General features: G+C 32.1%; 44 protein-coding genes and 5 pseudogenes (1 of these 49 only partly in view). 40 read left to right on the top strand and 9 right to left on the bottom strand.

The features are described 5' to 3' along the window. From HMPREF3181_RS02280 to HMPREF3181_RS02215, 14 genes and pseudogenes are all read left to right on the top strand, one after another. On the top strand, positions 1 to 1,900 hold the 3' portion of the coding sequence (locus HMPREF3181_RS02280; protein WP_068472598.1) for a CD1107 family mobile element protein. The gene continues 311 nt to the left of window position 1, outside the view; 1,900 of the gene's 2,211 nt are visible here — the last part of the coding sequence; the start codon falls outside the window, past its left edge; its stop codon occupies positions 1,898 to 1,900. A gap of 91 nt (positions 1,901 to 1,991) precedes the next feature. Further along, positions 1,992 to 3,698 carry a DNA topoisomerase 3 gene (locus HMPREF3181_RS02275; protein ID WP_068472593.1) on the top strand — a complete coding sequence of 569 codons (1,707 nt, stop codon included), beginning with the start codon at positions 1,992 to 1,994 and terminating at the stop codon, positions 3,696 to 3,698. A gap of 55 nt (positions 3,699 to 3,753) precedes the next feature. Continuing rightward, positions 3,754 to 4,707: a DNA cytosine methyltransferase gene (locus HMPREF3181_RS02270; protein ID WP_197415913.1), complete on the top strand. Its 954-nt coding sequence runs from the start codon at positions 3,754 to 3,756 to the stop codon at positions 4,705 to 4,707. Further along, entirely contained in the window at positions 4,704 to 5,090 is a 387-nt protein-coding gene (locus HMPREF3181_RS02265; protein ID WP_010680149.1) for a hypothetical protein, read from the top strand. The genes HMPREF3181_RS02270 and HMPREF3181_RS02265 overlap by 4 nt, the downstream gene beginning before the upstream one ends. Positions 5,091 to 5,174: 84 nt before the next feature. Continuing rightward, on the top strand, positions 5,175 to 5,780 hold the full coding sequence (locus HMPREF3181_RS02260) for a DUF6088 family protein (RefSeq protein ID WP_039991222.1): 606 nt from the start codon (positions 5,175 to 5,177) through the stop codon (positions 5,778 to 5,780). Then, positions 5,773 to 6,780: a nucleotidyl transferase AbiEii/AbiGii toxin family protein gene (locus tag HMPREF3181_RS02255; protein ID WP_068472586.1), complete on the top strand. Its 1,008-nt coding sequence runs from the start codon at positions 5,773 to 5,775 to the stop codon at positions 6,778 to 6,780. Before HMPREF3181_RS02260 ends, HMPREF3181_RS02255 begins: the two co-directional genes overlap by 8 nt. A gap of 72 nt (positions 6,781 to 6,852) precedes the next feature. Then, positions 6,853 to 13,827, top strand: a complete 6,975-nt coding sequence (locus HMPREF3181_RS02250; RefSeq protein WP_068472584.1) for a helicase-related protein — start codon at positions 6,853 to 6,855, stop codon at positions 13,825 to 13,827. A gap of 555 nt (positions 13,828 to 14,382) precedes the next feature. After that, a complete protein-coding gene (gene ltrA, locus HMPREF3181_RS02245; RefSeq protein WP_068472583.1) occupies positions 14,383 to 16,053 on the top strand; it encodes a group II intron reverse transcriptase/maturase in 1,671 nt (556 codons plus the stop codon). A gap of 88 nt (positions 16,054 to 16,141) precedes the next feature. Then, positions 16,142 to 17,542 (top strand): annotated as a pseudogene (locus HMPREF3181_RS02240) (helicase); the annotation flags it as partial. Positions 17,543 to 17,594: 52 nt separating this feature from the next. Beyond that, positions 17,595 to 18,254 carry a DNA-binding protein gene (locus tag HMPREF3181_RS02235; RefSeq protein WP_068472579.1) on the top strand — a complete coding sequence of 220 codons (660 nt, stop codon included), beginning with the start codon at positions 17,595 to 17,597 and terminating at the stop codon, positions 18,252 to 18,254. Positions 18,255 to 18,375: 121 nt separating this feature from the next. Beyond that, a complete protein-coding gene (locus tag HMPREF3181_RS02230; protein ID WP_068472578.1) occupies positions 18,376 to 18,594 on the top strand; it encodes a helix-turn-helix domain-containing protein in 219 nt (72 codons plus the stop codon). Beyond that, a complete protein-coding gene (locus HMPREF3181_RS02225; RefSeq protein ID WP_068472576.1) occupies positions 18,595 to 20,577 on the top strand; it encodes a DNA methyltransferase in 1,983 nt (660 codons plus the stop codon). Positions 20,578 to 20,579: 2 nt separating this feature from the next. Then, the gene (locus tag HMPREF3181_RS02220) at positions 20,580 to 23,180 is read left to right on the top strand and encodes a DEAD/DEAH box helicase family protein (RefSeq protein WP_068472575.1); all 2,601 of its coding nucleotides are present in this window, start codon (positions 20,580 to 20,582) and stop codon (positions 23,178 to 23,180) included. 2 nt (positions 23,181 to 23,182) lie between these two features. Further along, the gene (locus HMPREF3181_RS02215) at positions 23,183 to 26,941 is read left to right on the top strand and encodes a YobI family P-loop NTPase (RefSeq protein ID WP_068472573.1); all 3,759 of its coding nucleotides are present in this window, start codon (positions 23,183 to 23,185) and stop codon (positions 26,939 to 26,941) included. Between the two features lie 32 nt (positions 26,942 to 26,973). On the opposite strand, the gene HMPREF3181_RS02210 is transcribed toward HMPREF3181_RS02215, so the two are convergent. The 8 genes from HMPREF3181_RS02210 to HMPREF3181_RS02175 all read right to left on the bottom strand — a co-directional run bounded on the left by HMPREF3181_RS02210 (position 26,974) and on the right by HMPREF3181_RS02175 (position 35,062). Then, a complete protein-coding gene (locus HMPREF3181_RS02210) occupies positions 26,974 to 28,305 on the bottom strand; it encodes a relaxase/mobilization nuclease domain-containing protein (RefSeq protein WP_068472572.1) in 1,332 nt (443 codons plus the stop codon). Next, positions 28,306 to 28,665 carry a plasmid mobilization protein gene (gene mobC / locus HMPREF3181_RS02205; RefSeq protein ID WP_002843650.1) on the bottom strand — a complete coding sequence of 120 codons (360 nt, stop codon included), beginning with the start codon at positions 28,663 to 28,665 and terminating at the stop codon, positions 28,306 to 28,308. A 177-nt stretch (positions 28,666 to 28,842) separates the two neighbouring features. After that, positions 28,843 to 30,477 carry an ABC transporter substrate-binding protein gene (locus HMPREF3181_RS02200; protein ID WP_068472571.1) on the bottom strand — a complete coding sequence of 545 codons (1,635 nt, stop codon included), beginning with the start codon at positions 30,475 to 30,477 and terminating at the stop codon, positions 28,843 to 28,845. Between the two features lie 71 nt (positions 30,478 to 30,548). Further along, positions 30,549 to 31,328: an ABC transporter ATP-binding protein gene (locus HMPREF3181_RS02195; protein WP_068472568.1), complete on the bottom strand. Its 780-nt coding sequence runs from the start codon at positions 31,326 to 31,328 to the stop codon at positions 30,549 to 30,551. Continuing rightward, positions 31,312 to 32,115: an ABC transporter ATP-binding protein gene (locus HMPREF3181_RS02190; protein WP_002843643.1), complete on the bottom strand. Its 804-nt coding sequence runs from the start codon at positions 32,113 to 32,115 to the stop codon at positions 31,312 to 31,314. Before HMPREF3181_RS02190 ends, HMPREF3181_RS02195 begins: the two co-directional genes overlap by 17 nt. Positions 32,116 to 32,117: 2 nt before the next feature. Further along, complete coding sequence (locus HMPREF3181_RS02185; RefSeq protein WP_002843647.1) at positions 32,118 to 32,936, bottom strand: ABC transporter permease; 819 nt, start codon at positions 32,934 to 32,936, stop codon at positions 32,118 to 32,120. After that, a complete protein-coding gene (locus HMPREF3181_RS02180) occupies positions 32,937 to 33,872 on the bottom strand; it encodes an ABC transporter permease (protein WP_002843642.1) in 936 nt (311 codons plus the stop codon). It lies immediately after the preceding gene. A 215-nt stretch (positions 33,873 to 34,087) separates the two neighbouring features. Continuing rightward, a complete protein-coding gene (locus HMPREF3181_RS02175) occupies positions 34,088 to 35,062 on the bottom strand; it encodes a helix-turn-helix transcriptional regulator (RefSeq protein ID WP_002843648.1) in 975 nt (324 codons plus the stop codon). Positions 35,063 to 35,293: 231 nt separating this feature from the next. Between HMPREF3181_RS02175 and HMPREF3181_RS02170 the strand changes: the two genes are divergently transcribed. The 26 genes and pseudogenes from HMPREF3181_RS02170 (at position 35,294) to HMPREF3181_RS02065 (ending at position 57,126) form a co-directional block, all read left to right on the top strand. Continuing rightward, positions 35,294 to 37,027, top strand: coding sequence for an ABC transporter ATP-binding protein (locus tag HMPREF3181_RS02170; RefSeq protein ID WP_002843630.1), 1,734 nt, complete (start codon positions 35,294 to 35,296; stop codon positions 37,025 to 37,027). 10 nt (positions 37,028 to 37,037) lie between these two features. Continuing rightward, positions 37,038 to 38,756 (top strand): ABC transporter ATP-binding protein, encoded by a 1,719-nt coding sequence (locus tag HMPREF3181_RS02165; RefSeq protein ID WP_068472566.1) that lies wholly within the window; start codon positions 37,038 to 37,040, stop codon positions 38,754 to 38,756. A 15-nt stretch (positions 38,757 to 38,771) separates the two neighbouring features. Beyond that, a complete protein-coding gene (locus HMPREF3181_RS02160; protein WP_002843655.1) occupies positions 38,772 to 40,133 on the top strand; it encodes an MATE family efflux transporter in 1,362 nt (453 codons plus the stop codon). A gap of 256 nt (positions 40,134 to 40,389) precedes the next feature. Then, positions 40,390 to 40,800: a sigma-70 RNA polymerase sigma factor region 4 domain-containing protein gene (locus tag HMPREF3181_RS02155; RefSeq protein ID WP_002843645.1), complete on the top strand. Its 411-nt coding sequence runs from the start codon at positions 40,390 to 40,392 to the stop codon at positions 40,798 to 40,800. Positions 40,801 to 41,257: 457 nt separating this feature from the next. Then, on the top strand, positions 41,258 to 41,407 hold the full coding sequence (locus HMPREF3181_RS07825) for a hypothetical protein (protein WP_002843633.1): 150 nt from the start codon (positions 41,258 to 41,260) through the stop codon (positions 41,405 to 41,407). A gap of 95 nt (positions 41,408 to 41,502) precedes the next feature. After that, complete coding sequence (locus HMPREF3181_RS02145; RefSeq protein WP_002843660.1) at positions 41,503 to 43,188, top strand: recombinase family protein; 1,686 nt, start codon at positions 41,503 to 41,505, stop codon at positions 43,186 to 43,188. After that, positions 43,188 to 44,855 carry a recombinase family protein gene (locus HMPREF3181_RS02140; protein ID WP_025271975.1) on the top strand — a complete coding sequence of 556 codons (1,668 nt, stop codon included), beginning with the start codon at positions 43,188 to 43,190 and terminating at the stop codon, positions 44,853 to 44,855. Before HMPREF3181_RS02145 ends, HMPREF3181_RS02140 begins: the two co-directional genes overlap by 1 nt. Continuing rightward, on the top strand, positions 44,848 to 46,341 hold the full coding sequence (locus tag HMPREF3181_RS02135) for a recombinase family protein (protein WP_003038722.1): 1,494 nt from the start codon (positions 44,848 to 44,850) through the stop codon (positions 46,339 to 46,341). The genes HMPREF3181_RS02140 and HMPREF3181_RS02135 overlap by 8 nt, the downstream gene beginning before the upstream one ends. A 109-nt stretch (positions 46,342 to 46,450) precedes the next feature. After that, positions 46,451 to 47,104 carry a site-specific DNA-methyltransferase gene (locus HMPREF3181_RS07820; protein ID WP_068472561.1) on the top strand — a complete coding sequence of 218 codons (654 nt, stop codon included), beginning with the start codon at positions 46,451 to 46,453 and terminating at the stop codon, positions 47,102 to 47,104. Next, positions 47,101 to 49,305: a DEAD/DEAH box helicase gene (locus tag HMPREF3181_RS02125; RefSeq protein ID WP_068472557.1), complete on the top strand. Its 2,205-nt coding sequence runs from the start codon at positions 47,101 to 47,103 to the stop codon at positions 49,303 to 49,305. The genes HMPREF3181_RS07820 and HMPREF3181_RS02125 overlap by 4 nt, the downstream gene beginning before the upstream one ends. Before the next feature lie 10 nt (positions 49,306 to 49,315). Then, positions 49,316 to 49,630 carry a hypothetical protein gene (locus HMPREF3181_RS02120; protein ID WP_068472556.1) on the top strand — a complete coding sequence of 105 codons (315 nt, stop codon included), beginning with the start codon at positions 49,316 to 49,318 and terminating at the stop codon, positions 49,628 to 49,630. An 8-nt stretch (positions 49,631 to 49,638) separates the two neighbouring features. Further along, positions 49,639 to 50,262, top strand: coding sequence for an alpha/beta fold hydrolase (locus HMPREF3181_RS02115; protein ID WP_068472554.1), 624 nt, complete (start codon positions 49,639 to 49,641; stop codon positions 50,260 to 50,262). A 79-nt stretch (positions 50,263 to 50,341) separates the two neighbouring features. Beyond that, positions 50,342 to 50,578 (top strand): hypothetical protein, encoded by a 237-nt coding sequence (locus HMPREF3181_RS02110; protein ID WP_068472551.1) that lies wholly within the window; start codon positions 50,342 to 50,344, stop codon positions 50,576 to 50,578. A 73-nt stretch (positions 50,579 to 50,651) separates the two neighbouring features. Then, positions 50,652 to 50,825, top strand: coding sequence for a hypothetical protein (locus HMPREF3181_RS07815; protein ID WP_197415910.1), 174 nt, complete (start codon positions 50,652 to 50,654; stop codon positions 50,823 to 50,825). A 182-nt stretch (positions 50,826 to 51,007) separates the two neighbouring features. Further along, positions 51,008 to 51,535 carry a PcfB family protein gene (locus HMPREF3181_RS02105; protein ID WP_068472549.1) on the top strand — a complete coding sequence of 176 codons (528 nt, stop codon included), beginning with the start codon at positions 51,008 to 51,010 and terminating at the stop codon, positions 51,533 to 51,535. 127 nt (positions 51,536 to 51,662) lie between these two features. After that, positions 51,663 to 52,002: pseudogene (locus HMPREF3181_RS02100) on the top strand (phage replisome organizer N-terminal domain-containing protein); the annotation flags it as partial. A 160-nt stretch (positions 52,003 to 52,162) separates the two neighbouring features. Beyond that, positions 52,163 to 52,267 carry a hypothetical protein gene (locus HMPREF3181_RS08100; RefSeq protein ID WP_369817068.1) on the top strand — a complete coding sequence of 35 codons (105 nt, stop codon included), beginning with the start codon at positions 52,163 to 52,165 and terminating at the stop codon, positions 52,265 to 52,267. Next, positions 52,248 to 52,682 carry a DNA cytosine methyltransferase gene (locus HMPREF3181_RS02095; protein WP_068472547.1) on the top strand — a complete coding sequence of 145 codons (435 nt, stop codon included), beginning with the start codon at positions 52,248 to 52,250 and terminating at the stop codon, positions 52,680 to 52,682. The genes HMPREF3181_RS08100 and HMPREF3181_RS02095 overlap by 20 nt, the downstream gene beginning before the upstream one ends. Positions 52,683 to 52,689: 7 nt before the next feature. Beyond that, a pseudogene (locus tag HMPREF3181_RS07465) lies at positions 52,690 to 52,776 on the top strand (DNA recombinase); the annotation flags it as partial. Between the two features lie 153 nt (positions 52,777 to 52,929). Next, positions 52,930 to 53,037, top strand: a pseudogene (locus tag HMPREF3181_RS07460) (DUF1413 domain-containing protein); the annotation flags it as partial. Between the two features lie 172 nt (positions 53,038 to 53,209). Next, complete coding sequence (locus tag HMPREF3181_RS02090) at positions 53,210 to 53,578, top strand: ArsR/SmtB family transcription factor (protein ID WP_068472545.1); 369 nt, start codon at positions 53,210 to 53,212, stop codon at positions 53,576 to 53,578. 145 nt (positions 53,579 to 53,723) lie between these two features. Continuing rightward, entirely contained in the window at positions 53,724 to 53,945 is a 222-nt protein-coding gene (locus HMPREF3181_RS07940; RefSeq protein WP_003145146.1) for a cation transporter, read from the top strand. A gap of 15 nt (positions 53,946 to 53,960) precedes the next feature. Continuing rightward, positions 53,961 to 55,805, top strand: a complete 1,845-nt coding sequence (locus tag HMPREF3181_RS02080; RefSeq protein WP_068472543.1) for a heavy metal translocating P-type ATPase — start codon at positions 53,961 to 53,963, stop codon at positions 55,803 to 55,805. Positions 55,806 to 55,948: 143 nt separating this feature from the next. Then, a complete protein-coding gene (locus HMPREF3181_RS02075) occupies positions 55,949 to 56,428 on the top strand; it encodes a Csac_0668 family 2Fe-2S cluster-binding (seleno)protein (RefSeq protein WP_068472541.1) in 480 nt (159 codons plus the stop codon). Between the two features lie 66 nt (positions 56,429 to 56,494). Then, positions 56,495 to 56,803: an RNA methyltransferase gene (locus tag HMPREF3181_RS02070; RefSeq protein ID WP_231723251.1), complete on the top strand. Its 309-nt coding sequence runs from the start codon at positions 56,495 to 56,497 to the stop codon at positions 56,801 to 56,803. Between the two features lie 77 nt (positions 56,804 to 56,880). Then, complete coding sequence (locus HMPREF3181_RS02065; protein WP_068472539.1) at positions 56,881 to 57,126, top strand: cytoplasmic protein; 246 nt, start codon at positions 56,881 to 56,883, stop codon at positions 57,124 to 57,126. Between the two features lie 69 nt (positions 57,127 to 57,195). Here the strand turns inward: HMPREF3181_RS02065 and HMPREF3181_RS07665 are convergent. After that, a pseudogene (locus HMPREF3181_RS07665) lies at positions 57,196 to 57,671 on the bottom strand (IS481 family transposase); the annotation flags it as partial.

The raw sequence follows: 57,671 nt of genomic DNA, 5'->3' as shown, positions 1-57,671 counted from the left end.
TGATACCGAAAGAACGGGGAATACAAGATTTACAAGCAAAAAAGAATTTAATTATTATAAAGCTTCAGATGTAAATATTGGCAGCGGCATATTCTTAGATTTTACAGAAAACAATCAAGACTACTATGTTGGTTCTATTGAGGAGCATATTAGAACATATAGCGATAATAAGATTTACCATATCTTAGATACACCTGTATATAAGCTGAATCGAGATATTGTAAAAACTAAGATTGATTATGATGGAGAAATAAAAGAAGAGTCCAAAAAAGAAATTATAAATAAAGTTAAGGAAGCCAATCCTAATATCAACAATCTTAAAGAAATAAAGATTGAGAAGGATAAGCTCATCATTGAAACTTGGAATAGATACCATACAGGTCTTCCATATATAACTTTTAATGTAGATGACTTAATTACAAGAGTGGCAAGTGTTGATACGCAAACTGATAAAACTGAAAAAAAGGATAGTTCAGTACAAACAGATGATAAAAGTAAAAAAGATTCAGCAACACAAACTAAAGCAGAAGTTAAGGTAAAATACTTTTTCGAAGATGGAAAGGTATATAAAGAATTTACTAAAACTTTTGATGTAGGCTATGTTCTTGATGCTTCAGAACTTGATATGTTACCTGATAATATGAAATTTCTTGATGATTTTGCCACATATAAGGTAAAGGGAAAAGATGATGAAATTATAAGAAAGGTATCTTATCTAAAGAAAGATGAAAATACTCAAACTGAGAAAGATATAAAGGATAGTGCTACTCAAACTGAGGAAAAGAAGAAAAAAGATGTTTCTGTGCAAACTGTTTTAACAGGAAAAGACATTGAAAAGTTAGAAAAAGACCTAAAAGCCTATGAAAAAGAAATGGATAAACTAAATAAGGAGCTAAAAGATAAAGCAGACATTTCTAATGATAAGAAAGAAGAAATCAATAAGCTTAATGATAAAATTAAATCCTTAGAAGAAAAGCTTGAAAATAGAAAAAATGAAAAGATAAAAGGTATATCAGATAAGGATATTTCAAAGCTTGAAGATAGAATTAAAGGCTTAGAAAGTAAAATTGATACTCTAAAAAATACATCATCAAGCACAGGAAACGCTCCATCAAAGACAGTTACATCTAATTCAATTCCTTTTACAAGCGGAAAAGGAACACAAACAGGTAGCGAAAAACAAATTGCTTCAAATTCTGCGACAAAAAAGGGAAACACGACATCTGAAAACACTAGCAAAAAAGAAGAAAAGCAAGAAATTCGCTATCCGAATAAGCTAACACCTAAACAGACTTCAAGTAATGGAGATACGTCTTCTATGGATGGAACAAGCAAGCCTGTAAATACAAATAAAGGAGTAGCGTCAGCACCATCAAAGGCAAGAGGATCTGTTACAGAGAATAAGGATAATGCAAACAAAGATTATCCAATTCACCACAACGATGGTAAAGATAATAAGTCTACGGATATGTATTCAGCAGACGCAAGACAGTTTGTAACTTTTACAACTAAAAATGGAAAGACTTTTCATCTAATCATTAACCATGATGAAGATAGCGAAAATGTAATGCTTTTAACAGAAGTTTCGGAAGACGACTTATTGAACATGGTTGAAAAGAAAGAAACACAAAAGGAGATTGTAAAGGAAGAACTAATAAAAGAAGAGGCTAAACCAATGAAAAAAGAAGAGAGTAGTAATATGGGAACATACTTAATTCTGATTCTTGTAGTAGTTGGAGCATTAGGTGCAGGTTATTACTTTAAGGTTGTTAAAAAGAAAGAGAATGAAGAACTTGAAGCATTAGAAGAAGATGATGACGATGATTTTTTCTCAGAAGCTGATGAAAGTGATGAAACATCAGAAATAGGGGTTGAAGAAATCGAAGAAGATGAAGAATAAAATGCACCATAAACTATATGATTTTGGGTGCAAGTTAAAGGCGAGAGAGTATTATCTTTCGCTTTATTTTATTTGAAAGATTGGAGATAATATGGATTTAGTTATTGCAGAAAAACCGAGTGTAGCTATATCAATTGCAAAGGTAATAGGAGCTACAAAAAAGAAAGATGGATACTACGAGGGAAATGGATATAGGGTATCCTGGTGCGTGGGTCATCTGATTCAGATGGCAAATCCTGATAGCTACGATGAAAAGTATGCTAAGTGGAATATGGAAGATTTACCGATTATTCCGAGTGAATATAAGTATGTTGTATCAAAAGCTACTAAAAAGCAGTTTAATACTCTTAAAAAACTGATGAATGATAAAGATGTTGATACCGTAGTAAATGCTTGTGATGCAGGTCGTGAGGGCGAAGCAATATTTAGACTTGTATATAACGAGGCTCATTGTAAAAAGAAGATGGAACGCCTTTGGATTTCATCGATGGAGGATAGTGCCATAAAAGATGGTTTTGATAATCTAAAAGAGGGAAAGTTCTACGATAATCTCTTTGAGTCTGCACAGGCAAGAGCGATTGCAGATTGGCTTGTTGGAATGAATATCAGTAGATTTTATTCGTGCCTATATAAGCAAAATTACAGTGTAGGAAGAGTGCAGACACCTACCCTCTCAATGATTGTAAATAGAGATGAGGAAATAACCAATTTCAAAAAAGAAAAATATTTTATAGTAGAGCTAAGTCTTAATGACTTTACACTTTCAACAGATAGAATTGATGATGGAATAACAGCAGAGCAGCTCTTAAACTTAGTAGGCGATAAGATAGAAATTACCGATGTTATTCAAAAAGAAAAGATAACAAAGCCTGATTTGCCATTTGACCTTACAACGCTCCAAAGAGAGTGCAACAAATATTTTGGATATAGTGCTAAGCAGACACTTGACTATGCTCAAAGTCTGTATGAGAAAAAACTGATTACCTATCCGAGAACAGACAGCAGATGCTTAACGGAAGATATGATTACAAGTACCATCAATCATATCTTAGGAAAGAATGACTTTGATACGGGACGTATTAAGAAGGTATTTAACTCAAAAAAGGTTACAGATCATCATGCAATCATACCAACAACAAGCAGTATGAATGAAGACTTGATTTCACTTCCTGAAAGTGAATTAAAGGTATATCGACTTATCTTAAATAAGTTTCACGCAAGTGTAGGCTATCCTTTAATTGAAAATACAACAAAGATTGTCGCTGAATTTGATAGCTTTGAATTTACAAGCTCAGGTAAGGTAATTAAAGATGATGGATTTACAAAATATCTTAAAGAATACAAGTCTAAGAAAAATGAAGATACACTACTTCCTGATGTGAGCATAGGCGATGTATTAAGCGTTGAAAACAAGAAAATAAAAGAAAAATACACAACACCACCGAAACACTTTACAGAAGATACACTTCTTAAGGCTATGGAGCTTGCAGGAAATGATGCTTTAGAAAAAGATGTTGAGGTAGAACGAAAAGGACTTGGTACACCTGCAACAAGGGCTGGTATTATTGAAAACTTAATCTATAAAGGCTTTGTAGAAAGAGATAAAAAGAATTTAATTGCAACCAATAAAGGAATTAGTTTGGTGACTATTGTTTCAGATACTTTTAAATCAGCAGAAACTACTGCCGAGTGGGAAATGAAACTATCTGACATTGCTAATGGCAAGGCGGATAAGGATGACTTCTTAAAATGTATTGAGAATGAAATAAGAGAAACAGTAGGGATATATCGTAAATAATTTTTAGGGGAATGAGAGCTAATCTTGTTCCCTTATTTTATTGGAGGTGATGAAAATAAGTGAGTTGAATGTATTAGAACTGTTTGGTGGTATAGGTGCTATTAGAAAAGCTTTAATAAGGCAAAAAATATCTCATAAGACGGTGGATTATGTAGAGATAGATAAGAATTGTGTTAAAAGTTATAATGCACTTTATGGCGAAGAATTTGAGCCTAAGAGTATAGTAGATTATCATCCGACAGACGAAAGAATAGATTTACTAATGCATGGTAGTCCATGTCAAGATTTTAGTCGAAGTGGCTTAAAGAAAGGTGGTACAAAAGGTAGCGGTACAAGAAGTAGTCTTCTTTTTGAAACTATACGAATTATAGAAGAAATGAAAATACGACCAAAGATAGTGCTTTGGGAAAATGTAAAGGGAGTTCTCGATAAAAATATGAGAGCTTCCTTTTTTCATTACCTAAAAGAAATGGAAAGGCTTGGTTATGAGAATAAGTATGAAATTTTAAATGCTATGGACTTTGGAATACCACAAAAAAGAGAGCGTATCTTTGTTATAAGTATCTTAAGTGAAAACTACTTTAATTTTTCTTCTTTAGAAAAGATAGAGGCAAAGGATATATCTAAGTTTTTAGAAGAAGATGTCTCTAATCTTTATGAAGTAAAGCAAGAATCAATGCTTTCTCATATTAGAGGAGATCCTAAAAATAATCATTTCAAGGGCAGATTAAAAGTTATTGATAAGTTTGCCTACACCATTTCAACAAAACAAGCACGCATTCCCAATTCAGGAATTATTGATATAGGAAACGGTAAGTATAGGTATTTAACAGAACGAGAATGCTTTAGGCTAATGGGTTTTGATGATGAAGACTTTGATACCTTGCGAGCTATCTATAAGCAAAGAAAAGGCACAACATCATCAATCCTGTATAAGCAAGCAGGAAATAGCATTGTAGTTGATGTATTAGAAGCAATTTTAAAAGAAATTATGAGGAAAAAGAAATGAAAAGATTAACAACATATAGTATTTTAACAAGTAGTGATGACAAGGAAGAACAACACATGAAAGAAGTTGAAGCTATCTTCTCTAAAATATATGGACTTGTAAATTATCTGTGCGTCTATGATATTAGTTATATTGATAAGTATCATAGCAAAATAATCAAGCCAAAATCTGAATATAATGAACTTCACAACTTTGAAGAAATCTTAGAGAAAACAGATTTTAAAAATGGAATTGATATTTTTCTTGATGATGAGGATACACTTGTGTTTATTGTTTATGGACAAGGATACAAGTATCAAGATGAGTATAGTCTGGTTACTACTAAAGTCACAGTTAGCACTATAGGAAAATTTGAAGCTTTTGCAGAATTTATAAAAATATAACAGGAGTATAAAAACTTAACTTATAGCTGGATTGACTTTTTGCACCCAAAAGTGTATAATTTTGGGTGCAAGGAGGTGTTATATATGGATTCAATCACAAATCAAATAGAAACCATAATGTCTGAGAATCAAGGTAAGATTTTCTCTATAAATGACTTCTATGACTTAGGGACAAAGAATACCATTAAATCCATTTTATATAGGTTAAATGAAGAAAATGAGATAGCCAGACTTCTTGATGGATTATATACCAAACCAAAGTACAGTAAAATTTTAAATGAATACTCTTATCCTGACGCTAGTGCTGTAGCAGAAAAGATAGCCGATAAATTTTCTTGGACGATAGCTCCCACAGGAGATACAGCATTAAACTACACAGGATTATCTACACAAGTACCAAATGAATATGTTTATATTTCAGATGGAGCGTATAGAGAATATTTGTATAGAGATAAAAAAATCATATTTAAGCATACGACAAATAGAAATATAACATCTTATTCAAAAGAATTATCTATTTTGATACAGGCAATAAAAGCGCTTGGAAAAGATAATATAAGTGAAGAAGATATAAAAAAACTTGCTGTTTTTGCTAAGGAAATTCAAGAAGATTTAATAAAGGATACATTAAAATTACCTTTTTGGATACAGGAAGTTTTAAATAAAATACAGGAGATAAACCATGAGTAAATTATTAAAAATATCAAGTGAAGAGCTTGAACTTGTCATACAAAATACATCAGATAAGCTTTCTATGTCAAAGGCTATTGTAGAAAAAGATTTATGGGTTTGTATGATTTTGAAATACCTATTTAAGGATTTTAAATATAAAGATGCCATTGTTTTTAAAGGTGGAACAAGCCTATCAAAAGTATATAAGCTGATTGAAAGATTTTCGGAAGATATTGACCTTGCTTTGGATTGGAAATTGTTAGGTTATAAAAGTAAAGAACCTTATGAGGATAGGAGTAATACGAAGCAGTTGAAATTCAATGATAAACTAAACGAGGACACAAAGATATTTCTTAGGGATGAATTTTTACCTGTTTTAGAAAATGATTTTAAAGATGTGTTGAGAGGTAAAGATTATAAATTTTATATTGATGAATTTGACGGTCAAACAATTTGCTTTGATTATCCTAAAAATCATAAAGACAGCTCCATACTTCAAGTGATAAGACTTGAAATTGGAAGTTTGGCTGAACCGATTCCTGCAAGTAGACGGAAAATAAAGACCTATATTGAGGAAGTATACCCTGAAGTATTTGATGAAAATATTCAAGTTTTAGCAGTTGATAGTCTAAGAACTTTTTATGAAAAGATAACAATACTGCATAGGGAAGCAAACAGAGTAAATGGCAACTATCCTACAAGATATTCAAGGCATTTTTACGATGTATATAAAATGCTACTTACAGATATAAAAGAAAAAAGTTTCGATAACTTAGATTTATTAAAAGCGGTTATTGAGTTTAAGAAAAAGTTCTATGCGTGTAATTGGGCAAAATATGATGATATTATGGAAGGAAATATAAAGTTAATTCCATCAGATGAAGCTTTAGAGACATTCTCAAAAGACTATGATAGTATGAAAAATATGCTCTTTGGAGAAAAAATATCATTTGATAGAATCATAAGTAGTGTTAAAGAATATGAAATAGAGCTAAACAAAGTTTTGGAAAATAAGTAATAATTTCAATTTTGAAATGGGCGATAGAGACTGCTATCGTCTTTTTTCATGCTAAAAAACAAGGAGGTAAAGATGAGAACAAATGATTTTTACAATATTATCGAGCTTGTAAAAAGAGATGTTTTAGATAGCGAAAATGAGTATCTGAAACTCTTAAAAGTAATTGGAAACAATCAAAGATATGACTTTTTAAGTCAGCTTAGTATCTATGATAAAAATCCAAATGCAACAGCTTGTGCAAGTTTTGATATGTGGAGAGAAAGATTTAATCGCACCGTTATGCGAGGACAAAAGGGTATTCCAATCCTAAGTGAAACCTATCCATTTCAAAAGGTTGGATATATCTTTGATATTAGTCAGACAGTATCTATGGATAGAGGCGTAAATGAGGTAAAACTATGGGAGTTTGATAGAGAAAAACATGAAGAAGCACTAAAAGATATGATTACTCTTCGTGGCTTTGAAGCAAGTGATAAGTTATCTGAAAATATCTACTCACTTAGCAGAGTTTATGCAGATGACAGCATCTATGAGCTTTGTAATAACTTGAGAATTTCTGATGAAGATAGAAACTCATTTGTAAACTTTATGAGAAATTCTATTAGCTATGCTGTTTCAAACAGGTTTAACTTAGATTATCCGATAGGAATGGATAACCTAAAAGAAAATTTTAGAACCTTAGATAGTATTTCTCTTATGAGCGTAGGGGCTTGTATTTCAAAGGCTTGCGACAATATTATTGAAAATACCATGATAAGAACAAGAAATTTATCTGTCAATCAAGACCTGACAAAGGGTATTAGCGCCGATTATAATATAGATAACGAAAAAAATAGTTTAGGAGGGATAAAAAATGTTATTCGATCAAATGACCAAAGAGATGATGACACAAGAAACCGAATTCTTGGAAATGGAGAATACGGACGAGATAATTTCAAAAATCAAGGAGAAGACCTTGAACAATCTGGAAAACGAGAAGAGCTTCATGAAGGAATTTCCAAATCCGACTTACGCAGTGATGAGACTGGACTTTCTTACAGAAACGAGCGAGGAGAAACACTATCAGATGCTAATCGACCTTTACAAGGAGAAGAAATTACTAACGCATCTAATGGAAGTACAGAAAAGAGTAATCCATTTTATGAGAGAGGAAAAACCGAAGATGATGGAAGCTTGGAAGATAACGGACGAGAATCATCCAGAGTACAAGGCGATGATTTCAGCCCTAAAAGAGATGGTGATAAAGGAAATAGTAGAAGCATAGAAAACAGCATAGAAGATATGAATGAGGAAGCAGAAAATGCTTCCTTTTTCTATTCTAAGGAAGATCCATATAACCTAATGACTGATGAAATGCTTGAGCGTGTTCCTGAACTTTATGAACAGGAAAAAATAAACCTTGCCGAAAAAGAAGTTCATGCAGCATATATCATTCCTTTTAGAAGTAATTGGACTTGGTATATGACAGAGTATGATAGAGAAAGTGGCGATGCTTTTGGGCTTGTTTTAGGAATAGAGCCTGAATGGGGATATTTTAATATAAATGAGCTTAAAGAACTAAATGCTCAAAGACTAATTTTAGAGGATTTTCCAAAAACTTTTAGAGAACTTAAATACACAGAACTTAAAAAACAGATGGATGAACAAGAGCTTCAGATGGTTTTTAATGGTGAACTTAGCTTTGAAGATGATGTAATTCATAAAGAAATTAACAACGAAGTTATAGAGGAATTTGAAGAAAAATTAAGTCATAATTTTGCCGAAGAAGTCGGAGCTATAATGGAAGAGTACGAGGTATCAAGAGATATTGCAATCAGTAGACTTACCACAAGCAAATTAGAAGAAGCACTTCAAGGCACAAATATTAAGCTAAGCGATTTTAATTCTGAACAGTTAGAAGAGATTATGAGTGCCATTAAAGAATATGACTTTTATGGAAATGAGATTACAGAAATTGCAGATCCAAAGCTTCCTGTTTGGAAGATGGAACAGTTAAAATGGCTGATTGATGACTGGAACAAAGATACAAACGGTGTTACATCAGAAAAGATAAAGTATCTAAAAGACCTAGATATTAAACTTGCAAAATTCAATGTACTAAAAGGTTATCTAATAAATGACGATGTAAGCATAAGTCAAATTGAAGAATTTAAGGACAATATCGACTTTGTTACGATGAGCGAGTTTGTTGATAGCCTTAAAGAATATTCATATAACAATCAAAATGAAAAAGTGGCAATTAAGGTGGGTAACGAATTTATCATTGCAAGTAAAAAAGACAGCTTTGCCATCAGCCTTGAAGAGACTGGAAGAAAAGTAGAAGTTGATGGATTGGAATATTCACTTAATCGAGGAGTAGATTTTAAGGAAAGCACAAAGGTTGATAGTTTAATTGATAGTGGAAAATATGAAGCATATAAGATTGCTGATTATGTTGTAGAAGCCAGTCAAGTTGAAGCAAAACAAGAGACACTTTTTGATTACCTTAATCCAGAAGAAGATAAAGAAAAATCATTAGACTTATCTGTTGGGAAAACGGTCTACATGGATTATGAGGCATATAAGATTGATGATGAAGTGAGCTTTAATGAGATTCTAAAAAAGAATGATTTAAGACTTGCACCACTTAGAAAAGGTAACTTTATGATGCCGATTGTGAGTTTTGCTGATGATAAGGAGCTTTTAGAAAAAATCTCTTTTGATAGACCAAAACTTATGGTTGGAGATGAAGTTCAATATAAGAATAAGGACTTTACCATTACAAGATTTGATGACATGGGAAAGGGTCTAAAGACAGTAACCATAAAGGATAATGTGGAATATCTTGGAGGAATGATTACGGGTTCAGAAGTTATTCCGTATAGATTAGAAAGTGATTTAGAAAGACTTTTTGGACTTGAGGAAAAGAAACAAGAGAAAGTATCAAACTTTAGAATTAAAGAAGATATTCTCCCTGATAAACTTGCTCCAAGTGAAAGGTTAAACAATAATCTTGAAGCAATCTCTATGCTTAACAGAGTGGAGAGCGGAGAACGAGAGCTTGATATTACAGCTCAGGAAGTTTTAGCAAAATATGTAGGTTGGGGTGGACTTGCTGATGTCTTTGATGAAAGTAAAGAAGGACAGTGGAAAGAAGCAAGAGCTTTCTTAAAAGAAAATCTAACACCTTTTGAATATGAAACTGCAAGAGAATCTACCTTAACAGCCTTTTATACACCGAAAGTTGTAATAGACGGAGTATATAGTACGCTTTCAGAAATGGGATTTAAGAATGGAAATATCTTAGAACCATCGATGGGCGTAGGTAATTTTATCGGTAATCTTCCAGATGAAATGAGCAAGTCAAAGTTTTATGGAGTTGAGCTTGATTCTGTTAGTGGTAGAATTGCAAAACTTCTTTATCCTGAAAGTGATGTGCAAGTGAAAGGCTTTGAAGAGACCAGTTTTTCAAATAATTTCTTTGATGTAGCAATCGGAAATGTACCTTTCGGAGAATTTAAGGTAAATGACAGAGACTACAATCGTAATAACTTTCTTATTCACGATTATTTCTTTGCTAAATCCATTGATAAGGTGAGAAATGGTGGTGTTATAGCCTTCATCACATCATCTGGAACAATGGACAAGAAAGACGAAAGTATCCGTAAATATATAAATGCAAGAGCAGAGTTTTTAGGTGCAATAAGACTTCCTAACGATACCTTTAAGGGTGTTGCCGGAACTGAGGTGACAAGCGATATTATTTTCTTGAAGAAAAGAGATAGTGTACTTGAGCGTGACGATGACTGGGTTCATTTAGCAGAAGATGAAAATGGCTTAACTTACAATAAATACTTTGTAGACCATCCTGAACAAGTATTAGGTTCTATGCGTGAAGTTAGTGGTAGATTTGGAAAGACTTTAACTTGTGAGCCGATAGCCTTTTTAGGACAAGAGAATAATATGGAGTCTCTTAAAGACCGTATTGAAATAGCAGGTGAAAGAATATCAAAAGATGCGAAATATGAAGAGATAGAGCTACTAGATGATGAAGTAACCTCAATACCTGCAACCGATGATGTAAAAAACTTCTCTTATACCTTGATTGATGATGAGGTATATTACAGAGAAAATTCACTTTTCATTAAGAGAGAAGTATCAGAAAAAAACAAGGAAAAGATTAAGAATTATCTCGAATTAAATGACGCACTAAAGGATGTGATATACAAGCAAAAAGAAGACTTTAGTGAAGCTGAAATCAAAGAATCTCAGGATAAATTAAACGCTGTTTATGATAACTTTTCTAAGAAACATGGTTTTGTTAATAATTTAAGTAACACCAGAGCTTTAAGAGAGGATAGTAACTTCCCACTGGTATCTTCTATCGAGATACTTGATGAAGAAGAAAACTTCAAGGCAAAAGGCGATATTTTTTCTAAACGAACTATCACAAAAGCGAAAGTTATTGACCATGTAGATAATTCACTTGAAGCATTGGTACTATCTATTTCACAAAAAGGTTATGTAGATTTTGATTACATAACAAATCTTACGGATAAGGATAGAAACACTCTTATAGAAGAACTTAGAGGAGAAATCTTTCTAAATATTAGGGAAGAGAATGTTGGTTTTAATCAGAAGATTTCTTTTGACTTGGAAGATGGAGATTTGCCATTTGCTTGCAGTGATGAAAGCAATTCTTTCAAGTATGCCTATGTAACAAAAGATGAGTATTTAAGTGGCAACATTAGAGAAAAGATTGAAATTGTAGATAGTTATATCAATAGGTTACTACAAGCAGAACGAATGCTTCCAGAAGAAAGTGAAAATGAAAGAAAAACACTTGTAAACGAACTAAGCAGACTGGAATATCAAAAAGCAGAACTTCAAAGAGTAATGCCAAAAGAACTTGAAGCCAGTGAAATCAATGTAAGGCTTGGTGCAACATGGATTCCACCTAAAGATATTGAAAGATTCATATTTGAAACATTAAAGACTCCAGGATATGCAAGATGGGATATTAAAGTCAAATTTTCACATTTAACCAGTGAATGGAATGTTGAGGGAAAGAGCAAAGATAGAGGAAATGACCTTGCTGAAATGACCTATGGAACAAGTAGAGTGAGTGCCTACAAGCTGATTGAAGATGCTCTAAACCTAAAAGAAACAAAAGTCTTTGACCAATTAGTAAATCCAGATGGTTCAAAGACTTCGGTACTAAATAAAAAAGAAACCATGCTTGCAGGACAGAAACAAGAGCTTATCAAGGAAGAGTTTAAGAACTGGATATTTAATGATGTAGATAGAAGAACAAGACTTGTTAAAGCATATAACGAGAGATTTAATTCTATTCGTAATCGTGAGTATGACGGTTCTAACTTAAGCTTTGATGGAATGAGCACGGATATTACACTTCGCAATCATCAAAAAAATGCTATTGCAAGAATTTTATATGGTGGCAACAGCTTACTTGCCCATGTAGTAGGAGCTGGCAAAACCTTTGAAATGGTAGCAAGCTCTATGGAAGCAAAGAAACTAGGAATGTGTACTAAGTCTTTATTTGTAGTTCCTAATCACCTAACAGGACAAATTGGTAGAGAGTTTATGCAGCTATATCCGTCAGCAAATATTATGGTTGCTGATAAAAAAGACTTTGAACCGAAAAACAGAAAGAGATTTATTGGAAAGATTGCAACAGGCGAATACGATGCTGTCATTATTGGTCATAGTCAGTTTGAAAAAATTCCAATGTCTAAGGAATATCAACAAAAGCACATTCAAGACCAGATTGATGAGATTATCAATTATGTAGAAGAGTACAAGCATGACAGAAATCAAAATTTCACAGTAAAAGAGCTTCAAAAAACCAGAAAGAAATTAGAAACAAGGCTTGAAAAGTTAAATGATGATTTCAAAAAGGATGATGTTATTACTTTCGAAGAGCTTGGCGTAGATAAGCTGATTGTTGATGAAGCACATAACTATAAGAACCTATATCTTTATACAAAAATGAGAAATGTTGCAGGTATCGGACAATCTGAAGCTTTTAAGTCATCAGATATGTTTATGAAATGCCGATACATGGATGAAATGACTGGTGGAAAAGGAATTGTATTTGCGACAGGCACTCCAGTATCAAACTCAATGACAGAGCTTTATACTATGCAAAGATATTTACAGTACGACACTTTAAAAAAGAATGGACTAGAGCATTTTGATTCATGGGCTTCAACCTTTGGAGAAACACAATCTGCTTTTGAATTATCTCCAGAGGGAACAGGTTACCGAGTTAAGACTCGTTTTTCAAAGTTTTATAACCTACCTGAGCTTATGAGTATGTTTAAGGAAGTATCCGATATTCAAACCGCAGATATGCTCAATCTTCCTGTTCCAGAAGCTCATTTTAAGGTCATTAAGACTGAACCAAGTGAAGAGCAAAAAGAAATACTAAAGAGCTTGTCTGAAAGGGCTGATAAGGTGCGTAATAAGTCCGTAGAGCCTGAAGAAGATAATATGCTTAAGATTACTAATGATGGTAAGAAACTTGCATTGGATCAGCGTTTAATAAATCCTCTACTTCCTGATGATGAAAACTCAAAGGTCAATGTATGCGTAAAAAATGTATTTTCTATTTGGGATAAGACTAAAGAAAATAAATCAACTCAGCTACTGTTTTCTGATATGTCTACACCAAAAGGAGATGGCAGTTTCAATATTTATGATGATATTAGAGATAAGCTTGTAAAACTTGGTATTCCCAAAGAAGAGATTGCCTTTATCCATGAAGCTAATTCTGATAAGCAAAAGGATGAACTATTTGCAAAGGTAAGAAAAGGCGAAATTCGCATTTTAATGGGTTCAACACAGAAGATGGGTGCTGGTACAAATGTGCAAAATAAACTAATTGCAATGCATGATTTGGATGTGCCGTGGAGACCTGCTGACCTTGAACAGAGAAGTGGTAGAATTGTTCGTCAAGGTAATGAAAACAAGGAAGTTAGTATCTATCGTTATGTTACAGAGAATACATTTGACAGCTACTTGTGGGTGCGACATGAAGTCGCTTAATTTAACTGTTTGGCATAATGACCAAACCAACTATTCCGTTAGTTGAGCCAAGTATCGACTGCACTTAGGTGTGGTAAGCCGATATTAAAGTAGCCCTACTTGAGGTTGAACCGTGAGGGAATACCGAAACTGCCAGCAACAAGGCGGTTAGGGAGCGAGGCTTGATGATATGGCTAACATATGTGAACTACTGATAAATGTCGTTAAGGTGAACAGGCTAAAGTTGCTGATAAGCCTGAACCAAAATGGTGTGTAGTCGGATAATCCTTTCCATAGTGGGATTACACGGACAAGAAGACTACCGGCAGAGAGGTAGAGCCTAAGTTATCAATGTTAATTAAGTGGAACATGGTAAGCCTGTACCGTTGCCAAAAGGCAAGGCAAATCGTAAGAAATGCTGATAATGGTGCAGGTAAAGGATAATGGAAAAAGCGAATGCCATCTTGTAATGAGATGGATAGGGGTTCAAAATTTGCCCTAACTCGAAAGAGTGCAGACTTCCATTTGGTTTTTAATCACAAGAGAACTTGTAGAATTTTTGAAAGGAGAAAGCAAATGAACAGTAAAATGTGTGCTACTACTAACAGAGCTAAAGACTGGGAAAGTATAGATTTTTCAGTAGCAGAAAGCTATGTTAAAAAACTACAAATGCGTATTGTGAAAGCGTGGAAAATGAGTAAATACAGAAAGGTAAAATCTTTACAGCATTTACTAACAACTTCATTTTATGCAAAAGCCTTGGCTATTAAGAGGGTAACTGAAAACCAAGGCAAGAAAACAAGTGGTGTTGACGGCGAACTATGGCTAACACCACAGGCAAAGTATAATGCAATAGGAAAGTTAAACTTAAGAGGATATAAACCTAAACCTCTTAAAAGAGTGTATATACCAAAGAAAAATGGTAAGAAAAGACCTCTTAGCATTCCTACAATGACAGACAGAGCAATGCAAACACTATATAAATTTGCACTTGAACCGATTGCAGAAACAACAGCTGATTTTAACTCTTATGGATTTAGAGCGAAAAGGTGTACGCAAGATGCTATTGAGCAATGCTTTACATCTCTAAATAAAAAGAAATCTGCAAAATGGGTGCTTGAAGGAGATATAAAAGGTTGCTTTGATAATATTAGCCACGAATGGATAATGAATAATATTCCAATGAACAAGTCGTTATTGAAACTTTGGCTTGAATGCGGATATATAGAAAAGCAAAGATTATTTCCTACAGAAACTGGAAGCCCACAAGGTTCACCAATATCACCTGTAATATCTAATATGGTATTGGATGGGTTAGAAAAAGCAATCAAAGAAAAATATCATAAAAGAACAATAAATAAGAAAGCATATTTCCCAAAAGTTAATTTTGTCAGATATGCAGATGATTTTATCGTTACAGGAGAAAGTGCGGAATTGCTTGAAAATGGTGTTAAGCCAATCATTGTAAAATTTTTAAAAGAAAGAGGGTTAGAACTGTCTGAGGAAAAGACACTCATAACGCACATAAATGACGGTTTCGACTTTCTTGGAGTTAATATTAGGATGTATAAAGATAAGTTACTAACAAAACCATCCGAAAAGAACTTCAAGGCTATTGTTGATAAAATAAGACAAATCATAAAGGATAATCCGTCAATGAAACAAGAAATTCTGATTAGAAAATTAAATCCAATTATTATAGGTTGGATAAACTATCAGAAATATAATGTTTCATCAAAAGCGTTTGAAAAACTTGATTATGAAATATATAAATGCCTGTGGAACTGGTGTGTTCGTAGACATCCTAAGAAAGGTAGAAAATGGATAGCTAAAAAGTATTTCCATACGATTGGAAATAGAACTTGGACTTTCAGTGTAGCAACTGGAGACAGAATGGAAAATGGCGAGAAATACTATCTTCGTCTTAAATATGCTACAGATACTGATATTAAGAGATTTACCAAGATACAAGCTGAAGCAAATCCATTTGATGAAAATTGGCAAATATACTTTGAAGAAAGAGAAGAGTTAAAAATACGAAACGAACTTAAAGGGCGTACAGTTATAAATAGACTGTATAAAACTCAAAACGGAGTATGCCCTGTTTGTGGAGAGAAAATAACTCTGGATACAGACTTTAGAGTACATCAAACAACTCAAAACAATATTACCCTTAAAACATTAGTACACCCTTGGTGTCATAGAAAATTGCATATAAATGATAAAGAAAATACGCTGGCTCTTTAATTAGGGCTTATAAAAACTTGAGCCGTGTGAGGGGAAACTCTCATGCACGGTTCTTAGAGGGGAAAGGGATAGTAATATCCCCGACCTACTCGACCAGACGATAGAGAATAAGCAGAAATTTATTTCACAGATTATGACTTCAAAGACTCCTGTTCGTGTGGCAGAAGATGTAGACGAAAGCTCCCTTAACTATGCGGAAATTAAAGCACTTGCTACAGGTGATCCAAAGATAAAAGAAAAGATGGATTTGGATAATGAAGTTACGAAACTTAAAATGCTTGAGGCAAACTACAAGTCCAACCGTTATAGATTAGAGGATAAGGTTGCAAAGAAATATCCTGAAGAAATAGCAAGGACTGAAAAGCTAATTGAAGCAGTGAAAAAAGATATTGAAAATGTTGAACCCCAAGGAAGTGGTGAAAATAAATTCACTTCTATCACGATTAATGGCGAGATAATTCGAGATAAAAAGATAGCTGGAGAAAAGCTCTTAGAAGCTATTAAAAACGTAAAAATTAATGAAAGTAAGGTTATAGGACAGTACCGAAATATGGATTTAGAAGTCAGCTACAATTTCTTTACCAATGAGCATAACTTTAGCTTAAATGGTGTTGCAAAGCATTCGGGAGAGCTTGGTACAAGTGCAGATGGTAATATTACAAGGCTAGATAATGCTATTGATAAAATGCCAGAAAAGTTAAATCGTCTTGAAGAAAAACTTGTTAGCACAAAGGAACAACTGGAAAATGCCAAAGAGGAATTGAAAAAGCCTTTTGAAAAAGCAGATGAGCTAAAGACAAAAGTATTAAGACTTGCAGAATTAAACAAGCTACTTGATATGGGAGAAGTAGAAGAAAAAGAAAATCCTAATCCATTATTTGAAGATGTAAAAAGGGCTATTGTAGATTTTTGCAAAAGGGAATATGAAGATGATAGTTATACCTACGAAAACTTTAATAATCTATTTCCTGACCTTGCTCATATCGGAATTGCTTATACGACTACACCAGATGAAAAGCATGAAATTCAATATGAAATTAGCTTAGAAGACTTTTCAGCTACTCAATATATCAATGGAGAACCAATTACAAAGATTGATTATCTCAAAGACCTTGGTAGTAAAGAAAAGGCATTGGAATTTCTAAAACAAGAAATGGAATATGGAGACTTTGGAGAGTTTGTATCTATTGATGATAATGACCTTAAAAAAGCATTAGATCTTGAAAGAGATGACGATGGTAATATCTATGATCCACTTGCAAAAGATTTGGACAATGATGGTGTGCCAGATAGATACGATAATGACTTTAGAGATAGTGACTATTTTGAAACTACTTATGATGTAGAGGATAATCTTAATGCAAGAGCAGAAAGCAAAGAAAAGGTATCTGAAAAACCATCTATTTTAGGGCAAATTAAGTCATATCAGTCACAAGAAAAACAAGCAGAAACACGAGAAAATAAATCAAAAGAACACGATGAACGCTAAGGAGCTTATTACAAGCTCCTTTTCATTTTTAGTAGAAAAATGGAGGTATATTATGAACTACAAAGAAATGAGAAATACACTAGAACAAATGGCAAACGAAAATCACGAAGATTTTGCAAAGGCACTAATTAGTTTTGAAAAAGGAATCAATGATAAAGATGCCTTGGAAAAGTTATACCAAGAGTATATGGATAATGACAGTATGAGTTTACTTAATGATGAGTTTGATTACTTGATTGATGAACTTAGAGAAAATGGACAGATTAAAGACAGTGCAACAATTGAAAAAGAAGACAATGATCTAGTGAATATTGTTGGGAATATCGTAGGTGAGGTCGAAACCATTGAAAGAGAAAATAAAAATGGAGAAGCCTTTAAAGTAGTTAATTTTTCAGTTGTGTCAAAAAATGATGAGGGAAATAAGACTTATACCAATTGTTCAGCTTATGGAGATAAGGGTGATATTCCAAAGGATTTTAAGCAAGGTGACTTTGTAAAACTCTTTGGACAGGTTAGAACTTCTGTTGATGATAATGGTAAGGAACATACTAACGTTAGAATCCTATCATCTAAGCTTTTAAAAGCAAAGGAACAGATGAAGAACAAAGAAGAAAAGAAAGAATCTGTGCTTGGAGCGATTAAGAAATATAAGGCTGAAGAAAAAGCAAAACCAATGGAGAAGAAAGAATATTCAAAGGAAACTGAAAGATAAGATATGTCGGTGTAGTCTTCGGACTGCACCGATTATTTTTTTGAGTAATAGCCAAAAGATGTGATTTATGTTATAATATATGTATAAAAAATCCAATAAATTGGAATTTGGAGGAATAATAATGAAATTTAACTACAATGGACTTTGGAAAGTTTTGATAGATAAGAACATGAAGAAAAAAGATTTGATTGATAGAACAGGAATATCTCCAACAACAATATCTAAGATGGTTAGAGGAGAAGCAGTCTCATTGTCTGTAATATGGAAAATTTGTGAAGAACTAGGTACAGATGTAGGAGATTTGATTTGTATTGATAAAAATGCTGAGGAGGATAAATAAATGGACAAGAACATTTTTGAAATAGTAGAGGATGTTTTAAAAACAAGAGAAAAATATGTTTCGGAAGATAATAAGCTTTTGAAAGCCATCGTATATAGTGATGTTATGACAATGAATAACGAACTTTTAACATTGCTACTTTCAAACGAACAAATTAAAGAAAGATTTTTTGAGAATGTAAACGGCACACTTGTTTTTGACAAGCAGAAGTTTGCTTGGTTTATTGAGTCTAAAGAATTCTTGCCAGACTCATATACGAGATATACAAATAAAATTGGCTTAACGCACAATGGAGATTTTATTTCAAAGTCGAATGATGTAGTTTTAGACTTTCCGTATAAAGATTGTGTGCTTGAAGGTGGACAAGATAAAGATGACCAAAAACGAAAAGAGATTTTCTATAATGAGACCATTGCAAGTGATGAAATAACAAAAATGCTTGCTCCCAAAGTATTTACTAATGCAAAAAGATACACAAAAGATGGAATAGAAGAAAATATTGCTTTTGATGAGAATGATAACTTGATTGTTAAAGGGAATAATTTGATTGTTTTGTCAAGCCTACTTAAAAAATATGAAGGGCAGGTAAAGTGTATTTATATTGATCCACCATATTACTTTAGTGTAAAAAAAGATGAAGACACCTTTGCCTATAATTCTAATTTTAAACTATCTTCTTGGCTTGTATTCATGAAGAACAGACTTGAAATAGCAAAACGATTACTTTCTGATGATGGAGCTTTATTTGTTCAAATAAGCGATGATGGTGTTGGTGAGCTTCATTGTTTGCTGAAAGACATATTTGGAGTAGAAAATTTTATTAACAAGATTACTGTTAAAACAAAATCACCATCTGGTTTTGCTTCCGTAAATCCAGGAGTTTTTGAAACGGCAGAATATATTCTTGCGTTTGCTAAAAATAAGAGAAATTGGAAATATAATATTCAATATGTTGAAAGTGGATATGATACAAATTATAAGTCGGTTGTAGTGAATAAGAATGATCCAGCTGAAAAGTGGATAATAAGAAATATAGTCGATGTTTTAGCTGAGGAACGTGGCTATGATAATGCAAAATCAATTCGAGATGCACTTGGTAAAGTGGTCGTAAATGAGCTTATATCTGAATATGCATTAAATAATGCGGATTCTGTTTTTCGCTATACTGCTATTGGGAATAATGCAGGTCAAATAGTTGTAGATATAAGAAATAAGTCAAGAGAAGAACCTGAAAAAATATTTACTGTTAAGCGTGATGGACAATATACAGTTTATATACATAAAGGACAAGAAATTGCATTTTATTCAAAAAAGCTACATGAAGTTGATGGAAAAATTGTTCCATCAATGCAAGTTTCGAATATATGGATTGATACACCTTATGAGGGGATTGCTAATGAAGGCGGTGTAACTCTAAAAGGTGGCAAAAAACCTGAAAAACTAATACGCCGAATTATTGAGATGGCATCAAATAGAGGTGATTTAATTTTAGATTATCACTTAGGAAGCGGGACGACCTGTGCGGTTGCTCATAAAACTGGACGTAGATACATTGGCATAGAACAGATGGATTACATTCAAGATATGACTGTTGAGAGAATGAAAAAAGTAATTGAAGGTGAACAAGGTGGCATTTCAAAATCTGTGAATTGGAATGGCGGTGGCTATTTCGTATACTGTGAGCTTCTGGAAAATGCAAACACACTCATATACATTATTAAATCCACAACGGAAGATAGTATTTTGGAAGTCAAAAATGCTATTTTTTCAGATGAGCGTATTGTTCCATATATTACAAGAGAAGAATTGAATAAAGCAGATGCAGAATTTGAAAATTTATCATTTGAAGAAAAGAAAAAATCTCTTATCAGCTTAGTGGATAAGAATAAACTCTATGTGAATTATTCAGATATGGATGATCAAACTTTTAATGTTACTGAGGAAGATAAGAGATTTACAAAGTCATTCTATGAGGAGGTATAGACATGGATAGATTGTTTTTGCATGAAGAAATTTCTGCCTATAAAACATTTGCAGATCCTATTGAAATACCTGAAATTATTTCAAAGGGTTTATCTCCAAAAATAGTATTAAGAGAATATCAGGAAGAAGCATTTAGAAATTTTATTATCAATTTTAATAAAGCCAAGAACAAACAGATTCACAATCTGTTTCATATGGCAACAGGTAGCGGTAAGACTGTTATTATGGCAGGACTTATACTCTATCTGTATACAAAGGGATATAGAAAAATTTTTTTCTTTGTCAACCAAACGAATGTATTGGAAAAGACAATTGAGAATTTCACAAATCCTTTATCTAACAAGTATTTATTTGGTGAAACACTTGAATACTTGGGAAATAAAATAAAGATTAAAAGCGTTAATAATTTTAGTGGTGGAAATATAGAAGACATTGAGATCATTTTTACGACCACGCAAAAACTTCATATGGATTTGTTTGAAGCAAAGGAGAACTCTATAACCTATGATGATTTTGAAAACAATAAGGTGGTCTTCATCTCTGATGAAAGTCATCATATCAATTCACTTACTAAAAAACCAACAAAAGATGAGGCTGAAGCAGCCAAAAGCTGGGAATATTCGGTTACAAACGCTCTATATAGAAATAGAGATAGTATGATGCTTGAATTTACAGCAACTTGCGATTTAAAAGACACAAATGTTGTTGCTAAATACAAAGATAAGATTGTCTTTAATTATCCTTTAATTTCATTTAGAGAAAGTGGATATACTAAAGATTTTCAAAATTTTGCAACAGATACGGATTTATGGACAAGAAGTCTAATGGCTCTTGTTATGAGCGAATACAGGCGTTTTCTATTTGCTGATTTGAAATTAAATATTAAGCCGGTTATTATGTTGAAATCACAGAAAATAGCAGAGTCAGAAAAATTCTATGCTGAGTTTTTTGCGAAAGTCAAAGAACTTACAACATACGAACTAGCCAATCTTGAATTGGTTGGAATAAGCGAACTTACAGAAGCTATTTTGTATTTTAAGGAGAAAGACGATACATTAGAAATTTTAGAACATTCTATAAAGAGTTCTTTTACAGAGGAAACATCAATTATTATGAATGGAGCTTCTGATAACAATAAAGAAAAACAATTATTGGTAAACTCATTGGAGGATTTGGATAATCCGATAAGAGTGATTTTTGCAGTAGATATGTTGAATGAAGGATGGGATGTTTTAAATTTATTTGATATTGTTCGTTTATATGATACTAGACAATCGAGTGGAAAAGCGGGAAAAATAGGTTCGTACACTATTAAAGAAGCACAACTTATTGGGCGAGGAGCAAGATATTGTCCATTTGTTATAGATGATGAGGAATATAAGTTTAAGAGAAAGTATGACGGAGATATTGCTAATAAAAACCGTATTTTAGAGACGATGTATTTCCATAGTAAAAACGACTCAAAGTATATTTCTGAACTTAAGCAAGCACTTGTTGAAACAGGGCTACAAGCACCTGATCCGATTACTTTAGAATATAAGTTGAAAGATGAATTTAAGGATAGCGATTTTTATCGTAAGAGCTTTGTGTATTCAAATAGGAGATTGCCAAAAAGTAGAGATGAAATAAATGCTATAGAACCAAGTATGCAGACGAAAACATATCATTACGTAGCCTTGTCTGGTAGAGGTAATATTATAAATTTGATTGGGGGTAATAATGTATCGTCAAATTCTATCAAAACAAATGTAAAAAGTATCAAATTTAAAGATATAGATATGAATGTTTTGCTTGGAGCAAGTGAATGTTTTGAAGAATTAAGATTTGATATTTTAAAAATGAAATACCCGACTTTAAAATCTAAAAAGGAATTTTTGACTTCTGATAATTTTTTAGGGAATTCAAAAGTCGAGGTTACTTATCCTCATGATGAATTGAGAGGAAGAGATCTATTTTTGGCTGTGAAACATGCATTTAGTAAAGTAGCTTCTCATATTATGTCCTTAAAACCAGAATATGTAGGCACAAAGGAATTTATCCCTAAAATGTTAAAAGATGTGCTTAAAGACAAGAAAATATTTATTGAAAAGATTGATGCGAATGGTGGAAAGGGCGACTCACAGAATAATTGTACTAACGATAACTACAAATTAGATTTAAGAAATGAAAAGTGGTATGTATTTAATGATAATTTCGGCACAAGCGAGGAAAAATTATTTATTAAGTATTTTAAGTCTACAATCGAACCTAAATTACAGGCGAAGGGCTTAGAGTATTATGTTGTTAGAAATGAAAGAATCCCAGAACTTGCAATATATTCCTTTGCTGCAGGCGAAAGGTTTGAACCTGACTTTTTACTTTTTGTTAGAAAGAAAGAGATGGAAGGAAGTTTAACTTATCAGGGATATGTTGAACCAAAAGGTAGCCATTTATTGGAAGAAGATGCTTGGAAAGAACAGTTCTCGTTACAAATAGAAGATGAGCATAATACCAGCAGTTTATTTGCCGATGGTTATAAAATCATAGGCTTCCCATTCTTTAATCAAGAAAATAGAATGGCAGAATTTGAAGAAGCTGTAGATACTTGGATTGAAAGGATTTAGGAATGGATAAAGAAAATAATAAATTTTATTCATTAACTCCTGAAAAGTTAAATGAAAACAAAAAAATATATACAGAAGCTCTTGATTTTGCATTTGCTAATAATGATATAAAAAATATTGCTATTACTGGTATTTATGGTGCGGGGAAGAGTACAGTATGGAAAACTTATGAAAAAGAGCGAGATTTAAAAAACATAATTACGGTATCTCTTGGGAAATATGAAGATGATTATTCTGTAGATAATAAAGAGCAAAATGGAGAGCCTAAGTTCGAGAATAACATAAAAGATAATTATGATGAAATAACCAATACTCTCAATTCTAATACCGAGAAAAATGAGAACAATAGAATTGAACGACAGATTATAAATCAGATATTATCGCAAGTTAAAAGCAAAAATATTCCTCTAAGCAAGTACGGATTCAAGAAAAATAAAGATGTAAAATCGATATGGAAAAATATATTGCCAATAATATCTTTTTTATTATCGATTGGAATTTGGACAACAAAAGATGTCATTTCACCTTTTCTAAATTCATACTCAATTGGGATAGGGAAAATAGCAATAATTTCAACAATTTTATTTTTATACCCTTCTCTGTATTGGGCTTATAAATTTTTCGAGTCTAATCGTTTGCATTTATCTAAGATAAATGTGAAAGGTGCAGAAGCAAAATTAAATGATTTAACGCATGGAGACGAAACGATTTTAGAAAGAGATATGAAAGAAATTGTATATCTTTTGGATTGCTCAGGTACAGAGATTGTAGTGTTTGAAGATTTAGACCGCTATGATAATATTGAGATATTTACAAAGTTAAGGGAATTAAACTTTTTATTAAACTCATTTTTATCAACGCAAGATCGTAAGATAAAGAAAAAGATAAGATTTGTATATATGTTGCGTGATGGATTGTTTTTGTCGAAAAATAGAACAAAATTTTTTGATTTTATTGTTCCTGTTGTTCCAGTTATTGATTCAAAGAACTCAGAAAATAAATTAAACGAAGCAGTTAAAACGGCAACTAATGTGCCTGATAAAAAAGTTATAGCCAAAATATCACTTTATATTGACGATATGCGTTTATTGAAAAATATTGTAAATGAATATCTTGTTTATGAAAATATTATAGCAATTCACGAACTTAAGTTAGATGCGAACAAGCTTCTGGCATTGATTGTGTTAAAGAATATTTTCCCTAGAGAATTTGATTTATTACAAGAGGATAAGGGATATATTCATAGTGTTTTTAAAAATTCGGAATATTACAAGACGGAGGCTCGTAATGCATTAAAAGAGAGATTGGAAGAGGTTTCTGACGAGTTAGCTTTTCTGAATAGTCGTGACGAAAATAGCAAATTTGAAGCGATGGCAGCACTTATTTCTCCTAATATTCGTAGGTATGAATATGATAACAATACTTCATGGGCAGAATTTCTTAAGGAAAAGTCATTAAATCCAAATAGCTCATTTAGAATAAATTATTTATATTCTGCAAGTAATTCTAATTGGGACGATTTTAATTATGAGACATTTGTTGACAAGTTTATTTTAACGACACAGGAAAGAAAAGACTTAGTAGAGCATTTGCCAGAAAATCGTCAATCTCGCATTGATGAGTTATTAAAGGAAAAGAAGACTATCGAAAAAAAGAAGAGGGAACTTAGTCTATACTCCGTAAAGGACTTGTTGAAAATATTGAAAGCAAGTGAGGTAAATAAAGTATTTGCAGAAACAGAAGAAGCAATTACACAAAATCACTATTTCCCATTGATTCGTTTTTTAATTATGCAAGGACTGATTGATGAAACATATTGGCATTACAAGGGTTGTTTCTATCAAGGGAGTTTGGGGAAAAATGACACGATTTTTATTAAAAATTTACTAGAGTCTAAAGCACAAGATGTTTTTCTTGATTTAGAGAATCCGATGGAAGTGAAAAATAGGTTAGATGCAGAAGATTTTCATAGATTTAATATTCTTAATAAAAAGCTTTTGGAGGCTTGTATACTGTCAAGTAGTGAGGATGAATTGATTGCAACAATTACTTCTGCAAGCGAAAACGACAATTATGACTTGCTAATACCTATTTTAGATGTGTACGAATATGAAATAATTAAAAAATTTACTAGCATAGTTATAAATAATAATGAACAAAGACTTTTAGAAGTAATGGAAGAAAGTATGAATAAAAGCTTTGTTACTTTTAGCAATTTGCTTATCTCGATTTACACACACACTTATACAAATATAGATGGTTTAAAATTGTTTAGTGCATATATAGAACGAAATGAGAATGTTATATCCTTAATTAGCGATAGGGAATTTAATAGATTTATTAAAAATATCTCTTTAACCGAAATAAAATTCCACGATATAACTGAGTCGGAAGCAAGCGCCGAAAGAATTAAAGAGATCGAGAGGATTCAAGCTTACAGGCTAACTGTTAAAAATATAAGATATATTACTGAAAATATTTTATGTAGAAAAAGTGATTACGGAAATCTTTTAAGTGATATTTTCACATCTAATTCACTTGCTTCTACAAAAGAATATTTAGAAAGTAATTTTATTGAGTTTATCGGACAATATATAGATGAAAACACGATGAATGAACCATATAGAAACAATGAAGATATAATAATTAAAATAATAAACTCCAATTTATCTGATGAGTACAAGCTGAAATATATTAAACGAAATGAAGTAGTTATATCGGATATTAGTAAGATAGAAGAATTGAAAGAGAATCTTTATCTAATAGGTACATTGATTGCCAAAAACAAGATTTTGTTTAATATAAATAACATTAACAATTACTGGTGTTCTATTGATGAGTATGATGAAGAGTTTGTCGAATACGTTGATAAAAATATTAATGATGATAATTTTAAAGGAATTTTAGAGGGGAATATAGCAATTAGCAATACCTTTATAAATAGTTCTATTGTCAGTGATAAGGTTTTTGAGTATGCCTTGCAGTGTGCAAATAAGCCAATTACTAAGATTGATGAGAATATTAATAGAGAAAAAGTTATTAAACTCATCAACAAAGATTTAGTTTCAATAACTAATGAAAATCTAAATGCTTTATTAAATAATAAGTTTTATGATGAGACAGTAATGCTTGTTAACACAAAGTCAGATGAGCAACAAGATGAAGCTATTACAATGATTTTAGGTTTAACAATTACTCCAGAGTTAATATATAAACTGATTAACAGCAATCTTTCTGAAGAAAATGCAAAAAAATTAGTGAACGAGATAATCGATGATGTATTGATTGAGAAGATAGATTTTGATAAATTGTCTGTAATTGAATATGTGATAGATCAAGGCTTATCGGATATAAATATAAACTATATATGTAAAAATTTTAAAGTCTTCAAACTCAAGGATAAATTTATCGAATATTTGGATATAAATAGTAAGTTTAGAGCAATAAAAGTAGAAAATCTTAATCCTGAATTTGTTCGACTAACTCTTTCTAATCCTAATGTTTCTGTTAATTCAAAAATTGAGATTGCTATAATCAAGATAGAAAACAAAGCTAATAAAGATGAATTAGTAAAAGTTTTCTCAAGTATAGATGATATTGCAGAGTTAGCAGATGTGTGGAATAACAAGAATCCTTCATTAGATAATGTCTATAAGGAACAGATAGGTGAAGCGTTAATAAAATTTGGATATGCAACTAGAACAAGCTACAGAGGTCGTTTAAAAATAAAGGAACGAAAGAAAGAAAGGAAAGTTTACTAAAGAGGAAGAACATTTATTATAAAAGGAGATGTTTACCTCTCCATCTCCTTACCCATATATTTCTCATAATTTTTTCTGATTTGATACAATTCTTTCATATCGGATTTTGCAGAAGAATACTCTTGCATTAGGGTATTCTTTTTTTCGTGCAGTGAATCAAGCTCTTTTAAAATATCCTTAGAATTAGGGAGCTTTGTGTAGGATTTTTTGAGTTCTGCAAGGGCGTTCTGATACAAGATAATCTGTGATTTATATTCATCATAAAATGCTTTATCAGTCGTATCTTTCTTATAAGCTAGATAAATTTGACGATACTTCGTAACAGTATGAACTTGCTCCATAGTATTTGATAGAGTTGAAATTTTGTTATCAATAACTTTGATTTGATCCTGTAAATCTTGTCTTTTTAATGCACTCTCTTTAATGTATTCATCAAGCTGGGAGATAGACTTAAATCCTTTTTCACGCATCAAAAGAACAGTATTGGCTGCAGTTTTTAAATTATGTTTTGTAGCCCAATACTCGTAGCCTCTGCTTGATTTTATCTTTTCATTATTTGCAATATCTATAATATTTCCGATACGTTTTTTAACAGCATAGGTTCTTTGATTAGCATTATCTAAGATACGCTCTTTTAATCTATCCTCAGTATAATCTTCTCCGATAGTCTTAGCTCTTGTAAATCTTTCTTTGTCCTTGTGCTTAAATGCAATGTGTTTTCCATATTTGATCTCATAATTAAGGGCAGCCATTCTCTTTATAAAATCATCCCAATCTTTGGATTGTTTAATAGCTCTATCTATATCAAATTGAAGCTTACTTTTCCAAGAAGTACCTTTCTTAAATTGGTCATTTTCATACCAAGACTTACCATTAGTCTTGTATTTCTTCCTATAAGTTTCGTAGAACTCATCAATAACAGATAGATTATTTTCTTTGCATAGTTTATCGCTTTGATACCTAATTTGATGATAGTTTCTCTTGTTGGACTGGTAGCATTTGCCTGTAACCATATTTACATTATTGAATATGATGTGATTGTGGATATGCCCTTTATCTATGTGAGTAGATAGTACAAATTCGTATTCGTCCTTTAATATCTTTTTACACAGTTCAAGACCGATTTGATGTGCCATTTCGGGCGTTACTTCACCGGGTAGAAAAGATTGAATAAGGTGTCTTGCAAGTACAGAACCACTCACTTTGTTATCTTCTCTTGTCTTTAAAAAAGATGTATGAGCAGTAGAAGCAAAGCAGTTGTGAGTGCTTACCAAAATCTTTTCATCGGTTTTTTCTTCGTTGGTAATATAATCAATAGCAAGATTAAGTGTAGATTTTATAGGATGTATTTTTGTGATTGCCACTTATATGTCATCTCCTTTGTTTGTAGTTTTATTGAGCAGTAGGGAATGTATTTGCCATATTTCTTTTGATAGATGTTCAATTTGGGACTGCATATCTTTAATGTCATCTCTATAGACAATTCCTGTTGAATTAACTCGTTTAGCAATTTGATTTACGCTACTTGCGTATCGAAAAAGTAGTCCCTGAATTTCTCTAAAGGGCTGTAAATCAACAACATAAATATCTGTTTCAGATACTACTTTTCTTAAAAAATGGTTCATGGTCTTGCACTTTGCCATCTTCATTTTCTTTTCAAAGAGTGCCTTTTCTTTTTCCGTCAAGTTGATTTTAAGTTGTATATTTCTAATTCTATTTGCCATATTTGTTACTTCCTTTCATAAAATCTGGGGTCTTAGGGTACTCCCTAACAAGCTAAAATTGATAAAAAAAGAAGCAACTCCACGAGGGGCTGCTTCATCGATTTTTCGTAAGTGGGTACACACTTACTGTGCTTGCTACAAAAGAATGATTTGTAGCAAGCGTTAAGCAAGTTTAATTTATTTTGTTTTTATGTTTGATACATCTAAATAATCCGGTTCAAAACTGAATGTATAATCAGCTATTTTGCTGGAGTTTAAAGTAGTCATTCCTACTGTTCTTGAAATAGGAATCAATACAGCATCGTCATGTAGTGCAGTTATAATACTATTGTATACTTTTTGTATTTCTTTTTCATCAGTCATTGCGTTTAAACTTCTAATTGCTTCATCTGAATTTTTCATGCTGGTTAATGCTTTTGATGTCATATTATCCATGACAGGATTTTTGGAAAATGCTGCAACCAGTCTGTAAGGATCCATAGGAATATTATATGTTATTCCAATCGCCATTTGATATTTTCCTTCAGAAACATTTTTAAAATGATTCATTGTTTCAGAACTGGAAGTTTTCGTTTCAAATCCTACTTTCTTTAGATCTGTTGCAATGGCTTCAGAAATATCTTTTAGCATAGCTTGTTCACTGGCACAAGAAATATTAACAGAAAGTTTAACACCGTCTTTTTCACGAATGCCATCGCCATCTTGATCTTTCCAACCTGCTTTTTCAAGTAATTCTTTTGCCTTTTGTTCAGAATAAGAGTATGATTCGGTGTCAACATTACAATATGGCAAATTTTTATCTAATATAGAAGTTGCTTCTTTTTCTACATCGCCTAAAATATTTTTTCTTATGGACTCGGTATTTATGGCATGATTTATAGCTTTTCTAACTGAAATATCATTAAATGGAGCGATGTCCGAATTGATTCCAACATATCTGGTCTGTATAACTGTTTCTGATGTTTTTCCTGTAAAATTCTTATCTTTCTGCAAAGTGTTATAAGAATCATAGCTTAGGTTGTTAGTGCCGAGAATCATATCTATTTCATTGTTTCTCAGAGCAAGTAATTTTGCATCGTTATCTGGAATAACTTTGATCTTAAAAGTTTCTACATCAACTTTTTTACGGTCATAATTCGGATTTTTCACAAATGTATAAGTATCATTTTCTTTCTTACCATCATACATATACGGACCGGTTCCCATTGTAGCATTTTTAATTGAGTCGGATAGAGAACCATCTTCATTAAATGCTTTTGGTGACATAATTCCCATTGGCAAAGGAAGTGTAAAATCTGTAAGAGCTCCATAATATGGGTTTGATAACTTTACGGATACAGTATGCTTGTCAATAACAGTAACTTTTTCTATCAGTGTGCTTGTTAAACCAAAGAAACCATTGTATGTTCCTAAATTTTTACCAACATTTTCAAAATTTTTCTTTACCACTTCGGCAGTTAATTCTTCCCCATCAGAGAATTTAATATTCTTTTTTAGGTTGAAAGTATAAGTCATGTTGTCTTTGCTGACTTCCCACTTGTCAGCAAGTCCCGGAGTAATTTTTCCATTTTCATATTTTATAAGCGTTTCATAGAAGTTGGGAATGTAGTATAACAATCCGAAAGTTCCATTTGCCATTAAAGGTTCTTGAAAGACGGAGAAACCTCCATCAAAATTCCAACTTTCACAGAATGTTAACTCTTTTGTTTTTTGTGAGTTTTCATTTCCGTTTTTTGAACTGCAACCCGTTGTAATAGATAGTATCATAACGAATACAAGTAATACTCCTAAAAATTTTTTTGTATTTTTCATAAAAACACATCCTTTCTTTAAACTATATTTTTTTGTTTTTGCCCATCATTAACTTTAAGTAGTTTCGTAAATCATCTGTCATATGGAGATTTAGGAGGTAGGGCATTGATGAGCTCCCTTGAATATTCTCCATGAAATGAATCATACGAAACAGCATTAGGTATTTCTTCCACTATTTTTCCTCCTTTCATAACAAATATGTGATTTGCCATATATAGAGCAACATCAATATCATGAGTAATAAATAAGTAGGTAATATTGTTTTGTATTCTTATATCTATGAGAAGGTCTAAAATTTTCTTGCGTACAGTTGAATCTAATCCACTGACAGACTCATCGAAAATAATATATTTAGGGTTTACACATATTGCCCTTGCTATACAAACTCGACTTTGTTGTCCGCCAGATAACTCATGGGGATATTTAGATAAAACCGTTTCAGGAAGTTCCACTTTTTGTAATGTTGATAAAATCAATGAGTTGATTTCTGCTTTATCTAAGTGGCATAATTTGCTGATAGGTTCATACAGACTTTCGCAAATCTTTTTTCTGGGATTCAAAGCTCCAGAACTGTCTTGCAATACCAGTTGCATATCTTTTCTCATAGCGAGAAGTTCTTTTTTATTCATTTTCCATATGTCTTTATCATTAAAATAAATTGTGCCTTCACTGGGGGAAAGAATGGCAGATAGCATTAGAGAAAGTGTACTTTTTCCAGATCCGCTTTCACCAACCAGTGAATAAGATGAGTTAGGAAGTAAAGTAAATGAAACATTATCTACAGATATAAACTCCTTATTACCCGATGAATCACACTGATATTTTCTACTCAAACTATTTGCAACAATCATTTTTTTTACCTCCTTTCAAAAGATTGGAAAGTAGAAGTTCTTTGGTATAGCTGTTTTTTGGAGAATCAAATATGTCGTATACAGTTCCACTTTCAATAAAATTCCCATCTTTCATAACAACTACATTATCAGCAAGTTTTGCGATTACGCCAAAATCATGAGTAACGATTATAAGTGAAATTCCCATTTCCTTTATCTTTTTAAACTCATCTAAAACAGTAGATTGAGTTTTTATATCAAGTGCAGTCGTAGCTTCATCTGCAATTATTATGTCGGGAGATAATGACAAAGCTAATATAATCATCAATCTTTGCAACATTCCTCCGCTTAGCTGAGAAGGAAAACTGCGAAAAATTCTGTGGACATCTTTCATTCCAAATTCGATTAGCATTTTCTCTAACATAGATAGAATCTCATTTTTGTGTAAGTTTTTGTGTATTTGTATTGATTCAATCATTTGCTTGCCTATTCTTGTCATAGGATCAAAGGCAACAATAGGATTTTGCATTATTAGTGCTATTTTATTTCCACGAATTAAATTCAATTTTTCTTCAGGTAAAGAAATGATGTTTTTATTCTCAAATATAATTTCACCGCTTATATCAAATGTTTTTTTACTCAACAGATCAAGGATACAACGACAAGTTAATGTTTTGCCACTTCCACTTTCACCGATAATACCTAAAATCTCGCTCTTATTAAGACTGAAATTTACATTATTGACCAATTTCTGTTTTGTTTTTCTGTGTATCACACTTAAATTTCTAACTTGAAGTAGTGTATTCATATCTAATCCTCCTTCGGGGAAAGTACATCTCTTAAAGATTCTCCAAAAATATTAAATCCGGCAGAAGTTAGAAGAATACATAATCCGGGATAAATAATAAGTGTTGGATTTGAGTATAGGTATTGTTTTGAGTTTGACAACATAATTCCCCATTCCGGAATGTTTTCAGATAGTCCTACGCCTAAAAAGGAATAACCTGAAATCATTAGAATAATAGCTGCAATTCCTGTACTAAAATACACAACTATGAGAGGAGCAATATTAGGAAATATATGTTTAACTATAATTTCTATGGAGTTGCATCCTGAAATTTTAGCTGCAATGATATAGTTCTTCCTTTTCTCAATTAGAACATAACTTCTAATTACTTTTACAAACCAAATCCACATAGATAAAATTATGGAAATGATTAAATTTATGCTGCCTTGACCAAGTATTCCTAAAAGAGATAGAACAATGACAATAGGTGGAAATGCCATAAAAACATCACAAAGCAACAAAATTAGTTTATCTAAAAAACCTTCAAACCAAGCACTTATAGTTCCGACAATGGTACTAATCAAGGCTAAAATGAAAATACTTGGAAATGCAATGCTAAGTGAGTATCGGGCTCCATAAATAAGCCTTGATAAAACACAACGCCCTAATTGATCTGTACCTAAAGGAAAGTTGTGAGATGGAGTCAGAAACTTCTGGCTAATGTCTACTTCATAAGGGTTATTTGGTGCAATCAATGGTGCGAATATAGCGATAGTAATAAAAATTATTATCAGTGATAAACCGAATAATAGTTGTTTGTTGGCAAGTATTTTGCGAAACATTTAATTATCCTCCTCTATAGTAAAAATATGAGGATTTAAAAAATGATTGATACTTTCGGATACATAGTTTGATATAACGAAGATCATACCAAGTATTAACATACAACCGGTAATTGCTGGAGTATCTCGATTTACAATGGCTGACATAAAATATGCTCCGAGTCCCGGCCATGAGAATACATTCTCCACAATTACACTTCCTGCAATCATCATTCCTATATTTTGAAAAAATAAAGTAATCATTGGGGGAAGAGAGTTTTTTAGAATGTGTGCGTATAATATTCTTTTGTAGGATAATCCTCTTGCTCTGGCGTATGTAACATATTCCTGCTCGGAATTTTCTAATAGTGTGGTTCTTAATATCTTTACAGATGAAGAAATAACAGGTGCTGCCAGAGTTGCTGCTGGAAGAATCAAACTTCTAAAGTTTCCGTATTCGACAACTTTAAAAATGGGAAGTTTAATTGCAAATATAGATAAAAGTACATATCCGAGCCAAAATGAAGGCACAGAAATACCTAATATGGTTATAACTTGAATAGATTTATCTATTAAAGTATCTTTTTTGTACGCTGAAACTAAACTAAGAGGAATAGTAATCACCGCAATAAAAAAAAGAGATACAATTACCAGTTTAACAGTGGCAAAAAGTTTATCTTTAATATCGCTTAATACAGGATTTGATGTTTGATAGGATATTCCTAAATCACCAACCAATGCGTGTTGCAACCATTTTATATATTGAATAGGTGCAGGTTTATCCAATCCTTTCTCTATACGAATATTTTCAATTTGTTCTTGGCTTGGATTACCATACAGATGATGTCCGATTGTTTCAGCAGAGTCAATGGAGGATATATTTGCCAGAAAAAAGGATATTATACTGATCATAAATAGCACTAAAACCAATCTGAAAAATTTATTTATGATTCTCAAAATAATCCCTCCTTAACTAAAAAATGTGAGTTAGCCTAGCTTAACTAACTCACATTTTACATTATATTAGACTTATAAACAAGGGCGATTAGTTTCATTAAAAAAACGCTAAAAGTCCATGTTTAATCGCTGAAAATAAGGATTTAAGAAGAGGTATAAGAACAATAAGTTAAAATATTGTGATACATATAAAAAATATCATGATACCATATATGCTATAGATGGTGAATATTACGATATTCCATAGGACTCATCTTAAATGTTGATTTAAAAATTTTTGCGAAATGCCCTGCATTTTTGTATCCGACTTTTAGAGCAATATGATAAATCTTATCATCCGTATCCTGTAATAAAAGAAGAGCATAATTCATTCGCATTACTTTTAGATACTCGTAAACAGTTGTCCCGTATACTTGTCTAAAAGCCATTTGGAAACGAGAACAGCTCATATTAGCTATTTTAGACAATTCTTCAATAGAAGGATAGGATGAAAGATTATGTTTCATGAATGTAATAACTTTATTCAATGAACGCTTGTCTTTACGATCTAATTTTACAGAAATATGAGGACGATTTTTTTTCATTTCTATCGTGTTTGTTATAAGCGAAAGTATTTCAATTACCTTTCCTTCCATATATAAATTTCTGGTATTTCCAACAGCAGGACAATCTTTTATTTGCTGAAAAACAAAATTTAATTCCGGAGAGTTGGGGTTTTCTACAAGAAAGTCTAAAGCATCTTTTGAGGTTTCATAGGCATTACCAAATCTTTCTTCTAAAAATGAATCAAAGTATTTCTTTGTTATGATTACTTTTGTAAAACAGGTTGATTTGTTTGACTCACAAAAAGCATAGGCACTTTTTCTTGTATTTGCATAACAACAAATTCCCTTATCTACTTGTTTCACTTTTTTTCCGCCTACCTTGAAGTAACTGGAATCTGTTTCAAATTGACTGATTTCAAAATATTCTTCTTCTATTTCAGATACCTTTTCAAAATTGTTACTTGGGATAAAGTCGGCAATAATAATTAGAAATTGATTGTGGAAATTCATTACTTGCACACTACCACAACCATATTCGGCATTCATTCGGTAGAAATTATTACCTAATGTTGACTCTTCTTCTATTTTATAAAAATGCAAATTTTGTGGAAGCTCTTCGTAATATTTAATGACTGTTTTTTTCATGAAACATACCTCCTTATCATTATATCATTCTACCATAATTTAATATCATAATCAACCAAATTTATATCACGATATTTTTAATTATTAAACGAAAAAAACGATAAAAATGGCTTAAATAAAGGGGTTACATCAATATTTAGACTGGATTATTTATGAAATGCAATATGTTGATTTATTTTTTCCTTTATCATACCCTATTAGTGATAATAAACGATAAAGAGGTGAGAGAACATGGAAAGACTTGATGAAAAAAACATAAGTATATTTTCATTGTTGAAATATGAAAAAGTCAAAATTTTTATAGGTGTATTGTTAGGGATATTCAGTGGAGTTTTATCATTTACCCCCTATGTTATCTTGTATCAGATGATTTTATCTTTAATAGGTAAGACTCTAAACATTCATACAGTATTGATGTGGTCATTGGTTATGGTTATATCGACCATCTTACAAAATATTTTGATGTCGGCAACAATGATATGTACTCATGTCGCAGCCTACAACATTATGCACCGTTTAAAAATGGAAGCTTTGGAATATCTATCAAAAGTAAATTTGGGGTTTTTCAACAATAAATCAACAGGAGAATTAAAAGCAGCGTTATTTGACGATATAGAAAAACTTGAGGTCTTTATAGCACATAATTTAGTTGAGATAATTCAGGCAATAGTAATTCCTGTTATAGCGATTGTATTAATGTTTCGTATAAACATTTGGATGACATTGGTTATGATAATACCCGTTATTGTGGGTGTTTTTTTACCTACATTCATGATGAGAAAATATCCAGATTTAACAATGAAGTATACCAATACATTTTCGGAGGTGATGGGAGTAACGAATGAATATGTGAACTGTATGTCCATAATAAAAATGTTTGGACTGACAGCAGATAAGTTTGTCAGCTTAAGCAAATCATCAAAAAAATATACTAAATGTCTTAAAGATATGGCTAAATGCTCTTGTTATCCACTCGCATTCACGATTGTAATCTTAGATTCAGGAGTGCTATTTACTTTACCTATTGGAGGCTATTTATATTTAAATAAATTGATTTCATCACAAGAATTACTTGTATTTATGTTATTGACGATGTGTTTTTATAGAACATTTTTTAATTTGTTCAATATCGCTATGGGAAGAATAGAGCTAAATAGCGGGCTTGTAAATATAAAGAAATTATTTTCTGCTCCTGTTGAAAAAAACGGCGAAAAAAGGGTTAAATCAGAATCGTTAGAAATAGAATTTGAAAATGTGAATTTTGGATATGATGAAAACAACCTTGTATTGAAAAATATTTCAATGAAGATAGAGCCTAAATCATTTACTGCATTTGTTGGTGAATCGGGAGCAGGTAAAACGACTGCTGCAACACTGATAGGAAGGTATTGGAATGTTGACAGTGGCGAAATTAGAATATCCGGTATTCCAATTAATGAGTTAAGTACGGACTCGCTTATGGCATCAATTTCTTTTGTTTTTCAAGATGTCTTTATTATGGAGGATACATTATTTGAAAATATCAGAATGGGCTTAAATGTCAATGAAGAAGAAGTATATTATGCTGCCAAAAATGCTCAAATACATGATTTTATTTCTGGCTTGCCTGATGGATATAAAACTAAAATTGGTGATAAAGGCTTTAAATTATCTGGAGGTCAAAAGCAGAGAATCAGCATTGCAAGAGCGATCTTAAAGGATGCCCCGATTATTATTTTTGATGAAGCGACATCTTATTCCGATATTGAAAATGAACATAAGATTCAAATTGCATTAGAGAACTTATTAAAGAATAAAACAGTGATTATGATTGCTCACAGACTGCACACAATAAAGAATGCTGATAAAATTGTGGTTTTTGAAAAAGGGAAAATTGTTGAACAAGGGGCACATAATGAGCTTATTGATTTAGGCGGGCATTATGCAGATATGTGGAATATTTATATACAAAATTATGTTGAGTAGGGGGGATAGTATGGTTAAAGATATAAAAAAATTGATAGGAAAAAATTTTGGAAAACTGTATTTCCCTATATTTCTTATGTGCTTAGACAGCTTAGGAAGTATGGTGACATATTTTATTTTGTATTTGACGATTATTGATATTTTCAACGGGACATTAAATATGAACGGCGTAGTCAAATATACTGTTGTATGTCTGGCGGCTGTGATACTGAGAATTTTAGCATATAGAAAAAGTTACTTAATGTCTTTTGAAAATTCTTTTGAGATTACAGGGGAATTGAGAATTAAATTAGCTAATCATTTTAGAAAATTAAGTTTAGGATACTTTAATAAAAATAGCAAAGGATATTTAATCAATACTTTAACAAATGATTTGACAAGTTTTGAAGGATTGCTTTCACACACATTGCCATTCTTAATAAAAATGGCAACGATGTGTATATTTCTGATAATTGGTACATTTTTTATCAATTATAAACTGGCTCTTGCAGAATGCTTTGTGATTTTTCTTTCCATTCCTATCTTAATCTTTGGAGAAAAAACAGCCAAAATACTGGAGATAGATAAACGAAGGATAAATGAAACTATGATTTCCACTGTATTGGAATATATAGGCGGTATTAAGGTTTTCAGAGCATATAATATGCAGGCATCAAATTTCGAGAGATTAAAAAACAATATGGATTTAGTGAGAAAAAATGGCATTAGCACTGAAATGAAGTTGGCACTACCAACAGCACTATATGCTTCATTAGTGAATTTCATAATCCCAATGACTCTGTTGGGTGGGGGCTATTTGTTTTTAGAAGGAGATTTTAAAGGAGAATCACTTATCGCTTTCATGGTTATGGGAATTGCTTTGTCAGGGATTTTAAGCTCATTTGAAAGATACTATATTATGCTAAAAAACCTGAAAATTGCTTCCAATAATTTGGATGAAGTTATGAAGTATAAAACATTTGATTTCGATAATAAGGAAGATGAAATATGTAGTTATTCTGTGGAATTTAAAGATGTTTATTTCTCATACGATGATAATAAAGAGGTATTGCATAATATAAGTTTTACGGCAAATGAGGGAAGTGTAACAGCTCTAATTGGAGAATCTGGGGCAGGGAAAAGTACAATAATGAATTTAGTTGCAAGATTTTGGGATGTAACAAATGGAGAAATTTTAATTGGCAATAAGAATATTAAAAATATCAATCCTGATAGTTTATTAGCTTCAGTTGGAGCTGTGTTCCAAGAAAATATTTTGCTATCAGATACTATATTTAACAATATTCTGATAGGAAATCCGAATGCAAGTTATGACGATGTAATAGAGGCTTCAAAAATAGCTTGTTGTCATGATTTTATCACTTCATTGCCGGAGAGCTATAATACGAAAGTCGCTGAAGGAGGAACATCTCTTTCTGGAGGTGAAAAGCAAAGAATTAGTATTGCCAGAGCTATTTTGAAAAATGCTCCAATATTACTATTAGATGAATTCACAGCATCATTAGATGCGGATAATGAAATGAAGATTAACAAAGCCTTTGAGCATTTAATAAAAGGAAAAACAGTGTTTGTTATTGCACACAGACTTCATACGATAAAAAATGCAGATCAAATCATTTTGCTGAATAAAGGAAAAATAGAAGAGATTGGAAATCATGCAGAATTATTTGAGAAAAAGGGTCATTATTACAAGATGATAACAAAACAAATAGAATCGAAAAAAGACTGATGAAGGGAGTATAAAGTGAACGATAAAGTAAAAATTATGAGCGAAGAAAATATAACAAAGGCACTCTTTAAACTTGGAATGCCAATGGTTATAAGTATGTTGGTGATGGCATTATATAATGTCGTGGATACATATTTTGTATCTGGTTTGGGAAAACAAGCAGTTGCTGCTGTATCCGTTGCATTTCCTATTTCATTAATATTTTCCGGAATAGGTTTAACTTTTGGTGCGGGAGCAGGTTCATATATTTCTCGTTTGTTAGGAGGAAAAAATAAGAAAGAAGCAGATACTGTCGCAACAGTGTCAATGTTTTCAAGTGCTGTTATCGGTTTGACAGTAGGAGTGCTTTTATTTCTGTTCTTAACTGAAGTTCTAAAATTCATGGGTGCTATTCCTTCGATTATGGATATGGCAAAGATATATGCTGGTATATTTATCGCAAGTGCAATATTTAGCACAATAAATGTAACTTCAGGAAATATAGCAGTATCACAAGGAGCGGCTAAAGTTTCTTTGAAAGCAATGATTGTAGGCTCCGTACTTAATATGATTTTAGATCCAGTTTTTATTTATAAGTTTGATTTAGGTGTAAAAGGAGCTGCTATTGCAACTTTAATTTCCCAATTGGTAACAGGTTTAATGTATCTGTTTTATTTCAAAGGAGGGAAAAGTTTTCTTGAAATAAGACTAATTAATTTTAAGCCTACATCCGGTATCTATAAAGAAATTCTAAAAGTAGGAATTTCTATGTTTCTACTACAGGTGTTTTCAAGTATATCTATCAGTAAAATATCTTCGTCTGCATCATTATATGGAGAAGAAGCAATTGCGGCTATGGGAATAGTTCTCAGAATTGTTACATTAGGAACAAATGTAGTATTTGGATATATGAAAGGATTACAACCGTTAGCAGGTTTTAATTACGGAGCGAAAAATTATACAAGATTAGATGAGGCAATTAAATGCTGTATAAAATGGACTAACATTTTTTGTGTAGCTTGGACTGCTATTATTTATATTTTTGCACCAAGTATATTATCAATATTCGGAACTGGTGATGATGTTCTAAAAATTGCGGTTCCTGCATTAAGGGCAGGTGTAATAATGTTTGTTACATTTGGATTTCAATTTACTTACTCTACATTGTATCTTTCAATGGGCAAAGCCCTTGAGGGAGGCTTTTTGAATATTTGTAGACAAGGAATCGTATTTATTCCTATAATTCTGGTTTTGCCCCAGTTTATCGGATTAAACGGTGTTATATACGCTCAAGCCGTTTCGGATTTCATAACAACGCTTATAACAATACCATTTGCCATAAGTGTGCATAGAACGATAAGTAGAAAAAAGAATTCTGAAAAAGTAGGAGTGATTTAATGCGTATTTTTAAAGGTGAGGTAAAAGAAAAATGGATTAAATAGTGGAGGTAATTACTATGTGTTATGTAGGGTCGGTTATTCATATAGAAAAAAACAATAGCCCTTTTTGATACTGGTAATTATCATAAACAATCAAATTTAAAATATAGAGAAAGAGAAAGTTTCTTTCATTTCAGAGGACTTATTATGCCTATGTGCAGAAGTCCTCCTTTTTTTGTCTAAAAACGCAGACAAAAAGAAATGGAGGAAATAAAATGCCAAAAGAATATTACCTTTATGTAAACGGGCAAAAGGTTAAAGTCAGCGAGCAGATATATAAAGTCTACTGGCGAGAAAAAGAACACGAAAAGTATTTAGAGCAGGTGGACAAGAAAAACCACTTGCTCTTTTTTTCTTCAATGGATCATGATGGACATTTTGTAGATAATATTGTTGATGAAAGTGTTGATGTAGAAAAGATTGTTGAAACACAGATGATGATTGAAGCAGTCAGAAGTGCTATATCAAGACTTAATGCAGAAGAAAGAGATATTATCGAAAGACTGTATTTCAATGATGAAACGGTTCGTTCAGTGGCAAAGCTCAAAAGTATTACACATCCGGCTTTAATCAAAAGAAGAAACAAAATTCTTGAAAAGTTGAAAAAATTTATCGAAGAACTTTAAAACTTTGGTAACCAAAGGGGTCAAATTTTCCTTATGTAAAGTGAAGGGGAGTTTGACCTCCTTTACTTTCTTGAGTAAGAGATGTGCCTGCTTATGGCAAATAGGAAAATGTAAAGAAAACAATCCCTTTCAAATATTGCTCTTTGACAACTGAATAGACCAAGGTAGGACTTTATCTACTTGTGGAGAATTATGACTTACGCCATGACCTTTCTGCTGAAAGAAATTTTGGTTTTATGAATACTGATAAATCAAGGAAACAAGAAAGCGAGCGATAAATAAGAATACATAAAAACAGATGTGGCAATCTGTTCGTTGAAACAAGTAGTGATAATGATACTTCAATAGTTTAAGCCGGCTCGTCTGGAATAAGAGGCGGAGGTGAGATTCCTATGTTGCTGCCAAGCACCTACCAATGTCAAAAAACTTATATTCGATTAAATGCGAGGTTATGATCATGAAAAATGAAAACAAGAAAAATGAAGATAAAAAGCAAATAGAGAAAAATTATGAGAAGAAGATAACCTACTCAAGCAGCAAGAGCGAAAAGCTTGATTTGCTGGATATTATTGAAATGCACCTTTTAAGGTCGGTCATAAAACTATAGGGCTGACATAAAAATCCAGGTGCGGTACAATATAAGCGGTAGAAGCAATCTTCCTAAATGACTATTTGCCAAAATAAAATTTTAGGAGGGTTCTTATGAACAATAATATCGCTTGTATGTATCTTCGTCTTTCAAGAGAAGACGGGGATATTTCAGAAAGTAATTCTATTTCAAATCAAAGACAAATCATCAAGTCTTACGCTAAGGAAAACGGCATTACCATATCTAATGAATATGTAGATGACGGCTTTAGCGGTTCTAATTTTGACAGACCGAACTTCAAGAATATGATTGAAGACTTAAACGCAGGTAAGTTTAAGATAATTATCGTAAAAGACTTATCCCGTTTCGGTAGAGATTATATCGAGTCCGGCAAATACTTACAAAAGATATTTCCCGAAAAAGGTGTACGCTTTATTTCCGTAAATGATAATTACGACAGCGACAACGCTGATGTGAGCGATACCCACCTGATACTTCCTATTAGAAATTTTATCAACGACAGTTACTGCCGTGATATTTCTATGAAAGTAAAATCATCTAAGGAGGTCAAAAGGAAAAACGGAGAATTTATCGGCTCTTTCGCTCCATTCGGTTATAAGAAAGACAGTAAGAATAAGCATAAGCTTGTGGTTGACACGGAGGTTTCTCATATTGTCAGCCGTATTTTTGATATGAAAATTGAGGGATATTCCTCAAAAGCAATCGCTGATTTTCTAAACAGCATAGGTACGGTTACACCGTCCAGGCACAAGGAGAATAAAGGCGATAACTTTAACACGGGCTTTATCGTAAAAGATGCCAAGTGGGATGCTAAGATGGTCAACAGGGTCATCACCAATAAGGTATATATTGGCGTTTTAGAACAAGGCAAGACGGCAAAGCTCAATTACAAATCCAAAAGAGAAGTCGATGTAGCAAAGGATGACTGGATCATAATAGAAAATGCTCACGAAAGCATTGTTTCCAAATCCGTATTTGCACTGGCAAATAAAATGCTGCTTCGAGATGTAAAAGCTTCAAAAGAAAATCCGAGTATTCTGTCTGGAATGCTTTACTGTAAAGATTGCGGCAGCCCGATGATTAGACGAAAGGTCAAGTCAAAAGACGGCTACAACATCTTTTATATATGCTCCGAATATAACATCAAGGGCGAATGCACAAGGCATAGCGTTAAAGAAGATTATGTAATAGGTGCTACCATTCATGCTCTTAATGATTATCTTTCAAAATATAATGAGCTTCTTAAAAAGGTAAGTAAGATTGATATTTCTAAGCTCACAATCAAGGCTGATTTCGACTCCTTAAATGCGGAAAAGAAAAAGTATGAAAGGCTTAGAGGCTCTCTTTATATGGACCTGGAAGAAGAGCTTATTACCACAGAAGAGTTTGAGAGATTTAGAAAAAATTATCTTCTTAAGATTAGGGAGATTGAGAAACAGATTATTACAAAGCAAAAAACGATAGAAGAATTAAAAGAAAAAATTAAAGATAAGGGTAGTTTTGTTTCCGATATTATTCCTAATGTAGAAGAGGGTACGCTGAATAGATTATCCTTGGTGTCTTTCATTGACCGCATAGAGATTGGCGAAGATAACGCCATAAACTTTGTCTTTAATAATATGGATACAGTAAATCTAATGCAGGCAATTTTAGACAGTGAAAAATGCGAGTTTAAGGCTTCAGATGAAAATAAGGTGAAAGTATTTACCATAGGCAGAGCTTATGGCGAAGCCTTAGAAATGAATATGCCAAAACTTGCGGTGGGAGGTGTTTGCTAATGGCAAGGACTTCCAAAAGATACATTCAAAAGGCTGAGGATAGTACAGAAAAGGTATTTTATAAAGCAGGTATTTACACAAGACTGTCATCTGAAAGAAAAGAAGAATGGAGAGAGAAATCTTCTTCCATTGAAACACAGCTGCTTTGTTGTAAAGAATATGCCTTAAAAGAAAACATTAAGGTCTTAAACACATATACAGACTATGAATATAGTGGAACAAATTTTGAAAGACCTCAGTTTCAGGAGATGATGCAGGATATTAAGGATAGAAAGATAAACTGTATTATCATAAGGGACTTATCAAGACTTGGCAGAGAATATCTTGAAATGGGAAGACTGATTGATAAAGTATTTCCGTTTTTAGGTGTTAGATTTATCTCGGTTAATGACAAGGTGGATACTGTAAAGGACTTGGACTCTAAAAAGTCATTTGAGGTAACGCTGAAAAATATCGTCAACGATATGTATGCCAAAGATATTTCCGTCAAGATAAAAACAAGTAAGCATAACAGAGCAAAAAACGGATATTTTATCGGTACTGTTCCTCCTTACGGATATAAGGTTGTAAAGCTGAAAGAGGGACAGAAATTAGAGATAGATGAAAAAGTTCGCTTCATCGTAGAAGAGATGTTCCGCTTAACACTTGAGGGTAATAGTCAGTATGAAGTTGCAAGATACCTTAATAGAAAAGGATATGCCACAGGTATGGTTTACTATAAGACCGGAAGAGTTTACAGGCTTGACGGAGAACCGCAGTGGCATAAGTCTACTATTTCTAAAATCCTAACAAACAGAGCCTATACAGGCACATTGGTGCAGGGAGTAAGACAGCAAAATCTTGCAAAGGGTGTAAAACAGCATTTTGTAGAGGAAAATGAGCAGATAGTATTTGAAAATGCTCACGAGCCTATTATCTCAAAAGAAGATTTTGAAAAGGTGCTTGAGGGTAGAAAACAAAGACTTGAAAATCATCGTTTCGCTGCTAAAATGCACGACTTTGAAAGAGATTATGAAAATAGATATAAGGGCTTGGTTTTCAACAATAACACCGGCAAAGAGCTTTTCAGAAGAACAAGAATATATGGTAAAAATCAGGATAGACTTTACTATTCTTTTCAAAATGACACCTATACGGGAACACTTGAAAAAGAAAAAAGTGTCTTCGTCATGGAAAGAGATTTAGATAAGGCTATCAGTGATAAGGTATCCGAGTTTATTACAAAAGCTACAAGTAAGAAAAAGTTTATTGAAAGAGTGTCTTTGAGATTTGATGAGGGGCTTTCCCTTGCCACAAAAGATACCCAGAAGCTGAATGATAAGGTATTGAAAGAAGAGCTGTTCATTCAAAAGGCGTATGAGGAATATAGCCTTGGAAAGATTGACAGGGAGCTTTATTCACTGAAAAGAGAAATTGCTCTAAGTCATATAGCCACAATTAACAATGAAGTAATAGCTCTTGAAAACAAGGCAAAAGAGCTTGAAAAGGAAAAGAGAAAATCACTTAAATGGATAAGGGATGTATTTTCAGCAAAGGGAATTGAAAAGCTTTCAGGCGATTTAATTCACAGCCTTGTAGAAAAGATAATCGTTTATGCCAATCACGATTTCGAGGTGATTTTCAAATTTAATATGGATATGCTGATGGGAGGTGTAGAAAGTGAGTAAGATAGCCCTTTATATCAGACTTTCCGTAGAAGATCAGATGAAGAAAGACGAAAGCGAGAGTATCATCAATCAAAGGCAATATCTGAATGACTATCTCAATAGAAATGAAGAGTTTAAGTCTTTTCAAAGAGAAGAATATATTGATGACGGCTATACCGGAACAAATGAAAAGCGTCCTTCTTTTCAAAGAATGCTTGAGGAAGTAAAGTCCGGAAAGATTAACGCAATCATCGTAAAAGACCTTTCAAGGTTTATGAGAGACTATATTGCTCTTGGTGATTACCTTGAAAATATCTTTCCATTTCTTGGCATAAGATTTATAGCCATAAATGACGGATATGACAGTGCGAAAGAAAAAGGAAATGGAACAGACCTTGATATTCAGTTTAAGGGGTTGCTCTATGATTTCTATACAAAGGATATTTCGCAGAAGATTAAGTCGGTTTCAACGGAACTAAAAAAGCAAGGGAAATTCCTTGCTTGGAGTCCGCCACTTGGCTATATGAAAGATCCGGTTGATAAGTACAATATCATCATTGATGAAAAAACTTCTTGGATAGTCAGAAAAGTATTTGACTTAGCTTTAAGCGGAATGGCTACAAGAAAGATTGCAGCCGTAATGAATGCTGAGAATATACCTACACCGAATGAGCGTAAAAAAGAACTTACCAATATGGACTACGAGTATAACATCGTATCTTCTGAAAACAGAAAGAATCCTACTTGGACAAACGGAACTGTAACGGATATGCTCTCAAACGAAAATTACACAGGTACTTATGTCTTCAATATGCAAGAAAAATCAGTGTTGACACCCAGAAGCTTCAAATTCCATCCAAAAGAGGAATGGGGCAGGGTGCATAACCATCATGAAGCTATTATCTCTCAGGAAGAATTTGATAAGGTTCAAGCCATAAAAGAAAGCAGACGCTTTATTAAAGGTAAGAATACTGATTATCCTTGGAGACAGCATTCACCACTTCAAGGATTTGCTAAATGCCCTACTTGTAATCATATATTGGGATTTGTTCAGTCGAAAAGACCGAGGCTTGATGGAAGCGTGAGGGTACACAAGTATTTTCATTGTAGAATTTGCAAATGCAACAATGTGGAACATAAGAATTCAAGAGCGGAGAAACTTGAAGAGCAGGTTTTAGCTCTTATTAAAGAAAAATATGGTGAGGTTAAAGCTGAGCAAAAGGATAAGATAAGCGTTAAAGATTTGGAAAAACAAGTCGAAAGACTTGAAGCTAAAAAGACTTCAGACTTTGAAAAATACAAACTCGGCAAGATGACAAAGCTCAAATTCATAGAAAGTAAAAAGAGTATCGACAAAGCACTTGAAAGCCTATCGGAAAGAATAGCGGAACTTTCTAAACAAGATGAGGTAGTTAAGGATAATGAGCTTACAAGGGAGCTAATGGAAAAGTATATTGACTCTGTCCTATGTGAGGGAAGCATTGTTCAGAAAATCATATGGAAATAGACGCAAGAGGGAGTGAGAAATCACTCTCTTTTGTTGTCTAAAAATAGACAATATATTTTGTGTCATTCGCTTGACACGAGAGGGCAGTGGAACCACTGGACAAGCTGTTATGGAGCTCAATAAAGAAGATGGCGGCAGTCGTAAATTTATACTTTGCACAAATAATGAAAATAATATTTGTGAAGATATAACATACGAAAGATTGAGTAGGGTCATAAAAGGCTATGATTTCGAAGGCAAGATTAAAGATGATTTAAAAAGTTACAATCTAAATATATCTAACTTAAAAAAAATGGATTCCATATTTCAAGAATTTGAAGATATAAAATTTGAAAAAAAAGATGAATATGATAAGTTTTTAAATCAATCAAAAGATGGAGTATTAAAGTTAATTGGAGAAAAAGAAATATTGGATAAAGTAGCAGGTATACCTCATAACCTTAAATATTATAAAACAGAATTTATACCAAAACTTTCAGAATATGAGGAAATTCTAGCTTCCAAACTTCTTGATTATATCAAGGAAATGGTGGAACTTGAAAATATGTGCGAGATTGATGTGGATAGTAGAAGAATCATTTTATCTGATGAAGATTTAAAGATAGCACTTTCTGAAATGGAGGAAGGCAGTGTTTTATATATTCCATCATTCATACTACTAACTAATGAAATCAAGAATAGTATAGAGGAAAGGAAACTTGAAGTAGTTACTATTCCGGACTATTATTTCACGGAAGAATTAAGAGAGGTGAACGAATTATGATGTTAGATTTATTTGATTTTCAAACAGATGCCAAAAACTATCTTTTGGATAAAACGACAGATCCGAATGCAAAAAGAAAAATTATTGTAAAAAGTCCGACGGGTTCTGGCAAAACAATAATTCTACTTTCTTATATCTATGACTATCTTCTGTGGAAGGACCCTAAAAAGGTATTTATCTGGCTTACTCCGGGCAAGGGAGATTTAGAGGAGCAGTCCAAGGAGAAAATGGACGAATATATTCATCATGCAAAATCTGCTAATATACAAGATGCTCTTCTTCAAGGCTTTAAGGGTGGTTATACCTATTTCATAAACTGGGAAATGATAACCAATAAAAAGAATAATGCACTTAAAGATAGTGAAAAGAAAAATCTTTTTGAAAGAATTGCCGAAGCACATAGGGAACAACTTTCTTTTATCACAATTATTGACGAGGAGCATTTGAATAACACCTCAAAAGCAGATGATATATTGTTTGCCCTTAATTCTGATAGGGAGATACGAGTATCGGCAACAACTGTCAAAAACCCTATGGCAGAATTTTATGAAATACCAGAAGAAGAGGTAATAAATTCTGGTCTAATTACAAAGGCACTCTATATAAACCCCAGTATTGAAGCAGACGAAATGGACGACCTTGAAAGTGAAACTATTTATCTAATACAAAAAGCCGATGAAAAGAGAAAAGAAATCAAAGCCGAGTATGAGAAAATAGGAGAGAAAATTAATCCTTTAGTCATTATACAATTTCCAGATATGAGTGAGTCCTTAGTTACTTTTGTAGAGGAATATCTAACAAATATGGGTTACACCTATAAAAATAAAATGCTTGCTAAGTGGTTAAGTGAGGAGAAGATAAATACACTTGATGTTACAGATAAAAATTCTAAGTCAAACTTCTTAATTATGAAACAAGCTATTTCAACGGGTTGGGATTGTCCGAGAGCAAAGATACTTGTTAAGCTTCGTGAAAACATGACAGAAACCTTTGAAACTCAAACAATAGGACGCATAAGGAGAATGCCAAGAGCAAGACACTATAACAACGACCTATTAGATTTTTGCTTCCTCTATACTTTCGATGAAAAGTACAAAGAGTCTGTTATACAGGGTGGAAATACCTATGAAGTTAAGAGGTTATTTTTAAAAGACAAGTGTAAAAATTTTGAACTTGTAAAAGAATATAGAAATAAAGACTATCAGTTTGTAGATGAAGTAGTAGTTAGGGATAGAGCTTATGATTATTTCAAAGACAAATATAAACTAACTAATATAAAAAAGGACAACGAAAAATTATTAGAGTCTTATGGTTTTATAATGGGAACAAAAGTTATATCTACCTTTAGGACTGGTAAGTTTATAAAACTTAAAGATATTGTTGATGAAAAACAAGGTGAAAATAGGGAGATAGCCTATGAGGTATCAACTCACGATCATGGAATTGATTGTTTGCACGCGGTTGATATGATAAAAAAAGTTACGGGCGTTCCATCTAAAAGGATGAGGGTAATTCTTCAACATCTTTTCCATAAAAATATACCATCAAACAAGAAGCTGTTAAATCTTTCTAATCGTGAGTGGTACGCTTTTATGATAAATAATGCTTATAAACTCAGAGATGACTTTTTAGATTTAGCTGCAATTTCTAATGGAAGACAAATGCAATTCTTGGATAAGAAAACTGAAAAATGGAAATTGCCATTAGAAGATTTTTATAAGTATCTTCCGTATGAAACAGAAGTAGTCGAGTATAAGAAAAATGCTTATAAAGAATACAACACATCTATGACAACATCTCAGTTTAGATCAACTTCAGAACAACTCTTAGAAAACTATCTTGAAAGTAGAGATGATGTAGATTGGTACTATAAAAATGGCGATAAAGGACAGCAATACTTATCGGTTGTTTATGGCAATAATCTAAGCAAGGAATATCTTTTTTATCCAGACTATATAATTAAAAAGAAAAATGGAGAAGTATGGATAATTGAAACTAAAGGTGGAGAAAGAAAAGCTGTAAGTAAAAATAGAGACAAGCAAATCGAAAATAAATTTTATGCTTTTAAGGACTATGCAGATAGGCGTAAAATTAACTGGGGGTTTGTAAGAGATAAAGATACAAGACTTTATATTAATAACACAGACTACACAGAAGAAATGAATAATGAAAATTGGAAAAGACTAGAAGATTTATTTTAAGGAGATTATTATGAAAAGTTTAAAGTGGTATACCATAGCTTCATGTATTTGGATATTTATATTTCCTATAACAGGAATAACAGGGTGGGCTTTTATGATTAGTGGTCCAATTGTTATAGTTGGAAGCATCGTGAAATTTGTGTTCAAATTATTAGGAATAGAACTATATTGGTTAACTAAACCTAGCTTTGGTTTAGGAGTTTTACCAGACTTAATTATTTCCGTAATTGTTGGATTTATACTAACTATTATTGGAATATGGTTATGGAGAATTACTAAGAGAATATATCATTGGTTAGGGTCAATAAAGCCTGAGAATTATTAAATTTAATTATGAAGAATATTTTAATTCATGGGTTGGGTCAAGATGATAAAAGTTGGGATAAAGTAAAAGACTATTTGAGAGAATACAATTATAATATTGTTTGCCATAATCTATTTGATCTATTAAAAAATGATAGTTATGAATATAATAATCTTTATGATTTTTTTGAAAAACGAATAAATAATTGTAATGACAAGGTAAACTTATGCGGTCTTTCTTTAGGTGGGATACTTGCTTTAGACTATGCAAAAAAGAACCCCGAGAAAGTAAACTCTCTAATTTTAATAGGAGTACCATACAAGATACCTAAATTACTTTTTAGCATACAAACATTTATTTTTAAACTTATGCCACAATCTAATTTTTTAAAATTAGGTCTAACAAAGAATGAATTCATAAATCTGCTTAAATCAATGAAGGACTTAAGGATAAATGATGGATTAGAACATGTAAATTGTAGGACATTATTACTTTGTGGAAAAGAAGATAAGCTCAATATTAAGAGTAGTAAACTTTTTAATGAGAAGATTAAAAATAGTGAATTTAGAATAATAAAAAATTCTGGACATGAAATAAATATTGATAATCCTAAAGACTTAGGACAGATAATATCAGAATTTTGGACTGTGTAAATAGAATAATTATAAGTAGCCTAGACGATAGAAAGTAAAAAATCTATCGTCTTTTTTTATTACAAGAAAGGAGTTTTATATGAAAAAATTAGAACAAATAAGACAAAAGTCAAAAGAAATAAAAGATAAAATAGACGATACAGAAGAAAGATTAAGGCAACTAAAAAATCAAGAAAAAAAGATATTAAAACAAGATATAGTAAAAAGAAGAAAAGAAAGTATCATAGAAAAGATTAAAGAGTATAAGCTAGATAGTGATAAGTTTAATGAAAAAAGACAATCCACCAAAGACTATTACAAAAATCAAGAAAGATAAGACCTGGTAAAAATATCTTATCCAAGCTATAATATGACCAAGAAAATAAAGGCAAATCTAGGAGGTAATAGAGATGAATAAAAGGCAAGAGCTAATAGATGAACTCATAAAAGCAGACGGAGATGGAACATACAAAACCTATAAAACCACAGAAGAAATAAAAGCAATGAACAATGAAGAAATACAGATTATATATTCCAACATGAAAAACTATCTATCAGACAAAAGAACACACACAAACTACTAAAGGTGGAAAGGTATTGTAAGCTATTTAAAAGTATAAAAGGTACAAATACCTAATAAATATATAAAAACATCAAAATAAGGCATTCCACCACTACCAATAACCAAATAAAAACAAGCAAAGGGAAGTATAGAAAAGTTAAAACCTATACTTCCCTTTTTTAATTCTAACAAAGGAGATAAAACATGATAAACGAAGAAATAAGCAAAGAAGCAGGTCAAGCAGCACAAACCATAATATCATACACAATAAAGGTAGCAAAAGAATCAATCAACTTAGACAAAGAAATAAGAAAAAAGATGAATGATACTTTAGAAAAAGCAAATGGAAACCTAAAAAGTCTTATGGGTGATGAAATGAAAATAAAAGACCTCTACAAGAAAGGACAACTAGAAAATATAAGCATAGATCAAAGCGACCTCAAAGACTTAAAAAAAGAACTAAACAAACTTGGAGTAAGTTTTTCAGTAATGAAAAATAAAGAAACTAAAAACTATGAAGTATTCTTCCAAGCCAAAGACATAAAAGTAATTGAATATGCCTTTAAGCAAGTCATAGCCAAGGAAAATAAAAAAGAAAAAGAAAGTATCCTAAAACAAATAAAGAAATACAAAGACCTATCCAAGAACAAGGATAAGACCAAAGAGAAAGTCAAAAGAAAAGTAAAAGAAAAAGTAAAACCAAGCAAAAAAGATATGACCAGAGAAATCTAAGGGAGTAACGAAAAGTTACACCCTTAAATAACCATAATAAACAAGACTTCCGAAAAGAAGAAGTCCAGAATTTAAGAAAATCGGAAATCAAGAATTTCGATTATCGAAAATCAAGAAAGGATCAGATATGGCAACAAACAAAAGATATTATTGGATAAAATTAAAAGAAGAATTTTTCACAGACAAAAGGATAAAAAGATTAAGGAGAATATCGGGAGGAGATACCTACACGATAATCTACCTCAAACTTCTACTACTAAGCCTAAAAGATGAGGGCAAACTCTATTATGACGGAGTAGAAAGTGATTTTATAAAAGAGTTAGCACTAACAATAGATGAAACAGACGATGATGTAATGGTTACAGTTAATTATTTAATCAATTAAGGCTTATTAGAAGTTGTAACAGAAAATGATGAATACTATTTAACTGAAATACCAAACTTAATCGGATCAGAAACAGCCTGGGCAGAGAAAAAAAGAAGATACAGACAAAATAAACAGAGGACATTGTCCTTAATGAGTCCAACCCATGTCCGACAAGAGATAGAGATAGAGAAATATATAGAGATAGATAAAGAGAGGGCGATTTAGTAGTAGATCCATTTCTAGGAAGCGGTTCTTCTGCAATTGCAAGCTATAGATTAAATAGAAATTTTATCGGTGTTGAATTAGAAGAAAAATATGCTAAATTAGCGAATATGAGGGTAGAAGATGAAAATACAAGTTATTGATTTGTTTTCTGGAGTTGGTGGACTATCTAAAGGATTTTTCGACTCAGGATTTGAAATTGTTTTAGCAAATGAAGTTGACTATTCTATAGCTAATTCTTATAAAAAAAATCATCCTAAATTGAAAATGATTAATGAAGATATTTCAAAATTAGATATTGATGATGTTTTTAATGAGTATAAAAATATAGACGTAATTGTTGGGGGACCACCTTGTCAAGGATTTTCTCAAAAAGGGAAAAGAAAAATAATGGATGATCCACGTAATTATTTATTTAAATATTTTTTTGAGGTAGTTAGTGTTGTTAGACCGAAGTATTTTGTGCTAGAAAATGTACCCAACATATTAACTGCAAATAACGGACATTTTAAAGACGAAATTTATAGCTTATGTTCCAGTAATGGTTACACGTTATGATGATACCCTAGTAAGGAAGATTATCCAGAATGTTAGTGTTTATGATGACCACTTTGTAATATGCTTTAAATCTGGAATTGAAATGGAAGTATGATTTAATACTAATATAAACCGTCAATTAAGAGTTAGGTTCTCTTGATTGGCGGTTTTTGCATTGACTTTTACATGATTTATACATGTGATATTATCAAAAATGTTGTTTATAAGGTTATTGATAAGGAGTTGACCACATGAGTGATGTAATAAGCTGTTAGATGAAGCTATTAAAGAAACCGAAAACTTGTACGAAGGAGAAGTCTTTATTTTTAAGGAATTGTTTAAAGGATATGTATGGAACAGGATACCGAGAAAGGACTGTACTAATGTCTTAGTAGATGTTTTTGAGATATTTTAAATAATACAAAAAATACTTGAATAAATGCTCATATAACTATTGACACAAGAGAAAAATAATAATATAATAAATATACAACATATGAATGCTTGTCCAAGTAATCAGATGAAATGATTTAAAAAGAGGTGATAATATGACTAAAAAATTTAATTCAATTGAAAGATGTGACTGCAATCTAATTCATGAGGATATTGTAAATCAAGTTAGAGATAAAATGCCTCAAGAAGAAAGCCTTTATGATCTAGCAGAATTATTTAAAGTATTTGGAGATTCAACACGAATCAGGATATTATGGGCTTTACATGAAGCTGAAATGTGTGTTTGTGATATCGCTGTATTACTTAACATGACACAATCAGCAATTTCCCATCAGCTGAGAGTCTTAAAACAAGCTAATTTAGTGAAAAACAGAAAAGAAGGCAAAGTAGTATATTATTCATTAGTTGATGATCATGTAAGAGAAATATTTGACCAAGGTCTAATTCATAGCAACGAGAAGTAGTAATGTGGTAGAATAGAATATTTTTTGAAGATATTTGGGCATATATTTAAGTCTTCATTTCAAATGAGCAATGCTTCAAGAAAATTTGAAAAAGACTTGTAGTATTTATAATAAAATTACAAATAATATTTAGGAGGATTTAATAATGAAAAAGAAATTTATACTTGAAGGTTTAGATTGTGCAAATTGCGCGGCAAAAATGGAAAAGGCTATTAATGAGCTTGATGGAGTGAAAGAAGCTACTGTTAACTTTATGACCACAAAACTCGTTATTGATGGTGAGGATGAAAAAATGCCAACAATAATAGCAGAGGCCGAAAAAATAGTTAAAAAAATTGAACCCGATACAACTATGAAAAAGGCTTAAAGGAGGCTATTTAGTATGACAAAACGACTATGGCGAATAATTATTGGTGCAGCCGTGTTAGCTACAGCAGTATTGCTTAGTTTAAATAACGAATGGTTACAGATTGCTCTCTTTATAATAAGTTACATTATTGTAGGTGGAGATGTTGTAAAAAGAGCTGTAAAAAATATTTTTAAAGGTCAAGTTTTCGATGAAAATTTTTTAATGAGTATTGCAACAATTGGTGCATTTTTTATTGGTGAGTATCCTGAAGGTGTTGCAGTTATGCTGTTTTATCAAGTTGGAGAACTGTTTCAAAGCTATGCAGTTGGCAAGTCGAGAAAGTCAATTGCAAGCCTTATGGATATTCGACCAGATTATGCAAATGTTAAAAAAGGTGATGAACTTGTCAAAGTTGACCCAGATGAAGTACAAATTGGAGATATTATTGTAATTAAAGCAGGAGAAAAAATTCCTCTTGATGGCAAGGTAATTGAGGGAAGTTCAATGATTGATACATCGGCACTAACAGGCGAATCTGTTCCTCGTAAAGTAGAAGTTGGAAGTGATATCCTAAGTGGGTGCATCAACATTAATGGGGTTATTACAGTAGAGGTTACCAAGGAATTTGGAGAATCTACTGTAAGTAAAATTCTTGATTTAGTTGAAAATGCAAGTAGTAAAAAATCCAATTCAGAACAATTTATTACGAAGTTTGCGAGATATTATACACCGGTTGTGGTTATAATTGCAGTTTTTCTAGCTATTATACCACCTCTTGTTATAGACGGGGCGACTTTTAGTGATTGGATATATAGAGCACTAGCATTCCTTGTGGTATCCTGTCCGTGTGCTTTAGTTATTTCAATTCCTTTGAGTTTCTTCGGTGGAATAGGTGGAGCCTCAAAAAAAGGTGTTTTAGTCAAGGGTAGTAATTATTTAGAGGCATTAGCAGAAACTGAAATTGTTGTTTTTGATAAAACTGGAACACTAACGAAAGGTGTATTTAATGTACAGGAAATTCATCCAGAAGGAGTTTCCAAAGAAGAGCTACTAGAATTAACTGCACATGCGGAAAGCTATTCCAATCATCCGATTTCACTTTCACTGAAACGTGCATATAGCAAAGAAATAGACAATGAACGTATTTTAGATGTAGAAGAGATATCAGGTCATGGTGTTATTGCAACAGTAGATGGCAAAAAGGTTATGGCAGGAAATATCAAACTTATGAAAATGATGGATATCCCTTATTTCAAGGGAGAGCTGATCGGTACTATTGTACATGTTGCTGTTAATAACAAATATATAGGTTACATTGTAATTGCCGATGAGGTAAAGGAAGATTCAGCACAAGCAATCAAGGAACTTAAGGCAGCTAATATTAAACAAACAGTTATGTTGACAGGTGATAATAAAAGTATTGGTTCAAAAGTTGCTAAAGAGCTTGGTCTTGATAAGGTTTATGCAGAACTGTTGCCAGCAGACAAAGTTGAAAAACTAGAAGAATTATTTTCGCAAAAATCTAAAAAAGGTAAACTTGCCTTTGTTGGTGACGGAATCAATGATGCACCTGTATTAGCTCGTGCAGACATTGGAATAGCAATGGGTGGTTTAGGTTCTGATGCGGCCATTGAAGCTGCTGATGTTGTAATTATGACTGATGAGCCATCGAAAATTGCTACTACAATGAAGATTTCTAAAAAGACACTAAAAATTGCACATCAAAACATAGTATTTGCAATTGGAATAAAAATAATTGTTCTTATTTTGAGTGCTTTTGGAATAACTACTATGTGGGCAGCTATATTTGCAGATGTAGGTGTAACTATCATCGCAGTATTAAATGCTTTTAGAGCTTTGAATGTAAAGAATCTATAAACTATTTTTCCTATTCACCCCTTGAATGATACCGATAATTAACGATACAATCAAGGTGTATTTTTTAATTTAAAAACTATAAATGAAAATTGGTTGGGATTTACCTTGAATTAAATGGTTTTAAAGATATGGAGGTTATGTAATTGAAAGTTATTGATGAATGTTGCTGTGAATGTATCACACAAAATTTAAATAGAACAAAGGAGAGTTGCCCTGTCTGTAATAATGAAGGAGTAACAGTTAGTAGGATAACCGTTGAACACTTGGTGACAGATGATTATCGTAATGCCGTTGATGGAGATCAATATAAGATATGCATGAATGAGGACTGCGACGTTATTTACTATAACTTAGATAAAGAAATAAAATTCTTAAAAGACCAAGTTAGGGTTCCTATCTGGTTTAAGAAAGATGCAGATCCTAAGTATGCTTGTTATTGCAGCAAAGTCACAGAAGATCAGGTAATTGAAGCAGTTGTAAAGCATGGTGCGAAAACCATTAAAGAAGTAAATGCCATCACTGGGGCAATGAAAAATTCTAATTGTAAAGAAAACAATCCGTTGGGAGTTTGTTGTCATAAGATTATTCAGGAAGCTATCGATAAAGGCTTGAAAATGAAATAATTACAGTCGATATGTTCCTACAAACGAGAGCCAATCTTTGATATGTTTCCATCTACGAGCGTGGATATGTTCCCCATAACCATAGGGGTTGAGACGGTAGCACTTTTGTCCAAACTAAATACAGAACAACATTTAGATATAGAAATAGCTGAAGATAAATTATCTGAAATTGACTTTTCAAAAGATGCAACTTATAGAGAAATTAAAAAGTATGTGTTAGATAAATATGGACTAAAAGTTTCAAGCCTATATATTGCACAAGTAAAAAGGAAATATGGTCTAATAGAAAGAGAAAATTACAATACTAGCAAAAATAAAAATCAAAGAGTACCAAAGTTTAAAACTCAAAAAATAAATAGTTGGTGTGCTGCTTAGAGTATCCATTTTAATAATGGATATTGTAAATAGCATACCAATTTAAATAAAGATTATAAATTTTATAAGGAGGTATTATGGATTGTATAGAAGCTCATAAGTATTCTTTTGCAAATAAAACTATGCTTAAACATGAAAAGAAGTGTGGTTGTTTTTATTGTTGTAAAATATTTTCTCCAAATGAAATAGAAGATTGGTGTGAAGATGAACCAGATTGGACAGCTATTTGTCCATATTGTGGGATTGACTCTGTGATAGGAGAATCTATTGGATATCCACTAACAAAAGAGTCGTTAGAAAAAATGCACAAAGAATGGTTTTAGTAAAAACATAGCAAAAATTTAATATGTAAATTTTAGACGATAGAAAATAATAATTCTTTACGTTTTTCAATAGGAAAAAGCCATTTTAACAAAAGTAACAGTACTATAAGAAGATTGTTCCTTAAAAGGATAAATAAACCTTTCACGAGTTGCCTCATCAATAATTGTATATTGGTAGAATTTATCTGGGTATTTACCAACATAACAAGAATTGGGAACATATTTAACATCAAGTTGCATTTTAACACCAATTTTAGTAGGAGTATGATAAGGTTTAGGAACATAGGGTTTGGAAGGTTGTTTAACATCTTAAAAAAACCAAGTTTTCTAAGGAATCTAAAAAGGGAGCAAGGGTGTCTAGTATAACCTTTATTTAGTTTAAGTTTAGCATAAAGTTCAATCAAAGAAATATTAGGATTTCTTCTAATGAGATTTTTAATCCAATAAATTTCAGTATCGGTATGAGAATTAGGGTGTTTAGATAAAGGTCTATGAGATTTATCCCTAAGGAAGTCAATAGAGCCATCAAATCTTTTATTCCAACG

This window comes from Parvimonas sp. KA00067, from assembly GCF_001553085.1.
Classification (GTDB): Bacteria; Bacillota; Clostridia; order Tissierellales; family Peptoniphilaceae; genus Parvimonas; species Parvimonas parva.
The sequence above is the reverse complement of the archived record's forward strand: the minus strand, read 5'-3'. Positions and strand labels throughout refer to the sequence as shown.

What these genes read in the sequence shown, in the direction of transcription:
- HMPREF3181_RS02115 (WP_068472554.1), top strand. Translation starts at nt 49,639, where the DNA reads ATGAAGAATATTTTAATTCATGGGTTGGGTCAAGATGATAAAAGTTGG.
- HMPREF3181_RS07815 (WP_197415910.1), top strand. Translation starts at nt 50,652, where the DNA reads ATGAATAAAAGGCAAGAGCTAATAGATGAACTCATAAAAGCAGACGGA.
- HMPREF3181_RS02095 (WP_068472547.1), top strand. Translation starts at nt 52,248, where the DNA reads ATGAAAATACAAGTTATTGATTTGTTTTCTGGAGTTGGTGGACTATCT.
- HMPREF3181_RS02165 (WP_068472566.1), top strand. Translation starts at nt 37,038, where the DNA reads ATGGTTAAAGATATAAAAAAATTGATAGGAAAAAATTTTGGAAAACTG.
- HMPREF3181_RS02155 (WP_002843645.1), top strand. Translation starts at nt 40,390, where the DNA reads ATGCCAAAAGAATATTACCTTTATGTAAACGGGCAAAAGGTTAAAGTC.
- HMPREF3181_RS07825 (WP_002843633.1), top strand. Translation starts at nt 41,258, where the DNA reads ATGAAAAATGAAAACAAGAAAAATGAAGATAAAAAGCAAATAGAGAAA.
- mobC (WP_002843650.1), bottom strand. Translation starts at nt 28,665, where the DNA reads ATGGCAAATAGAATTAGAAATATACAACTTAAAATCAACTTGACGGAA.
- HMPREF3181_RS02260 (WP_039991222.1), top strand. Translation starts at nt 5,175, where the DNA reads ATGGATTCAATCACAAATCAAATAGAAACCATAATGTCTGAGAATCAA.
- HMPREF3181_RS02140 (WP_025271975.1), top strand. Translation starts at nt 43,188, where the DNA reads ATGGCAAGGACTTCCAAAAGATACATTCAAAAGGCTGAGGATAGTACA.
- HMPREF3181_RS02215 (WP_068472573.1), top strand. Translation starts at nt 23,183, where the DNA reads ATGGATAAAGAAAATAATAAATTTTATTCATTAACTCCTGAAAAGTTA.
- ltrA (WP_068472583.1), top strand. Translation starts at nt 14,383, where the DNA reads ATGAACAGTAAAATGTGTGCTACTACTAACAGAGCTAAAGACTGGGAA.
- HMPREF3181_RS02110 (WP_068472551.1), top strand. Translation starts at nt 50,342, where the DNA reads ATGAAAAAATTAGAACAAATAAGACAAAAGTCAAAAGAAATAAAAGAT.
- HMPREF3181_RS02090 (WP_068472545.1), top strand. Translation starts at nt 53,210, where the DNA reads ATGACTAAAAAATTTAATTCAATTGAAAGATGTGACTGCAATCTAATT.
- HMPREF3181_RS02125 (WP_068472557.1), top strand. Translation starts at nt 47,101, where the DNA reads ATGATGTTAGATTTATTTGATTTTCAAACAGATGCCAAAAACTATCTT.
- HMPREF3181_RS02120 (WP_068472556.1), top strand. Translation starts at nt 49,316, where the DNA reads ATGAAAAGTTTAAAGTGGTATACCATAGCTTCATGTATTTGGATATTT.
- HMPREF3181_RS02250 (WP_068472584.1), top strand. Translation starts at nt 6,853, where the DNA reads ATGAGAACAAATGATTTTTACAATATTATCGAGCTTGTAAAAAGAGAT.
- HMPREF3181_RS02195 (WP_068472568.1), bottom strand. Translation starts at nt 31,328, where the DNA reads ATGATTGTTGCAAATAGTTTGAGTAGAAAATATCAGTGTGATTCATCG.
- HMPREF3181_RS02145 (WP_002843660.1), top strand. Translation starts at nt 41,503, where the DNA reads ATGAACAATAATATCGCTTGTATGTATCTTCGTCTTTCAAGAGAAGAC.
- HMPREF3181_RS02230 (WP_068472578.1), top strand. Translation starts at nt 18,376, where the DNA reads ATGAAATTTAACTACAATGGACTTTGGAAAGTTTTGATAGATAAGAAC.
- HMPREF3181_RS02080 (WP_068472543.1), top strand. Translation starts at nt 53,961, where the DNA reads ATGACAAAACGACTATGGCGAATAATTATTGGTGCAGCCGTGTTAGCT.
- HMPREF3181_RS02265 (WP_010680149.1), top strand. Translation starts at nt 4,704, where the DNA reads ATGAAAAGATTAACAACATATAGTATTTTAACAAGTAGTGATGACAAG.
- HMPREF3181_RS02220 (WP_068472575.1), top strand. Translation starts at nt 20,580, where the DNA reads ATGGATAGATTGTTTTTGCATGAAGAAATTTCTGCCTATAAAACATTT.
- HMPREF3181_RS02070 (WP_231723251.1), top strand. Translation starts at nt 56,495, where the DNA reads ATGTTCCCCATAACCATAGGGGTTGAGACGGTAGCACTTTTGTCCAAA.
- HMPREF3181_RS07940 (WP_003145146.1), top strand. Translation starts at nt 53,724, where the DNA reads ATGAAAAAGAAATTTATACTTGAAGGTTTAGATTGTGCAAATTGCGCG.
- HMPREF3181_RS02170 (WP_002843630.1), top strand. Translation starts at nt 35,294, where the DNA reads ATGGAAAGACTTGATGAAAAAAACATAAGTATATTTTCATTGTTGAAA.
- HMPREF3181_RS02065 (WP_068472539.1), top strand. Translation starts at nt 56,881, where the DNA reads ATGGATTGTATAGAAGCTCATAAGTATTCTTTTGCAAATAAAACTATG.
- HMPREF3181_RS02200 (WP_068472571.1), bottom strand. Translation starts at nt 30,477, where the DNA reads ATGAAAAATACAAAAAAATTTTTAGGAGTATTACTTGTATTCGTTATG.
- HMPREF3181_RS02190 (WP_002843643.1), bottom strand. Translation starts at nt 32,115, where the DNA reads ATGAATACACTACTTCAAGTTAGAAATTTAAGTGTGATACACAGAAAA.
- HMPREF3181_RS02275 (WP_068472593.1), top strand. Translation starts at nt 1,992, where the DNA reads ATGGATTTAGTTATTGCAGAAAAACCGAGTGTAGCTATATCAATTGCA.
- HMPREF3181_RS02185 (WP_002843647.1), bottom strand. Translation starts at nt 32,936, where the DNA reads ATGTTTCGCAAAATACTTGCCAACAAACAACTATTATTCGGTTTATCA.
- HMPREF3181_RS02225 (WP_068472576.1), top strand. Translation starts at nt 18,595, where the DNA reads ATGGACAAGAACATTTTTGAAATAGTAGAGGATGTTTTAAAAACAAGA.
- HMPREF3181_RS02105 (WP_068472549.1), top strand. Translation starts at nt 51,008, where the DNA reads ATGATAAACGAAGAAATAAGCAAAGAAGCAGGTCAAGCAGCACAAACC.
- HMPREF3181_RS02235 (WP_068472579.1), top strand. Translation starts at nt 17,595, where the DNA reads ATGAACTACAAAGAAATGAGAAATACACTAGAACAAATGGCAAACGAA.
- HMPREF3181_RS07820 (WP_068472561.1), top strand. Translation starts at nt 46,451, where the DNA reads ATGGAGCTCAATAAAGAAGATGGCGGCAGTCGTAAATTTATACTTTGC.
- HMPREF3181_RS02255 (WP_068472586.1), top strand. Translation starts at nt 5,773, where the DNA reads ATGAGTAAATTATTAAAAATATCAAGTGAAGAGCTTGAACTTGTCATA.
- HMPREF3181_RS02175 (WP_002843648.1), bottom strand. Translation starts at nt 35,062, where the DNA reads ATGAAAAAAACAGTCATTAAATATTACGAAGAGCTTCCACAAAATTTG.